Origin of the sequence: Gordonia lacunae (genome assembly GCF_002149015.1) — a bacterium.
Classification (GTDB): Bacteria; Actinomycetota; Actinomycetes; order Mycobacteriales; family Mycobacteriaceae; genus Gordonia; species Gordonia lacunae.
Genome location: NZ_NGFO01000018.1, coordinates 56314 through 110624, shown reverse-complemented (window position 1 = coordinate 110624; position 54311 = coordinate 56314). Strand labels below are relative to the sequence as shown.

Annotated in this window: 46 protein-coding genes, 1 pseudogene and 1 riboswitch (1 of these 48 running past the window's edge); of the genes and pseudogenes, 24 read left to right on the top strand and 23 right to left on the bottom strand. The window is 68.0% G+C overall.

Translation table 11 applies throughout. The features are described from left to right. Positions 1–264 (top strand): annotated as a pseudogene (locus CA982_RS16265) (IS110 family transposase); the annotation flags it as partial. 254 nt (positions 265–518) lie between these two features. After that, entirely contained in the window at positions 519–1355 is an 837-nt protein-coding gene (locus CA982_RS16260) for an MBL fold metallo-hydrolase (RefSeq protein ID WP_086536301.1), read from the top strand. A 16-nt stretch (positions 1356–1371) separates the two neighbouring features. On the opposite strand, the gene galE is transcribed toward CA982_RS16260, so the two are convergent. Then, the gene (gene galE / locus CA982_RS16255) at positions 1372–2391 is read right to left on the bottom strand and encodes a UDP-glucose 4-epimerase GalE (RefSeq protein WP_086536300.1); all 1020 of its coding nucleotides are present in this window, start codon (positions 2389–2391) and stop codon (positions 1372–1374) included. Between the two features lie 47 nt (positions 2392–2438). Beyond that, the gene (gene rfbB, locus CA982_RS16250; RefSeq protein WP_086536299.1) at positions 2439–3443 is read right to left on the bottom strand and encodes a dTDP-glucose 4,6-dehydratase; all 1005 of its coding nucleotides are present in this window, start codon (positions 3441–3443) and stop codon (positions 2439–2441) included. A 132-nt stretch (positions 3444–3575) separates the two neighbouring features. On the opposite strand from rfbB, the gene rfbA reads away from it, so the two are divergent. After that, positions 3576–4451, top strand: a complete 876-nt coding sequence (gene rfbA / locus CA982_RS16245) for a glucose-1-phosphate thymidylyltransferase RfbA (protein WP_086536298.1) — start codon at positions 3576–3578, stop codon at positions 4449–4451. A gap of 15 nt (positions 4452–4466) precedes the next feature. After that, positions 4467–5084 carry a dTDP-4-dehydrorhamnose 3,5-epimerase family protein gene (locus CA982_RS16240; protein ID WP_086536297.1) on the top strand — a complete coding sequence of 206 codons (618 nt, stop codon included), beginning with the start codon at positions 4467–4469 and terminating at the stop codon, positions 5082–5084. A gap of 69 nt (positions 5085–5153) precedes the next feature. Here the strand turns inward: CA982_RS16240 and CA982_RS16235 are convergent, their stop codons facing one another. The 3 genes from CA982_RS16235 to CA982_RS16225 all read right to left on the bottom strand — a co-directional run bounded on the left by CA982_RS16235 (position 5154) and on the right by CA982_RS16225 (position 7793). After that, on the bottom strand, positions 5154–5948 hold the full coding sequence (locus tag CA982_RS16235) for an ABC transporter permease (RefSeq protein ID WP_086536296.1): 795 nt from the start codon (positions 5946–5948) through the stop codon (positions 5154–5156). A 9-nt stretch (positions 5949–5957) separates the two neighbouring features. Further along, a complete protein-coding gene (locus tag CA982_RS16230; protein ID WP_086536295.1) occupies positions 5958–6896 on the bottom strand; it encodes an ABC transporter ATP-binding protein in 939 nt (312 codons plus the stop codon). Positions 6897–7250: 354 nt separating this feature from the next. Beyond that, positions 7251–7793 (bottom strand): EXLDI protein, encoded by a 543-nt coding sequence (locus tag CA982_RS16225; RefSeq protein WP_086536294.1) that lies wholly within the window; start codon positions 7791–7793, stop codon positions 7251–7253. A gap of 125 nt (positions 7794–7918) precedes the next feature. Between CA982_RS16225 and CA982_RS16220 the strand changes: the two genes are divergently transcribed. Further along, positions 7919–8650: a hypothetical protein gene (locus CA982_RS16220; protein ID WP_244176315.1), complete on the top strand. Its 732-nt coding sequence runs from the start codon at positions 7919–7921 to the stop codon at positions 8648–8650. On the opposite strand, the gene CA982_RS16215 is transcribed toward CA982_RS16220, so the two are convergent. Both CA982_RS16215 and CA982_RS16210 read right to left on the bottom strand, forming a co-directional pair. Then, positions 8647–8997, bottom strand: a complete 351-nt coding sequence (locus CA982_RS16215) for a DUF2304 domain-containing protein (protein ID WP_086536292.1) — start codon at positions 8995–8997, stop codon at positions 8647–8649. The two genes, CA982_RS16220 and CA982_RS16215, sit on opposite strands and share 4 nt — an antisense overlap. Positions 8998–9004: 7 nt before the next feature. Then, entirely contained in the window at positions 9005–9706 is a 702-nt protein-coding gene (locus tag CA982_RS16210) for a glycosyltransferase family 2 protein (protein ID WP_086536291.1), read from the bottom strand. 91 nt (positions 9707–9797) lie between these two features. Here CA982_RS16210 and CA982_RS16205 point away from each other — a divergent pair, with 91 nt between their 5' ends. After that, on the top strand, positions 9798–10652 hold the full coding sequence (locus CA982_RS16205) for a glycosyltransferase family 2 protein (RefSeq protein ID WP_086536290.1): 855 nt from the start codon (positions 9798–9800) through the stop codon (positions 10650–10652). Between the two features lie 104 nt (positions 10653–10756). Here the strand turns inward: CA982_RS16205 and CA982_RS16200 are convergent, their stop codons facing one another. Then, a complete protein-coding gene (locus CA982_RS16200; protein ID WP_086536289.1) occupies positions 10757–12034 on the bottom strand; it encodes a polysaccharide biosynthesis protein in 1278 nt (425 codons plus the stop codon). Positions 12035–12042: 8 nt separating this feature from the next. After that, complete coding sequence (locus CA982_RS16195; protein WP_086536288.1) at positions 12043–13410, bottom strand: M1 family metallopeptidase; 1368 nt, start codon at positions 13408–13410, stop codon at positions 12043–12045. A 221-nt stretch (positions 13411–13631) separates the two neighbouring features. Between CA982_RS16195 and CA982_RS16190 the strand changes: the two genes are divergently transcribed. Beyond that, positions 13632–14057, top strand: a complete 426-nt coding sequence (locus tag CA982_RS16190; RefSeq protein WP_004019708.1) for a DoxX family protein — start codon at positions 13632–13634, stop codon at positions 14055–14057. Between the two features lie 4 nt (positions 14058–14061). On the opposite strand, the gene CA982_RS16185 is transcribed toward CA982_RS16190, so the two are convergent. Further along, positions 14062–14643: a hypothetical protein gene (locus CA982_RS16185; RefSeq protein ID WP_208617966.1), complete on the bottom strand. Its 582-nt coding sequence runs from the start codon at positions 14641–14643 to the stop codon at positions 14062–14064. 131 nt (positions 14644–14774) lie between these two features. Here CA982_RS16185 and CA982_RS16180 point away from each other — a divergent pair, with 131 nt between their 5' ends. Further along, complete coding sequence (locus CA982_RS16180; RefSeq protein WP_086536315.1) at positions 14775–15272, top strand: DUF5709 domain-containing protein; 498 nt, start codon at positions 14775–14777, stop codon at positions 15270–15272. A gap of 139 nt (positions 15273–15411) precedes the next feature. Here CA982_RS16180 and CA982_RS16175 read toward each other — a convergent pair whose 3' ends face one another. Then, positions 15412–16164, bottom strand: a complete 753-nt coding sequence (locus CA982_RS16175) for a Clp protease N-terminal domain-containing protein (protein WP_086536287.1) — start codon at positions 16162–16164, stop codon at positions 15412–15414. Positions 16165–16338: 174 nt separating this feature from the next. Between CA982_RS16175 and egtB the strand changes: the two genes are divergently transcribed. Then, positions 16339–17676: an ergothioneine biosynthesis protein EgtB gene (gene egtB / locus CA982_RS16170; protein ID WP_414962124.1), complete on the top strand. Its 1338-nt coding sequence runs from the start codon at positions 16339–16341 to the stop codon at positions 17674–17676. Next, on the top strand, positions 17673–18647 hold the full coding sequence (gene egtD / locus CA982_RS16165) for an L-histidine N(alpha)-methyltransferase (RefSeq protein ID WP_086536286.1): 975 nt from the start codon (positions 17673–17675) through the stop codon (positions 18645–18647). The genes egtB and egtD overlap by 4 nt, the downstream gene beginning before the upstream one ends. On the opposite strand, the gene CA982_RS16160 is transcribed toward egtD, so the two are convergent. Next, on the bottom strand, positions 18628–19689 hold the full coding sequence (locus CA982_RS16160) for an LLM class flavin-dependent oxidoreductase (protein WP_086536313.1): 1062 nt from the start codon (positions 19687–19689) through the stop codon (positions 18628–18630). The two genes, egtD and CA982_RS16160, sit on opposite strands and share 20 nt — an antisense overlap. Before the next feature lie 188 nt (positions 19690–19877). Between CA982_RS16160 and CA982_RS16155 the strand changes: the two genes are divergently transcribed. The 5 genes from CA982_RS16155 to CA982_RS16135 are packed head-to-tail and all read left to right on the top strand — an operon-like array spanning position 19878 to position 26173. Further along, positions 19878–20267 carry an SHOCT domain-containing protein gene (locus CA982_RS16155; protein ID WP_086536285.1) on the top strand — a complete coding sequence of 130 codons (390 nt, stop codon included), beginning with the start codon at positions 19878–19880 and terminating at the stop codon, positions 20265–20267. A 15-nt stretch (positions 20268–20282) separates the two neighbouring features. Beyond that, a complete protein-coding gene (locus CA982_RS16150; protein WP_086536284.1) occupies positions 20283–21266 on the top strand; it encodes an ABC transporter permease in 984 nt (327 codons plus the stop codon). 1 nt (position 21267) lies between these two features. Next, positions 21268–22293: an ABC transporter permease gene (locus CA982_RS16145; protein WP_086536283.1), complete on the top strand. Its 1026-nt coding sequence runs from the start codon at positions 21268–21270 to the stop codon at positions 22291–22293. After that, the gene (locus CA982_RS16140) at positions 22290–24521 is read left to right on the top strand and encodes a dipeptide ABC transporter ATP-binding protein (protein WP_086536282.1); all 2232 of its coding nucleotides are present in this window, start codon (positions 22290–22292) and stop codon (positions 24519–24521) included. The genes CA982_RS16145 and CA982_RS16140 overlap by 4 nt, the downstream gene beginning before the upstream one ends. After that, the gene (locus CA982_RS16135) at positions 24518–26173 is read left to right on the top strand and encodes an ABC transporter family substrate-binding protein (protein WP_086536281.1); all 1656 of its coding nucleotides are present in this window, start codon (positions 24518–24520) and stop codon (positions 26171–26173) included. Before CA982_RS16140 ends, CA982_RS16135 begins: the two co-directional genes overlap by 4 nt. Positions 26174–26194: 21 nt before the next feature. On the opposite strand, the gene thiD is transcribed toward CA982_RS16135, so the two are convergent. Both thiD and thiC read right to left on the bottom strand, forming a co-directional pair. Beyond that, positions 26195–27046, bottom strand: a complete 852-nt coding sequence (gene thiD, locus CA982_RS16130; RefSeq protein WP_086536312.1) for a bifunctional hydroxymethylpyrimidine kinase/phosphomethylpyrimidine kinase — start codon at positions 27044–27046, stop codon at positions 26195–26197. An 89-nt stretch (positions 27047–27135) separates the two neighbouring features. After that, positions 27136–28824 carry a phosphomethylpyrimidine synthase ThiC gene (gene thiC, locus CA982_RS16125; protein ID WP_086536280.1) on the bottom strand — a complete coding sequence of 563 codons (1689 nt, stop codon included), beginning with the start codon at positions 28822–28824 and terminating at the stop codon, positions 27136–27138. Continuing rightward, positions 28816–28930, bottom strand: a riboswitch (TPP riboswitch). (Overlaps the previous gene by 9 nt.) Before the next feature lie 214 nt (positions 28931–29144). On the opposite strand from thiC, the gene CA982_RS16120 reads away from it, so the two are divergent. Continuing rightward, positions 29145–29492 (top strand): GNAT family N-acetyltransferase, encoded by a 348-nt coding sequence (locus tag CA982_RS16120; protein WP_086536279.1) that lies wholly within the window; start codon positions 29145–29147, stop codon positions 29490–29492. Positions 29493–29872: 380 nt separating this feature from the next. Here the strand turns inward: CA982_RS16120 and CA982_RS16115 are convergent, their stop codons facing one another. Next, positions 29873–31534: a (2,3-dihydroxybenzoyl)adenylate synthase gene (locus CA982_RS16115; RefSeq protein WP_086536311.1), complete on the bottom strand. Its 1662-nt coding sequence runs from the start codon at positions 31532–31534 to the stop codon at positions 29873–29875. A gap of 157 nt (positions 31535–31691) precedes the next feature. On the opposite strand from CA982_RS16115, the gene CA982_RS16110 reads away from it, so the two are divergent. The 6 genes from CA982_RS16110 (at position 31692) to CA982_RS16085 (ending at position 37857) form a co-directional block, all read left to right on the top strand. Further along, positions 31692–33032 carry a salicylate synthase gene (locus CA982_RS16110; RefSeq protein ID WP_086536310.1) on the top strand — a complete coding sequence of 447 codons (1341 nt, stop codon included), beginning with the start codon at positions 31692–31694 and terminating at the stop codon, positions 33030–33032. A gap of 46 nt (positions 33033–33078) precedes the next feature. Further along, positions 33079–33327, top strand: coding sequence for an acyl carrier protein (locus CA982_RS16105; RefSeq protein ID WP_010844744.1), 249 nt, complete (start codon positions 33079–33081; stop codon positions 33325–33327). 17 nt (positions 33328–33344) lie between these two features. After that, a complete protein-coding gene (locus CA982_RS16100) occupies positions 33345–34526 on the top strand; it encodes an acyl-CoA dehydrogenase family protein (RefSeq protein ID WP_086536278.1) in 1182 nt (393 codons plus the stop codon). 40 nt (positions 34527–34566) lie between these two features. Next, positions 34567–35874, top strand: coding sequence for a wax ester/triacylglycerol synthase domain-containing protein (locus CA982_RS16095; RefSeq protein ID WP_086536277.1), 1308 nt, complete (start codon positions 34567–34569; stop codon positions 35872–35874). A 107-nt stretch (positions 35875–35981) separates the two neighbouring features. Beyond that, a complete protein-coding gene (locus CA982_RS16090; RefSeq protein WP_086536276.1) occupies positions 35982–36818 on the top strand; it encodes an MTB12 C-terminal domain-containing protein in 837 nt (278 codons plus the stop codon). Positions 36819–36882: 64 nt separating this feature from the next. Next, positions 36883–37857, top strand: a complete 975-nt coding sequence (locus CA982_RS16085; RefSeq protein WP_086536275.1) for an ABC transporter substrate-binding protein — start codon at positions 36883–36885, stop codon at positions 37855–37857. A gap of 169 nt (positions 37858–38026) precedes the next feature. Here CA982_RS16085 and CA982_RS16080 read toward each other — a convergent pair whose 3' ends face one another. From CA982_RS16080 to CA982_RS16050, 7 genes are read right to left on the bottom strand one after another with little or no spacing between them, the layout of a single operon-like run. Continuing rightward, on the bottom strand, positions 38027–39346 hold the full coding sequence (locus tag CA982_RS16080; protein ID WP_086536274.1) for a lysine N(6)-hydroxylase/L-ornithine N(5)-oxygenase family protein: 1320 nt from the start codon (positions 39344–39346) through the stop codon (positions 38027–38029). Then, positions 39343–40887: a pyridoxal phosphate-dependent decarboxylase family protein gene (locus CA982_RS16075; protein WP_086536273.1), complete on the bottom strand. Its 1545-nt coding sequence runs from the start codon at positions 40885–40887 to the stop codon at positions 39343–39345. Before CA982_RS16075 ends, CA982_RS16080 begins: the two co-directional genes overlap by 4 nt. A 50-nt stretch (positions 40888–40937) precedes the next feature. Next, positions 40938–42464, bottom strand: a complete 1527-nt coding sequence (locus CA982_RS16070) for a condensation domain-containing protein (protein ID WP_086536272.1) — start codon at positions 42462–42464, stop codon at positions 40938–40940. After that, entirely contained in the window at positions 42452–44890 is a 2439-nt protein-coding gene (locus tag CA982_RS16065; RefSeq protein WP_086536309.1) for a penicillin acylase family protein, read from the bottom strand. The genes CA982_RS16070 and CA982_RS16065 overlap by 13 nt, the downstream gene beginning before the upstream one ends. A gap of 5 nt (positions 44891–44895) precedes the next feature. Beyond that, a complete protein-coding gene (locus CA982_RS16060; protein WP_086536271.1) occupies positions 44896–46713 on the bottom strand; it encodes an IucA/IucC family protein in 1818 nt (605 codons plus the stop codon). Positions 46714–46717: 4 nt separating this feature from the next. Then, a complete protein-coding gene (locus CA982_RS16055) occupies positions 46718–47326 on the bottom strand; it encodes a GNAT family N-acetyltransferase (protein ID WP_086536270.1) in 609 nt (202 codons plus the stop codon). A 58-nt stretch (positions 47327–47384) separates the two neighbouring features. Continuing rightward, positions 47385–51110 carry a non-ribosomal peptide synthetase gene (locus tag CA982_RS16050; RefSeq protein WP_086536269.1) on the bottom strand — a complete coding sequence of 1242 codons (3726 nt, stop codon included), beginning with the start codon at positions 51108–51110 and terminating at the stop codon, positions 47385–47387. A gap of 376 nt (positions 51111–51486) precedes the next feature. Between CA982_RS16050 and mbtM the strand changes: the two genes are divergently transcribed. Beyond that, the gene (gene mbtM, locus CA982_RS16045; protein WP_086536268.1) at positions 51487–53136 is read left to right on the top strand and encodes a long-chain-fatty acid--ACP ligase MbtM; all 1650 of its coding nucleotides are present in this window, start codon (positions 51487–51489) and stop codon (positions 53134–53136) included. 105 nt (positions 53137–53241) lie between these two features. After that, a complete protein-coding gene (locus CA982_RS16040; protein WP_086536267.1) occupies positions 53242–53988 on the top strand; it encodes a siderophore-interacting protein in 747 nt (248 codons plus the stop codon). Between the two features lie 18 nt (positions 53989–54006). Here CA982_RS16040 and CA982_RS16035 read toward each other — a convergent pair whose 3' ends face one another. Beyond that, positions 54007–54311: the 3' portion of an exodeoxyribonuclease III gene (locus CA982_RS16035; protein ID WP_086536266.1), read on the bottom strand. The gene runs 484 nt beyond the window's last position; the window shows 305 of its 789 coding nt (coding positions 485–789); its start codon lies beyond the right edge, outside the window — the gene reads right to left on this strand; its stop codon occupies positions 54007–54009.

The following is a 54311-nucleotide window of genomic DNA, read 5'->3' as shown; positions in this document are numbered from 1 at the left end:
GGCAAAGGCCACGTCGTGTTGGCCCGCCATATCCGCAACACCCGACTCAACGCCGCCGCCACGTGCATGGCCCAAGGCGCGCTGACCGGTAGCCCCGGCGCCCGCGCCTACTACGACAATCTCCGCGACCAGAAGAAGTCCCACACCCAAGCACTACGCGCGGTCGCCAACCGGCTCGTCGGCATCCTCCACGGCTGCCTCACCCACCGAACCCTCTACAACGAACACACCGCCTGGCACCACCGCACCAACCTCGCCGCTTGACACCTTGCACCCCTGGGATGTCTTCGTGACGCTCGCAAGCTCGCTCCTCAGGGAGCAGGGGTCGGGCTCGCAAGCTCGCTCCTCAGGGAGCAGGGGTCGGGCTCGCAAGCTCGCTCCTCAGGGAGCATGGTCGGGCTCGCAAGCTCGCTCCTCAGGGTGCAGGGGAGCAGGGGAGGCGCCGCTCACCGGTCAGGTGCCGGGAGGGACGCGGCCAAACACCCCTGTGCCTCACGAGCAGGGGCTAGCGTCGGGACATGCGTCCCTGGATGTGTGTCTTCTGTGCCAACGAGTTCCCGCCGGGCGAGGCGCCGCCCGCGACGTGCCCGATCTGCGACGACGACCGACAGTGGCTGCCGGTCAGCGGACCGAGCTGGACCCGGCTCGACGAGACCGCCGACAACGCACTGACCGTGCAGGAACTGGAACCCGGGCTCACCGCGCTGTCGGTGCAGCCGCCCGTCGGGATCGGTCAGCGCGCCCTGCTCGTCGGCACGACCGAGGGGAACATCCTCTGGGAGCCGCCGGGCTTCATCGGGCCGTCCCTGGTGGACTGGCTCGACGCCCACGGGGGCGTCGCCGCCCTCGCCGCGAGCCACCCCCACCTCGTCGGGGCGAGCGTGTCCCTCAGTCACCGCTTCGGTCGGGTCCCGGTGTTCTACAACGACTCCGACCGGCGATGGGTCACCCGCCCCGACCCGGTCGTCCGCTTGTGGTCGGACAGCACCGAGGTCCTCGGCGGGGTCCGACTCGTCCAGTGCGGCGGCCATTTTCCCGGCAGCGCGGTATTGCATCTACCCGACGCCGCGGACGGTCGGGGTGCGCTGCTGACCGGCGACACCATCAAGGGCGTGATGCAGCCGGGCATGGTGACGTTCATGCGCAGCTACCCGAACATGATCCCGCTGTCGCCGCGACTCGTTCGCCAGATCGTCGAGCGGGTCGGCGAGCTCCGCTTCGACCGCCTCTATGACGCGTTCGGCGTCGTCGTGGAGGACGACGCACGTGAGGTCGTCGAGACCTCCGCCGAGCGCTACATCGGCTGGGCCACCGACGCGATCACCGACCCCGACGACCCGCACGTGCCCGCCTGACGAGCGGTGGATCGACTCAGGCGTCGGGATAGCCCTTAGGGTTGCCCGACTGCCACCGCCACGTGTCGGCGCACATGTCGTCGATGGTCTTGGTGGCACGCCAGTTCAGGTCGGCGTTCGCGCGACTCGGATCGGCATAGGAGGCGGCGATGTCGCCGGCGCGGCGCGGGGCCACCTCGTAGGGGATCGGCCGGCCGCTGGCCTCCTCGAACGCGTGCACGACCTGCAGGACCGAAACACCCTGACCGGTACCGAGATTCCACGTCGACATGCCGGTCTCGCCGGTGCTGATCCGGTCGAGCGCCGCCACGTGGCCCGCGGCCAGGTCGTCGACGTGGATGTAATCGCGGACACCGGTGCCGTCCGGGGTGTCGTAGTCGTCGCCGAAGACCACCAGCTTCTCGCGTCGGCCGACCGCGACCTGCGCGACGAACGGCATCAGGTTGTTGGGGATGCCCGATGGATCCTCACCGATCTGCCCGCTCGGGTGTGCACCCACGGGATTGAAATAGCGCAGCGCCGCGATACGCCAGGCATCCGAACTCGCGGCGACATCGCGCAGGATCTGCTCGATCATCACCTTGGTCCAGCCGTACGGATTCGTGGCCGACGTGGGCAGGTCCTCGGTCATCGGCAGCTCGGGCTCGGCTCCGTAGACCGTCGCCGACGACGAGAACACCAGCGTGTGCACGTCGTGGCGCTCCATCGCGCGGAGCAGCGCGAACGTCGTGCCGAGGTTGTTCTGGTAGTAGTCGAGCGGTTTGGCCACCGACTCGCCGACCGCCTTGTACCCCGCGAAGTGGATGACTGCGTCGATGTCCTCGTGCGCGAAGAAGTGCTCCGTCTTGTCGACGTCGGCGAGGTCGAAGGCGTGCACCGGGATGGAACGCTCGGTCAGCGCCTCGAGCCGACCGACGACGGTCGGTTTGGCATTGCTGAAATCGTCGACGATGACCACGTCGTGTCCGGCCGAGACCAATTGGATGACGGTGTGCGAGCCGATGTAGCCCGCGCCTCCGCTCACGAGTACGCGCATGACGACCACCGTAAGCCGCGACCCTGGGAACGGGCCAAGTGCCGCGGTCAGCCGGTGACGCGTTCGGTGGTGGCGTATTTCTGTTCGACTGCTTCTTTGATGGGTTGCCACCAGGCGGGGTGGTCGCGGTACCAGGCGATGGTGGCGGCCAGGCCGGCGCGGAAGTCGAGGTAGGAGGGGGTCCAGCCGAGTTCGGTGCGTAGGCGGGTGGAGTCGATGGCGTAGCGGCGGTCGTGGCCGGGGCGGTCGGTGACGAAGTCGAAGGCGTCGGTGGGTTGGTCGAGGAGTTCGAGGATGGTTTCCACGACGGTGCGGTTGTCGACTTCGCCGTCGGCGCCGATGAGGTAGGTCTCGCCGATCCGGCCGCGGTCGATGATGGTCCACACGGCGTCGTTGTGGTCGTCGACGTGGATCCAGTCGCGGATGTTGCGGCCGTCGCCGTAGAGCTTGGGGCGGACGCCGGAGAGCACGTTGGTGATCTGGCGGGGGATGAACTTCTCGATGTGCTGGTAGGGGCCGTAGTTGTTGGAGCAGTTGGAGATGGTCGCGGCCACGCCGAAGGATCGGACCCAGGCGCGGACGAGCAGGTCGCTGCCGGCCTTGGTCGAGGAGTAGGGACTCGAGGGGTTGTAGGCGGTGGTCTCGGTGAAGCGGGCGGTGTCGTCGAGGTCGAGGTCGCCGTACACCTCGTCGGTGCTGATGTGGTGGTAGCGCACCTGGTGGGTGCGGACGGCTTCGAGCAGGGTGTAGGTGCCCACGAGGTTGGTGGTGACGAAGGCCGAGGGATCGGCCAGGGAGTTGTCGTTGTGGGATTCGGCGGCGAAGTGCACGACGAGGTCGGTCTCGGCGACGAGTCGGTCGACGAGGGCGGTGTCGGTGATGTCGCCCTCGACGAGTTCGACGCGGTCGGCGACCGGGGCGAGGGTGTCGGGGTTGGCGGCGTAGGTGAGTTTGTCCAGGACCCGGATCGAGGTGTTGGGGCGGGTGGCCAGCGTGCGGAGCACGAAGTTGGCGCCGATGAACCCGGCACCCCCGGTCACGAGAACACGCACGTGCGAGGCCTTTCGTCGAGGTCGGTGGACGCCGTCACTCTACCGAGGAGCCGGTGTCGTCGTCCCGGCCGAGCGCATGGCGGCCCGACTCGCATGCCGTCGTCCAGGGTGTCGGGCATTACCCTGATCGCCATGAGAGGGATCATCCTGGCCGGCGGTACGGGCACGCGGCTGCACCCCATCACGCAGGGGGTGAGCAAGCAGCTCGTCCCGGTCTACGACAAGCCGATGATCTACTACCCGCTCTCGACGCTCATGCTGGCCGGCATCCGCGACATCCTGATCATCACCACCCCGCACGACGCCCCGGCGTTCGAGAACCTGCTCGGCAGCGGCGATCAGTTCGGCATCAACCTGACCTACAAGACACAACCCTCCCCGGACGGCCTCGCCCAGGCCTTCGTGCTCGGCGCCGATCACATCGGCACCGAGTCGGTCGCACTCGTGCTCGGCGACAACATCTTCTACGGCCCCGGACTCGGCAGCCGGTTGCAGGGTTTCGAGAACGTCGACGGCGGTGCGGTGTTCGCCTACTGGGTGGCCAACCCGGAGGCCTACGGCGTGGTCGACTTCGACGCCGACGGCACCGCCATCTCGTTGGAAGAGAAGCCCGCCGACCCGAAGTCGAACTTCGCGGTACCCGGCCTGTACTTCTACGACAACGACGTCGTCGACATCGCCCGTGACCTCGAGCCCAGCGCCCGTGGCGAATACGAGATCACCGACGTCAACGCGCATTACCTCGACCGCGGCAAGCTGTCGGTCACCGTGCTGCCCCGCGGCACGGCCTGGCTCGACACCGGCACGTTCGACAGCCTCCTCGACGCCGGCAACTTCGTACGCACCGTCGAACAGCGTCAAGGGTTGAAAATCGCTGTCCCGGAGGAGATCGCGTGGCGACAGGGCTATCTCGACGACGAGGCCCTGCGGGCTCGGGCCGACACACTGCGCAAGTCGGGTTACGGTGACTATCTGCTGGAGCTCCTTCAGCGTGGCAAGGGTTTCTGACGCGAAAGGCTTCTCATGAAGGTCCGCCCACTCGCCATCGAGGGCGCCTGGGAGTTCACCCCGGTCCAGCACGGCGACGCCCGGGGGTTGTTCGCGGAGGCGTTCAAGGCCGACGTGGTGGAAGAGGCCATCGGTCACCGCTTCGACCTCGCGCAGGTGAACCTCTCGGTGTCCGCGGCCGGCGTGCTCCGCGGTGTCCACTTCGCCGATGTCCCGCCCGGGCAGGCGAAGTACGTCACCTGTCCCACCGGTGCGATTCTCGATGTCATCGTCGACATCCGCGTCGGCTCACCCACTTTCGGTACATACGACACCGTCCTCCTCGACGATGTCGACCGTCGTGCGGTCTACCTCTCGGAGGGCCTCGGACACGCGTTCTGCGCGCTCGCCGACAACTCGACGGTGACCTACCTCTGCTCCACCGGCTACAACCCGACCGGTGAACACGGCATCAACCCGCTCGACCCCGAACTCGCCATCGACTGGCCGACACAGGCACGCGACGGTTCACCACTGGAATTCGAACTCTCCCCGAAGGACACCGCGGCGCCGGGGCTCACCGAGGCGCGTGAGTCGGGCCTGCTCCCGAGTCACGACGAGGTGGCCGAGTTCCTGCGATCCCGACGGAACTGAGGCGTCCGAACGCCGGCACGTGTACGGCGTGGCCGTACACGTGCCGGGTCGGGCCGGGTCGGGTGGACGTCACCCGTTGGTCGACCGACGGAACGCGGTGACCGCCCAGAAGTAGCCGACCACCAAGAACACCACGCACCATCCCAGGGCCCACGGCCAGCGATCGCTGATGTCGAGACCCATGAGGAGGCCGCGCAGCGTGTCCGCGATGGGACTGAAAGGTTGGTATTCGGCGAACTGGCGCACGCCGTTCGGCATGCTGTCCGTCGGGACCAGCCCACTGCCCAGGTAGGGCAGGAACAGCAGTGGCAGGGGCATGTTGCTCGCACTCTCCGGGTTCGGCGCGACGACGCCCATGGCAACCGCGATCCACACCAGACCCGCGGTCAGCAGCAGAAGCAGGCCACCGGCGGCGAACCAGTCGAGCAGCGTCGCGTCGGCACGGAAGCCGAGTGCGAAGGCCACCGCGAGCAGGAAGCAGACCGCGACGACACCCTGGATCAGGGCGCCGACGAAGTGCCCCGCCAGGATCGCCGTCGGGGGAGTGGCCAGCGATCGCAACCGGTTGATGATGCCCTCGGTGACGTCCTGGTTGACCGAGACGGCCACCGCCACCGTCAGGAACGACGGCACGAAGAGGAGCAGGCCGGGCAGCAGATAGTTGATGTATCTGCCGTCGATCGGTCCGTCCGCGGACAGCGCGCTCTCGATGGCGCCGCCGAAGAAATAGGTCATCATCAGCAGGATCACGACCGGCATGGCGATGGTCGAGAACATCATGGTGGGGTAGCGCCGTAACCGGATCAGGTTGCGGCGCACCATCACGGCGGAGTCCGACAGGGTGTGGTCGAGCGTGGTGGTCATGGCTTCTCCTCAGTTGGTGGTGGCCGCGGTGCGGCCGGTGATGGTGAGGAAGACATCGTCGAGATCCGGTGTGTGCACCGAGATCCCGGCGGCGTCGATGCCTGCCTCGTCGAGAGTGGCCAGGACGTCCCGGACAGCGCCGATGCCGGCGCCCCCCGGCACGGCGAGGGTGCTCTCGCCCGGGGTGTCGACAGCCGCCGGAAAGCGGACCCGCGCTCGTTCGAGGTCGTGGGCGTCGGTGAAGTCGATCCGGATGTACCCGCCGGGGACAAGTCGTTTCAGTTCGGCCGCTGTGCCCTCGGCCACGATCCGGCCCCGGTCGAGCACGGCGATGCGGTCGGCGAGATGATCCGCCTCCTCGAGGTACTGGGTGGTGAGGAAGATGGTGGTGCCGCCGGCGACGAGACCGCGCACGGTGTCCCAGACCGCCCGGCGGGACCGTGGGTCGAGTCCGGTCGTCGGCTCGTCGAGAAAGATGATCGACGGCTCGCCCACCAGCGTCATGGCCAGGTCGAGGCGTCTGGTCATGCCGCCGGAGTAGTCGGCAACCCGACGGTCCGCGGCGTCGGTGAGGTCGAAGTCGGCGAGTAATCGATCGACCCGTTCACGGGCCGCCGTCTTCGGCAGGTGCCGCAACCGGGCAACCATGGTGAGGTTCTCCCGTCCGGTCAGCAACGTGTCGACCGCGGCGAACTGGCCGGTCAGACCGATCTGCGCGCAGATCGCGGCGCGGTCGGTACGCGGATCCAGGCCGGCGATCTCCACATCGCCGGCGTCCTGATGCGACAGCGTGGACAGGATCTTGACCGTGGTCGTCTTTCCCGAGCCGTTGGGACCGAGCAGCGCGAACACGCTGCCGGCGGAGACCTCGAGATCGATACCGTCGAGGACGGTGTGGTCGCCGAAGGACTTCGTGAGTCCGGTGGCGCGGATGGCGGTCGTTGTCATGATCGTGCTCCCTGTGGTTGACGTTCATAAATAAATACATGCGCATGTGTGCATGTTTGGGTGGACGATCGTCCCTGAGGACGTCGCCGGGAGTGCTCGGTTGTTCAGCGGTGCGGACGGGTGGGTCGCAGCCGTGCCGTGACCCTTCGTGACGCCCCTCCGCAGGCTCCGGGGCTCCTCAGGGGGCGGAGGTGACGCCCCTCCGCAGGCTCCGGGGCTCCTCAGGGGGCGGAGGTGACGCCCCTCCGCAGGCTCCGGGGCTCCTCAGGGGGCGGAGGTGACGCACCCCCTGCTCCCTGAGGAGCGAAGCGTCACGAAGGGTCTTCGACTGTCACACATCCAGGTCTTCGACTGTCACACATCCAGGTCTTCGACCTCGGGTCGGAGGGCCGCCGCGGTGCGTGCGTAGAAACGCTCGGGGACAAGGGGTTTGAGTTGATCGGCGGTGTCGACGATGTCGACGCGGTAGTCGCCCCAGTCGGGCAGGTCGGCGGTGAACAGGCTGCGGACGCTGGGCAGTCCGGTGAGGTCCTTCAACCAGTTGCCGGTCTTCTGTCGATGTGTCACACCGTAATTCGCCCAGTCGACGTGGTGCACCGCGAGGACGATCTTGCCCGTCCGGCCCTCGTAGGCACTCAATTTTGTTGCGTTGCCGGTGGTCTCGTCGTACTCGGTCTCCTCGGCGAGGAGTCTCCCGAAAAACCGTTTGCGTCGGACGCCGTCGGGTCCGTCCCGGAGTACCACTTCCTCGTAGCCGGCGTCGCGGTAGTCGGCCGCTCGCACATAGGCGCGCAGCGCCTCCACGACCGCGCCGGAGAGATTGCCTCCCGACACCTGTTGCGCACGTTCGAGGACCTTGATGTCCTCGTCGGAGACATAGATCGTCTTGTTGGGCATGCGCTAACTATAAGTAGATGTATACGTAGACGCAAGGCCTGAGGGGCAGGGTCTTGGGCGAGCCGTCCACCGACGCTCGGTCTATGAATTGTTCAGTAGGCTGAGTGATGGGAGGTGGCGAGCGGATGCTCACAGAACTGCTGGGGAACTCGGCGATCATGGCCGCGATCGGGCTCGGCATGATCGCGTTGACCGCGTGCGCGGTCTACCTGTGGCGACGGTGCGGGGCGGTGGCCTTGTCGGTGGGTCTCCTCGGGGTGGCGCTGACGTTCGACAATGCGGCGGTCGCCGTCGGGCGCGTGGTCGGATTCGGCGACGTTCTCCTTGCGATCAATCTGCCGCGGTTCTGGATTCACGGGATCATGACGCCGCTGATCGTGGTGGCCACGGCCATCGTGGCGCGGCGGCTGGGAGTTCGCTGGAGCCGCTCGGTCGTCGTGGTCGGGGTCGTGCTGGTCACCACACTGGTGGTCGTCGGGATCGTCGAACTCTTCATGGCGCTGGAACTGACGCCGGCGACCGACGGTGACGCGCTGCGGTACGCGAACGCGGCGGCCGCCGGCCCGCCGATCCCCGCGCTGGGCACGGTGCTGCTGCTCATCGCGATCGGTGTGTCCGCGTGGCGTCAGACAGGATCGTTCTGGCTTCTCGCGGGGTCGGTGACGATGCTCGTCACCGCGGCCGCCGGTATGTCGCTTCTCTGGCTGGGCAACGTCGGTGAACTCGTGCTGTACGCATCCATCGTCGCCACCATGTTCCAGATGGCCGCGATCGAAAGCCGTTCTGCCGTCGGTGATCCGGACGAGTCGCCGGAGTCGGAGAATTCTGCGGCGCAGCGGATGACGGTAGGAGGTTAGTCGCCCGTTCCGCGGTTCTCGCGCTCGGCGTCCTGCAGCGCGATCGCGCGGGCCAGTCGCGCGTATTTGACCTCCAGGTCGCGGAACCGCAGGTACGTCGACACCGTGGTGAACGCGAACGCGATGACCAACAGGAACAGCACCAGGTCGAGCCCGCGCTGGATGCCGATCTTGTTGGCGACCCATGTGACATCGTCTTGACGCAGCATCGCGTAGAGGCCGAATCCGATGAACGCGACGAACAACAGCTTGACTCCCGCCGACGCGCGAGCCGTTCCGCGGTTCACCACGAAGAAGCCGACGAGCGCGACCAGACCGAGGATCGCGAGGATCTGGAACCAGATCATCGTGGCATCACTTCCTCATCCGCGTGTGGAAGAGCCCATCGGCGACGATGTTGACCCCGTTGATCAGCGACTGTCCCTTCGCCCGTGAATAGTCGGTGTAGAGGATCGTCACCGGCTGCTCGGCCACCCGCCACCGGTGGTGATCGATCAGCGCGATGAACTCCGACGCGTGGCTCATCCCGCTCATGAGCAGATCGAGCTGATCGGCCACGGTCTTGTTGAAGGCCCGAAGTCCGTTGTGCGCGTCGGACAATCCGAGGCGGCGGGTGCGCGGACTCAAGAACACGATGGTGCGCAACGCCATCCGGCGCAGCAGCGGAACCGATTCGCTGCGACCGTCGGCGAATCGTGTGCCGACGATGATGTCGACCGGTTCGCGCCGCAACCGCTCGATCATCGCCGAGACGTCGTCGACCTGGTGCTGGCCGTCGGCGTCGAAGGTCACGAAGAACCGGGCCCCCGGCCGGCGACGCGCGTACTCGACCCCGGTCTGGATGGCGGCGCCCTGACCGAGGTTCACGGGGTGGCGCACCAGATGCACGCCCGCGGCCCTGATCTCCTCGGCCGAGTTGTCCGAACTGCCGTCGTCGACACAGACGATGTTGGGGAACGTCTCGCGGGCTCGGGATGCCACCTCGCGGATCACCTGGCCCTCGTTGAAAACGGGTACCACCAGCCACACGTCGGCGTTGGTACTGGGGTCGGCCATGGTCAACAACCCTAACCCGCTCCCACGTGGTGCCTGTCGTCCGGCACGCCTCGTGCGCGGCAGGGGGTTCGGACCTGGTTAGTCTTGTCCGGTGACGATCGACGTGATGATGCCGTATTACGGCGACGTCGCCCGGTTCCAGCAGGCGGTGACCAGTGTTCTCGAGCAGAACGACCCGGAGTTGCGCCTGGTGGTCGTCGACGACTGTTATCCGGATCCGACGCCCCGACGGTGGCTGGAATCGCTCGGTGATGCTCGGGTGCACTACCTGCGCAACGAGACCAATCTGGGCGTGAACGGGAACTTCCGCCGCTGTGTCGACCTGGTGACCGCCGACTGGTTCGTCGTCATGGGATGCGACGACCTCATGCGCCGGGACTACCTGAGCACCGTCCGCACGCTGGCCCGTCACCATCCCGACGCCGCGGTCATCGCGCCCGGAGTCGATGTCATCGACGAGAACGGCCGGGCCGTCACGCCCCTGGGCGACCGGATCAAGTCGGTTCTCGCCCCGCCGCGAGCGACCGTGCTGGCCGGGGAACGGCTCGCGACGACGCTGTATCACGGCAACTGGACCTACTTCCCGTCCCTGCTGTGGCGGACCGCCGCTGTCCGCGAGGTCGGGTTCCGTCCGGGCCTCGAGATCGTCCTCGACCTCGCGCTCCTCGTCGACCTCGCGAGTGCCGACGGGTCGCTGGTCTACGACCCCGAGGTCGTCTTCTCCTACCGCAGGCACAGCGCCTCGGTGAGTTCGGTCCAGGCGGTCGACGGTCGGCGGTTCGCCGAGGAGAACCGCTTCTTCGCCGAGGAAGCCGAACGCTGCGCCGCGCGCGGCTGGCCGACGGCGGCGCGCGCCGCCAGGTGGCACGCGACGTCGAGACTGAATCACCTCTCCGCCCGCGTCGGGGCGGGCCTCGGCCGGTTGCGGAGGTCGTCCGGGAGCTAGGAGCGCCCCGCTCCTCAACGAAAGACCCCCCTGCTCCCTGAGGAGCGAGCTTGCGAGCGGACCCCCTGCTCCCTGAGGAGCGAGCTTGCGAGCGTCACGAAGGGTCAGGCCCGCAACGCCCCGACGAGATGCACGCCGAGCCCGATCAGCGGGCCGACGACGAGGGCGGCGCAGGTCCGGGTCGCGACGTCGAACGGCAGCAGCAGCAGCGCGACGGCCACGAGGGTCGACACCCACCACCCCGCCGCATACCAGCGGTGGGCGCCCGCGGCGATCGCGGCGGCGCCGGTGACCGTGAGCAGCGCCAGGCAGGTCGCGCCGAGTGTCAGCAGCGCCACGACCGACCCGTCGAGATCGAAGTCGGCACCGAACACCGACGTCAGCAGCCACGGACCCAGCAGCCACGCACCGAGAACCCCGACCGCGCCGACGGCGGCGACGATCCCGAGTGGCGCACCGAGCGACGCGAGCCTCCGGTCGCGGCGGTCGACGAACCGTGAGATCAGAACGCCTTGAAAGCTGTTGAGCGGCACCAGCAACGGCGCCCGCGTCAGGGTGACGGCGAGGATCAGTGCGCCGATCGTCCGGGTGTCGTCGGCGTCGGGCCCGCCGCGCAGGTCGGTGGTGAGGTTGATGAGGACCGGAAACCCCATGACCAGGACGGCGCTCGCCGCGGCAGCGGCCATCGCGGTCAGTGTGTTGACCGTCAGACGCCGGGCCGGGATGTCGCCTTCGACGCCGATCGCGCGGCGGGCCGTCGCCGACACCACCAGCACCACGCACCACGACACGGATCCGATGACGGTGACGACGAGGAACGCGGTGGTGCCCCAGCCGGCCGCCACCGCGATCCCGGCCCCCGCCAGCCGGATCAGCGCGTCGACCGACAGCAGCACCGCGAACGACGACCAGTTCAGTCGTCCCGACAACGCACCGCACAGGTGCGCGTACACCGCGAAGCTCGCCACGCCGACGGCGAGCAGCAGCACCGACAGTCCGCGACTCTCGGTGAACACCCGGCCGCTCCACAGCGGTGACGACACGAGGACGAGAACGGCCAGGCCCAGACCGATGCCGGTGTTCACCAGGAGCGGTCTCGACCGGGCGAGACCCTCCGACGCCGCGGTCCGCACCGCCCGGGTCGTCTCCTGCAGCTGTCCGTTCTGCGCGCCGGTCACCAGACCGTAGGCCGCCCAGAACACGGCGAACACGCCATAACCGACGGCGCCGAGATGGCGGGCCGCCAGGAGCAGGACGACATATCCCGACGCGGCCGCGACCACCGTCGCGATCGTGACCCGCCCCAACGAACGGGCGGAGGCGTCGCCGGGCGGGACCGCCACGCCCGGGTCGGGACCCGGCGTCGTCGGATCGGTCGTCATCGAACGGGTCAGGACGGACCGGGGAAGGGCGGCAGTTCGGGCGTGAACAGCCAGTCGTCCCAGAGTTCCCTGAGGGGCTTCGACGAATGGGTCGCCGCGAGCGCCATGAAGTCCTCGGTGGTCACCGAGCCGTAGCGGTACTTGTCGGTCCACCGTCGCAACAGGGCGAAGAAGTCTCCGTCACCGATGGTCAGCCGCAGTGCGTGCAGGGTGAGTGCGCCGCGCTTGTAGATCCAGTCGTCGAACATCTTGCGCGGGCCGGGATCGGCGAGTGGCACTCGTACCGGAGACGATTCGAGTTTCGCGTAGTAGTGACGCGCCCACTCGTCGGCGCTCCGGCCGCCCGAGTGCTGACTCCACAGCCACTCCGCGTAACAGGCGAAACCCTCGTGGAGCCAGATGTCGCGCCACCGGGCCGCGGTCACCGAGTTGCCGAACCACTGATGGGCGAGTTCGTGGGCGATCAGCCGCTCCGCGTGCCGGCTGCCGTCGCAGTGGTTGGCTCCGAAGGTGGAGAAACTCTGCGCCTCGATGGGGATCTCGAGCTCGTCGTCGGTCACCACGACGGTGTACCGGGGGAAGGGATAGGGCCCGAACATCTCGACGAAGGCCGAGACCATCTCGGTCTGCTGGCCGAAGTCGATGCCGAAGTTCTCCTCGAGGCGGGCGGGGACCAGACCCGAGACCGGAATCGGCTTGGACGCCAACGAGATCTGCTTGTACTGGCCGATCTGGATCGACGCCAGGTAGGTGGGCATCGGCTCCACCTGCTCGTACACCCAGGTGGTGTGCGCGGCGCGGACCCGTTTGGACTCCAGGACGCCGTTCGCCAGGGCGTGATACGGGCTGTCGGTGGTGATCGAGATCCGATACGGCGCCTTGGCGCTCGGGTGGTCGTCACAGGGGAACCACGACGCCGCCCCGTTGGGCTGGTTCGCGCAGAGCGCGCCGTCGGTCAGTTCCTCCCAGCCGACCTCACCCCACGGACCGCGGATCGGGTGGGGGCTGCCGTGATACCGGACCGTGATGGTCATGGCACCACCCGGGGGCAGCGGAGTGTCCGGCGTGATGGTCAGCTTGTGGTGGCGATGCGAGTATCGGGCGCGTTTGTCGTTGACCGACACGCGGTGCACCGAGAGCGAACTCGCCAGGTCGAGAGTGAACTTCTTGAGTTCGGCGTACGACGTCGCGGTCAGGACCGCGGTCCCCTCGAGCCGATTGCTCGCCACCTTGTACTCGAGCTCCAGGTCATACCGGGAGATCCGATAGCCCAGATTGCCGTTGTCGGGCAGGTATGGATCGAGGACGTCGGCGGGTGCACCCAACACTGGTTGCCCGGAGTTGCCCCGTGAACCCAGCCCAAACTTTCCCGGCACTCTCGACTCCTACTCCGTTCTGCCCGGTGGGCTGACGTGCGGTGACGCGCTTCGAGGAGTCGCGTCGGCGACGCAGTGCGACCGGTCACGAAGCGGTTGCGGTTGGGTGGTGATGTCTCGATTCGGCAGTTCACCCCCGACGGGGCGATGCTGTCCCGGACACTGAGAGAGTACCTGGCGGCGGCGCAGCCGGCCCGCCCGATCGATTCGAGGAGTGCGGAATGAGCGGATTCGGTAGTGTGGCGCAGTTTCTCGCGCGCCTGATACTCGGCATCATCTTCATCGCCCACGGTTGGCAGAAGTTGTTCACCCAGGGCATGGACGCCACCAAGGTGGCCTTCGGGCCCGGCGGGATGGACGTGCCGTACCCGGAGCTGGCGGCGTACTACGCCACCTGGGTCGAGCTGATCGGTGGCATCCTGCTGATCCTGGGACTGCTGCTGCCCATCGTCGCGACCCTGCTGATCGCGGACATGATCGGCGCGATCGTGTTCGTGCACTGGGACGCCGGGTTCTGGAACATGGACGGCGGTTACGAGTGGCCGCTCGCCCTGATCGCAGGCCTGCTGGCAGTCGGCTACACCTCGGCCGGCCGGATGGGCGCCGACAGCTACATCATGCGACGACGCCGCCGCGACGTCGTCTGACGGATCAGGCGAAAGCCAGACCATCGATCGTGGCCGTGCTCGTCGACACCGCGCCGGTGTCGGCGAGGGCGGCCACGAGTCGTGCGATCGTCTCTCGCTCCTCCTCGGCGTGGCGGAGACCGACGCCGTCGATGAGGCCGGGCGAGAGCAGGGCGAGGGGATCGGTGTCGTGCCGGTGGATGACCGCCGCGCCGAGAAGGCGTTGCGCCTGGCCGGGATCGGACTCCCAGAGTGCGTCGGCGGTGAGCAGGTACAACCGGATGGCCGGTGGGTAATCGTGCAGGTGCACGAGCGCCCACGCCCAGTGTTTCGCCACATCGACCGTGTCGGCTTCGGCCCGCCCATGCGTCCGGACGTACTTGCCGTGCAATTCGCGACACAGATGACTTGCGTCGGACCACAGCATGAGATGCGACATACACCGGACGCAGTCGTGCAGATTGGACAGGTACATCACCGAATACGGTCCCTCACGGCGCGACCTGATCTCGCGGAGCACGGAGAACTCGGCCAGCGCGTGGTCGTATTCACCGGCCGAGAGCAGCGCCTGGGCCTCGGCCTGCATTTCCTCGATCACCCTCGACATTGTCGCCGATCCGGGACCCCGACATCGGCGATTCGATCGAATCGAGCCAGTCGCTCCGACGACCGCCGGTCGCGTCCCGACGTCCGGGGCTGTCCTGGCGAGAGTCCCGGCGGACTGGCATCGTGGCAGAGATGAAGGACGACATCGGTAGTACCCCGGAGGGCTCGGACGGCGAGTACAGCCTCGACGAGGACGATCAGCTGCAGCCCGAGGACACGCTGGTCGACCGTGGCGTCGACGACGTCCTCGACGAGGGGTACTCACCGCCCGACTATGTCCCCAAGGGCGCCGTCCACGGGCTGACCTCCCGCGAACAGGCCGAGGGCGAGACGCTCGACGAGCGGCTGGCCGAGGAGGAGCCCGACGTCGGTGCGGTCGATCCGCTCGACGAGATCACCGCCGAGGAACGTTCTCGGACCGATTGGCGCGCACACGATTCCGATCGGGATGAGGAGTTCGAGGAGGATGACGAGGTCGGGGACCGGCGGGCCGGTCGCCTGATCGCGCCGGACGCCGGGTCGGGCATCGACACCGAGGCCGAGGCGGTAGCCGAGGACGCCGGCATCGACGGTGCCGGCGCCTCCGCGGAAGAGGCTGCCGTGCACTACATCTCCGACACCCCCGAGTAATCGCTTCGCTCCCGGCGCCGGTGGTTTGATCGGCCCGCTCGCTTCGCTCCCGGCGCCGGTGGTTTGATCGGCCCGCTCGCTTCGCTCCCGGCGCCGGTGGTTTGATCGGCCCGCTCGCTTCGCTCCCGGCGCCGGTGGACTATCCGGTCGGCGACGACTGTTCCACCACCTGCGCCAGCGCGGACACGATCGTCGCGCGGATGGCATCGGCGGTGAGGCCCAACTCTGTCATCGTGTCGGCCAGCGCCGGGTCGGCGAAGAACCCGAGCAGGAGATGCTCGGTGCCGATGTAGTTGTGCCCGAGTTCGAGGGCGACACCGACGGTGGCCTCCAGCACCGACTTCGCCGCGTCGTCGTAAGGCACCACGCTGGTGGCCTCATCGTCGGCGAGGTCCCGCGTCGCGGGGATCAGCGGTGCGACGGCTGCGCGCCACGCATCGGCGTCCACGCCGAGCTCCCGCAGCACGACGAAGACGAGAGACGTCGGTTCGACGGTCAGGGACTGCGCGATATGAGCGGGCGTCACGTGCTCGGCCCGATCGGCGGCCGCGGCGGCGTTCGCGCTCATCAGGACATTCGCCGCACGCGGCGTGAACCGCGAGAACGGGTTGTCCGCGGCGGGTGCGTCGGTGTCGTTCGCCGACGACACGCGATCGACGAACCGCTTCTGAGCGGCCTGTTTGCTCACGCCCATGCTGGTGCCGATCGCGGTCCACGACGCGCCCGACCGGCGGGCCTGATCGACGAAATGCCCGATCAGGCTGTCGGCGACGTCGCCCAGGTGCTGCGCCGCGACGACGGCATCAGACAGCTGATCGAGGGGATCGTCATGGACCTTGCGGATGGCGTGGATGAGGTCGTCGAGGCGGATGGGGATCGAGTTCTGCGTCATGCGTCAACCGTAGGTTGACGGCAGGGATCCGTCAACCCTGAGTTGACGAACGAGCTCGACCGGACCGGTTAGGGCCGCGTTCGTTGACAGGGACGGCACGCGTCATGACGATGGATGCGGAGATCGGCGAAGTCGTCGCCGATCGCTCCAATTCTTGCCACGGGAGGTTTTCCAGTGAGCATCACCGAACCGTCGGTTCGTCCCCAGTCCCCATCCACCGGGTCCGCGGGTTCCGCGTCCGACACGGGTGCCGAGATCCCCGCGGCCGACCGCGTCGTCACCGACGTCGCACGCCGCTTTCTCGACGTCCGCGCTCTGACCGACACGCTGGCCGAACGGCTCTCGCCCGAGGACCAGACGCCGCAGTCGATGACCGAGGCCAGTCCGGCGAAATGGCATCGCGCACATGTCACCTGGTTCTTCGAAGAGTTCATCCTGCGGCAGGACCCCGGTTACACGGTCTACGACGACACCTTCCGGTACCTGTTCAACAGCTACTACGAGGCTGTGGGAGAACGACATCCGCGTCCGGATCGCGGTCTCGTGACCCGGCCGGGTGTGCGCGACGTGACCCGCTACCGCGAGCACGTCGACGCGGCGATGGTGGACCGCCTCGAACGCGGAGACCTCGACGAGGCCGCTCTCGAGCTGGTCGAGCTGGGGTGCAATCACGAGCAGCAACACCAGGAACTGCTGCTCATCGACATCAAGCACCTCTTCTCCACGCATGCGTTCGGGCCGGTGTACGTGGATCGCGAACCCGACGAACCGGGCGTCGTGACGCCGGTGGGCTGGCGGCAGTTCGAGGGCGGCGTCGTCGAGGCCGGCGCGGTGGGCAGTGGATTCTCCTACGACAACGAGGGGCCTCGGCACCGGGTGTACCTCGAGGACTTCGAGATCGCCGACCGCGCGGTGACCAACGCGGACTGGCTGGAGTTCATGGCCGACGACGGTTACCGGCGCGCCGAGTTCTGGCTGTCCGACGGATGGGCGACGATCCGCGAGACCGGTTGGGAGGCGCCCGGATACTGGCGCGACGAGACCGGCACGCGCTCGCCCGATCCCGCCGACTGGACCACGTACACCCTGTCCGGCCGGCGGCGAATCGTGCCGGACGAGCCCGTCGCGCATGTGTCCTTCTACGAGGCCGACGCCTATGCGCGCTGGGCCGGTGCGCGTCTGCCCACCGAATTCGAGTGGGAGATCGCCGCGGGCTCACTGGGTGCGCAGCGTGGCGCCCTGCTCGATCCCGGGCGATGTCATCCCGGCCGCGCCGGCTCGGCGATGATCGGCGATGTGTGGGAATGGACGGCGAGCGCATACCTGCCCTATCCCGGCTTCGTTCCCGCCAACGGGGCGGTAGGTGAATACAACGGGAAATTCATGTCCGATCAGCACGTGCTGCGCGGGGCGAGTGCGGTGACCCCCGCGGGCCACGAGCGCCTGACCTATCGCAATTTCTTCCCGGCGCCGTCGCGTTGGGTCTTCTCGGGACTGCGGCTGGCCCGATGAGCCTCGACAGCGACACCCCGGTGCAGACGGCCACCGAAGGCCTTGCCGCAGATGCACTCTCGGGCTTGTGGCAGCAGCCGCCGGTCCTGCCGACCAAGTGGCTCTACGACGAACGCGGCAGCAAGCTGTTCGACGAGATCACGCGGTTGCCCGAGTATTACCCGACCCGCCGCGAGACCGCGATCCTGCGAGCCCGGTCGGCCGAGATCGCGTCGGCCACGCGTGCGGAGGTCATCGTCGAACTCGGTTCGGGCACGTCGACCAAGACGCGTCTGCTGCTCGACGCGTTCGTGGACGCCGCTGCCGGCGGGGAGCGTCCGACATACGTACCCGTCGACGTCAGCAGCGAGATGCTCACCGCGACAGCTGAAGTGCTCGCCGTCGACTATCCCGGGATCGACGTGGTGCCCGTGGTCGCGGACTTCACCGAGCCGGACCTGGATCTGCCGCCCGCCGACGGGCCGCGTCTCGCGGTGTTCCTCGGCGGTACCATCGGCAACTTTGATCCCGATGCGCGCACGGAGTTCTACCGCGCGATGGTCGGCTCGCTCTCGCCGGGCGACTACTTCCTGCTGGGCACCGACCTGATCAAGGACACGGGGCGACTCGTCGCCGCCTACGACGACAGTGCCGGTGTCACGGCGGATTTCAACCGGAACATGATCGAGGTGTTGCGGGCCGGCCTCGATGCGCGTGGGCTCTACACCGACGACTTCGACCACATCGCCCGGTGGAACCCGGACGAGCACCGCGTCGAGATGTGGTTACGCGCACGCCGCGACGTCGACGCGTACTTCGGCGCGCTGGGCCGGTCGTGGCGAGTCCCGGCCGGAACCGAGATCCACACCGAGATCAGCACCAAGTTCGAGCCCGGCGCGCTCGCGTCCGAACTCGAGGCGGCCGGCCTGTCGGTCGTGTCGGCGTGGACCGATCCCGCGGGGGACTTCCAGCTCACCCTGACTCGACGCTGAGCAGTTCACGCACTCGTGGGATGACCCGGGTCCCGTAGAGCTCGATGCTGCGCATGAGCTCGGCGTGACCCAGCGTGCCGTGCGAGTACTTCAGATCGAATCGGTTCAAGCCCAGAGCCCGCACCGTCGACGCGATCTTGCGGGCAACGGTGTCGGGCGACCCGACGTAGAGCGACCCGCCGGGCCCCGTCGATCGCTCGAACTCGATGCGGGTCGGCGGCGGCCATCCGCGTTCGCGGCCGATCCGCCCGACGTACTCGCGGTAGTGCGGCCACAGTTCCTCGCGTGCCTGGGCGTCGGTGTCGGCGACATGGCCGGGTGAGTGGACACCGACGGGCAGCGGGGACTTGTCCATCTCGCGCAGGGCGCGGTGGTAGAGGTCGACGTAGGGCTGAAACCGCAGCGGGTCGCCACCGATGATCGCGAGCATCAGCGGCAGCCCGTACGACGCGGCGCGCACCACCGACTCCGGGCTTCCGCCGACGGCGATCCAGGTCGGCAGGGGAGGGTTCTCGAGTTCGGGGTAGACCGCCTGGGTATGCAGCGGGCTGCGCGTCGAACCCGACCACGACACCGGTCGGCCGGTGCGCAGTTCGGCGAACAGGGCGAGCTTGTCGCTGAACAGTTCCTCGTAGTCGGAGAGGTCGAATCCGAACAGCGGGAACGACTCGGTGAACGATCCGCGACCGAGGATCACCTCGGCTCGTCCCGACGACAGCGCATCGACCGTCGAGAATCGCTGGAACACGCGGATCGGATCGTCGGAACTGAGCACGGTCACCGCCGAACCCAGTCGCATCCGGCTGGTGCGCGCCGCGATGGCACCGAGTACGACCTCGGGTGCCGAGACGGCGTAGTCGTCGCGATGATGCTCACCGACACCGAGGAAGTCGACGCCCACCTCGTCGGCGAGAACGGCCTGCTCGAGCAGATCGCGCAGTGTCCGGGCGCCGGAGCGCAGGGTGCCGTCGGCGTCGGCGGTGATGTCCCCGAACGTGTCGAGCCCGAGCTCGACGTCGGAGACCGCGGTGTGAGAGTCCATGTCGCCCTTCGCGGGTTGTGATCGCACGGGGCGAAATCGCGGATTCGCGCCCGTCATGTCTTGTCACACGATTTCACGGACATCTTTCCGGTTCGTCAAGGTGTCCAGCTCACGGCTGTGTAATGCTCATATCGGTTCATGTGCTCGGCGGGAACACGCCGATTCTTCTAGACAAGGGAGACACTCCGATGTGGGATTCATTCTGGGACTTCATCTGGTACACGATCGTCATCTTCGCGTTCGTCGCCTACCTGATCGTCCTGTGGCACATCATCAGCGACCTGTTCCGGGACAAGGCCGCATCAGGTTGGCAGAAGGCGGCGTGGGTGGTCTTCCTGATCATCTTCCCGTACATCACCGCCATCGTGTACCTGCTGGCCAAGGGCAAGGGGATGGCCGAGCGTCAGCGGGAGGCCTACAGCGAGGCCAAGCAGGCATCCGACGAATACATCCGGTCCGTGGCCGGTACCACGCCGACCCAGCAGATCGCCGACGCGAAGAACCTGCTCGACTCGGGCGCGATCACGCCGCAGGAATTCGAACACCTGAAGAGCAAGGCCCTCAGCGGCGCTGCCTGACGTCCGGGAGCGGGAGTGATCGGATACCTGTGCAGGCGCCTCGCTGCCTGGGCCGCACTGGTGTTCGTCGCGACCAACCTGACCTACTTTCTCGCGACCTGGTTTCTCGATCCGCGGTCGAATTACGCTCTCCGGCGACCACCGTTGCCGGAGAGCGTCGTCGACGCCTCGCTCGAGACCTACAACCTGAACGACAAGACACCGCTCCTGGAGAGATGGTGGAACTGGCTGACCGGGATAGTCCTCCACTGGGATTGGGGCTCGACCCCCGTCGGTGAGAGCGTCAACAGCGAGATCGGTTTCCGGCTGGTGTCGTCTGTTCACTTGCTCGCGGCGGCCACCGTGCTGTCGACGATCGTCGGCATCGCCCTGGGTGTGTACACCGCCCTCCGGCAGTACAAGGTGTCCGACCGGGTGTGGCAGTTCATCTCGATCGCGACCATCAATCTGCCGGTCCCCGTGGTGGGGCTGGGGATCGTGCTGGCCGCGATCTCACTCAATCAGACTGTCGGACACACGGTCGTCTACGTCTCGGGCGCGTCGAGCATCGGCATCGAGGGCTTCGTCCCGACGCTGTTCGACCGTGTCCAGCACCTGATCCTGCCCACCATCACACTCGTGATCGTGCAGTACGCCGGTCTGCACCTGCTGCAGCGTTCTCTCGTGCTCGACACCGTCAACGCCGATTACGTCCGGACCGCGCGGGCCAAGGGGCTCACCCGTGGTGTCGCCGTCCGCCGACATGCCCTGCGCACGGCCATCATCCCGGTCGCGGTCGGTGTCGCCTTCGCGATCCCGGCGGTGTTCACCGGCGCCGTGCTCACCGAGACCATCTTCGGCTGGGAGGGCATGGGGCGCTACTTCGTGACCTCCATCAACACCAACGACGTCCACGGCGTCGTGGCGGTGGCCGCCTTCGGCGCCCTCGCGACGGCCGTCGGGGCGATTCTGGCGGATCTGGCGGTCGTCTATCTCGATCCGAGGGTGCGGGTGAACTGACATGACGATGCTGCCGCCTGAACCACGCGGTCGGAGTTCCGGACACCAGGACGCCACCGTGCCGATCATGGGGGAGGCCGGGGGCCTGCTTGCCGAGTCCGACACCACATCCGTGCCGATCGCGCGGCGTCGAGCGGGTCGGACGACGATCTTGGCAACGCGCTACCGGCGGAACCGCTCCGCGATGCTCGGACTGCTCATCTTCGGATTGCTGGTGCTGTTCGCGCTGTTCGGCGGGCTGTTCACGGCGTACTCCTACACCGACACCGACTTCCTCGCGATCGGCTTCCCGCCGACGACGTCGGGATCGGACGGTGCGCACTGGTTCGGCACGAACGACGCGGGCAACGACCTGTACGCCCAGGTCGTCCACGGACTCCGGCGGTCGCTGACGATCGCGTTGTCGGTGTCGATCGGCACCACCGCGATCGCGGCGGTGCTGGGCGGACTGGCCGCGTACTTCGGCGGGTGGGTACAGCGGATCATCCTCGGCGCGGTCTACCTGCTGCTGGTCGTGCCGACGTTCCTGATCCTCGCGCTGGTCTCCAACAGCACCGCCGGCGACTGGCGCTGGTTGATCGTCGTGCTCATCGCGTTCGGGTGGATGATGCTGGCGCGGGTCATCCACTCGCTCGCGGTGACCGTACGCGAACGCGACTATGTCACCGCCGCACACTATCTCGGGGTATCACCGCTGACGATCATCCGACGACACATCCTGCCCAACATCGCCTCGCTCCTCGTCGTCAACTTCGCGCTCGGCGTGGTGGCCACCGTCTTGGCCGAGACCGGTCTGTCCTTCCTCGGTTTCGGCGTCAAGATCCCGGACGTGACCCTGGGGTCGTTGCTGCAGGCCGGCGCGGGAACGCTGGCCGCCTCCCCGTGGCTGTTCTGGTTTCCGGCCGGGGTGTTGTCGTTGCTGACCGTGTCGATGGCACTGATCGCCGACGGGTTGCGCGATGCCTTCGACCCGACCTCGCGGGCGTCGACCCGTCGATCCCGCCCGACCGGGGAGGCCGGGCGATGATCGCCGCCGTCGACTCCGTCGTGCAACCGGCGGTCGTCGCGGTCCGCGATCTGCGGGTGGACTTCGACACCGAGGCCGGCACGGTGAACGCCGTCCGCGGCCTCGACTTCGAGCTCCGGTCCGGTCGGACGACGGCGCTCGTCGGCGAATCGGGTTCGGGCAAGTCGGTGTCCGCCTTGGCCGTTCTCGGGTTGCTGCCCGACGCCGCGCGGGTCTCGGGTTCGGTGACCCTGCGGGGCCGTGAACTGGTGGGGTTGCCGGATCGGGACTTCTCGGCGATCCGGGGTTCGGAGATCGCCATGGTGTTCCAGGACCCGCTGTCGGCGCTCACGCCGGTGTTCACCGTCGGCGCCCAGATCGTCGAGGCGTTGCGTGCCCACCGCCAGATCTCCGGCAAGCAGGCGTGGGCACGGGCGGTCGAGTTGCTCGATCTCGTGGGTATCGCGGATCCGGTGCGGCGGGCCAGGGCCTTCCCGCACGAACTCTCCGGTGGCATGCGGCAACGGGTGATGATCGCGATGGCCATCGCCAACGATCCCGCCGTGATCATCGCCGACGAGCCGACCACGGCGCTCGACGTGACGATCCAGGCGCAGATCCTCGAGGTGCTGCGCACCGCGCGGCGGGAGACCGGCGCCGCCATGCTCCTCATCACCCACGATCTCGGGGTGGTCGCAGGCAACGCCGACGACGTCGTGGTGATGTACGCCGGTCGGGCCGTCGAAACCGCGGATGTGGAACCGGTTTTCGTCCGCCCGCGGATGCCGTACACGATCGGGCTGCTGGGTGCGGTCCCGCGCGTCGACCGTCGGACAGACGCGCTCACGCCGATCCCGGGCACGCCACCGGTCCTCATCGACCCCGACGACGCCTGTCTGTTCGCGCCGAGATGCCCCCTCGCGATCGACGAATGCCTCCACACCGAACCGGAACTGCTGCCGCTCGCCGGGGATGACGACCGTCGTGATGACAGTGCGGGTGATGACAGTGCGGGCGGTGACAGTGCCGGTGACGACACGCCGGCCGTGCACCGCGCCGCGTGCATCCGTGCCGACGAGATCGGAGCCGACGGACGGATCGGCGGCCACCCCGTCTACGGCCCGCTCGCTCCGCTCCCGGCGCCGGTGTCATTCGGCCCGCTCGCTCCGCTCCCGGCGCCGGTGCCATCCGGCCCGAACCCCCGGGACGACGAGGATCACGCGGCGGCAACAGTTCTCGAGGTCGAGCAGATGGTCAAGGCCTTCCCCCTCACCCGCGGCCTGCTCCGACGTCGTGCCGGGTCGGTCCGCGCGGTCAACGGGATCTCCTTCGACCTCCGACGCGGCGAATCGCTGGCGATCGTCGGCGAATCGGGAAGCGGGAAGTCCACAACCCTGCTCGAGATCATGAACTTCGATCAGCCGGCCGGTGTCGTCCGCATCGGCGGGGTCGACCCGGCGTCGGTGCGCTCGCGTGCCGCACGTGCGCTGCGCCGGAAGGTGTCGATCGTCTTCCAAGACCCCTCGGACGCTCTCGATCCGCGTTTCACCGCCTTCGACATCGTCGCCGAACCACTCCGCGCGCTCGGCCGCGCAAAGTCCGAGACCGACAGCACCGTCGCCGATCTCATGCTCCGGGTGGGACTCGACCCCGTCCACGCCGACCGTTTCCCGGCCGCGTTCTCGGGCGGGCAGAAACAGCGACTGGCCATCGCGCGGGCCCTGGCCACCGATCCGGAGCTGATCATCCTCGACGAACCGCTGTCCGCGCTGGACGTCTCGGTGCAGGCCGACATCGTCAACCTCATCCGCCGGTTGCAGTCCGACGGTGACGTCGCCTATCTCGTCGTCGCGCACGATCTGTCGGTGGTGCGCCAGCTCGCGGACCGGATCGCGGTGATGTACCTCGGGGCCATCGTCGAAGAGGGGCCCACCGAGCGCGTCTTCACCCAACCGCTGCACCCTTACACGCGGGCTCTGCTGTCGGCGGTCCCGATCCCCGATCCGCGTATCGAACGCGAGCGCCGACCGATCGTGCTCCGGGGCGAACAACCGAGCCCCACCGAGGACATCCCCGGATGCAGCTTCGCCGCGCGGTGTCCGTTGCATCGTGAACTCGACGACCCGCAACGCGAACGCTGCCGCACGGTCGTCCCCGGGTTGCGCACCACCGGGCAGGACCCGGACAAAGATCACCGCGCGGCCTGCCATTTCGCCGGACAGGACTTCGGCCCAGGGAGACCGGCGTGAGACAACATTTCTGCATCCTCCTGTCGGCCTTGGTGCTGGTGGTGGGTTCCGTCGCGGGATGCGGCGCCGCGCTCGACACCTCAGCGGTGACGACCGGCGGTGCGTCGCTGAATCCGCAGCCACGCGAGAACCTGCGCGACGGCGGCAGTCTCACGACCGCCATCACCGAGGTCTCTCCGCAATGGAACACCTTCCACGCCGATGGCTCGGCGTACACGCTGGCGCTGTGGCGGTGGTACAACCCGAATCTGGCCTACTTCTCGCCGGACGGCGAGTATTCACCGAACCCCGACTACCTCACCGACGTCCGCACCGAGATCGTCGACGGCGACACGGTGGTCACGTACTCGATCAATCCGCAGGCGTTCTTCAACGACGGGACGCCCATCGATTATCGGGCCTTCGTCGAGACATGGCGGACCAGCAGGGGAATCGACGATCGCTACATCGTGAGCTCGACCGATGGGTACAGCCAGATCGCCTCGGTCACCAGGGGACTCGACGATCGGCAGGCGGTCGTGCGATTCGACGGCGTGTATGCGTGGCCGGACGGTCTGTTCAATCTGGTGCTGCATCCGAAGGCGGCCTCTCCGGACACCTACAACAAGGGATACGTCACGAACCCGCACGCCGAATGGGGAGCCGGGCCGTACACGATCGCGTCCTACGACCCGAACGCGGGAACGGTCGTCTTCGAGCGCAATCCGAAATGGTGGGGCAAGCCGGGCAAACTCGACCGGCGCGTGTTCCGTCAGCTCGAGTCGCAGGCCGCACTCAACGCCTTCCAGAACGGCGAGATCGACGTGGCCGGAGTGGCCACGAAAGATGCCCGTGCCCGCGTGCTGACCATGAACGGGATCGACATCCGAACGGCCGCATCACCCCAACAGGCCCTGCTCGCCCTCAACCTGGACGCCCCGATCCTCGCCGACCGGATCGTGCGCGAGGCGGTGATGACGGCGATCGACCGGGAAACTCTGGCGCGCATCCGGTTCACCGGTCTCGATTACACCGAGGAACTTCCCGGATCACTGTCGCTGTATCCGTTCCAGCCCGGCTATCGGGACAATCTCGCCGGTGTGGTGTCCTACGATCCCGATCGTGCCTCGCGGCTGCTCGATCAGACGGGCTGGCGCAGCGGGGACGACGGCATCCGGACGAAGGACGGCGCGCGACTCTCACTGACCCTGCCGAACATCGGCGACGACACCACGACCGCCAACCTGTCCCGTGCCCTGCAGGCGATCCTGGGCAAGGTCGGCATCGATCTCGTCGTGACGCAACGCCCGTCGTCGGACTTCTCGACGGTCGTGGTGAACAAGGAATTCGATCTGTTCATGATGGGCTTCGCCTCGAGCGATCCGTTCGGGATGGCCTACTTCTGTCAGATCTGGTGCAGCGACTCGCAATTCAACCCCGCGGGAGCGGGGACACCTGAACTCGACGGGCAGATCGAGGCCATGGCGCAGATCGGCGACCCGACGGCACAGATCGCCGCCGGGAACCGGGTGGAACAGGAGGCCTTCCGGCAATACTCGAACCTGCCCCTGTTCAACGGTCCCGCCATGGTGGCGGTGAAGGAGGGGCTGGCGAACTACGGTGCGGGCCAGTTCTACATCGGCCCGATCGAGGACATCGGATGGGAGAAGTGACGCGGAGTGGCCGAACGGTGGCTAATCCGCAGGGCCGGCGCGCAGTCGCCACAACGGATTGACCGGACCGTGACCGGCGCCCAGCGGATAGGCGGCGGCCAGGCAGCGCGTCACCCAGTCCTTTGCGAAACCGACTGCCTCGGGGACCGGACTTTCGTGTGCCAGTGCACTCGCGATCGCCGCGGCGAGGGTGTCACCGGCACCGTGATCGTGCGGAGTGTCGATGCGCTCATGACTGAGTTCGATGAAGTGTTCACCGTCGTAGAGCAGGTCCGGGGACCGGTCCGACGCGCGCAGGTGCCCGCCCTTCACCAGGGCCCAGCGCGGTCCGAGATCGAGCAGTGCCCTGGCCGCGTCGCGCTGCGAATCGGCGTCGGTGACCTCGATGCCGGTGATCAACCGGACCTCGTCCAGATTCGGGGTCACCACCGTGGCGAGGGGGAACAGCTTGTGGCGCAGCGTGTCGAGCGCGGAGTCGGCGAGCAGCTGGTTTCCGTGCATCGACGCGCACACCGGGTCGACCACCAGCGGGACGGACGCGTCTCGGCCGATGCCGCTCCGGCCGCACTGCTCGACGATGGCCTCGATGATCGGCGCCGACGCCAGCATCCCGGTCTTCGCCGCGGCGACCCCGATGTCACCGGCGACCGTGTCGATCTGCGCCGCCACGGTCTGCGGTGAGATCTCCTCGAATCCGCTGACGCCCAACGAGTTCTGCACGGTCACCGCAGTCACCGCGACGCACCCGTGCACCCCGAGCAGGGCGAAGGTACGCATGTCGGCCTGGATTCCCGCGCCACCACCCGAATCCGAACCGGCGATGGTCAGGACCCGCTTCGGCACGGAGCCGGGCTGCGCGACAGGGAGTCCCACGAAGCCCTGCTCGTCGACCGTGCGGTGAACTCCGTCGACTGGGCGTCCTTCTGCGTTGACTGGGCGTTGATTCTCGTCGACTGTGCGCATCAGGCGCCGCCGACGGTCTCGAGGGGGAGGTACACGCGGTTCCCGGCCTCGGCGAACTCCGCCGACTTCGCCGCCATGCCCTCCGCGATCGTTCGGTCGATGTCCTCGATGGTGACCAGACCGTGCTCCTCGGCATACGCGCGGACGTCCGCCGAGATCCGCATCGAGCAGAACTTGGGCCCGCACATCGAGCAGAAGTGGGCCGTCTTGGCGGGCTCCGCCGGCAGCGTCTCGTCGTGGTACGCGCGGGCGGTGTCGGGATCGAGGGCGAGATTGAACTGGTCGGTCCAGCGGAATTCGAAGCGCGCCTTGCTGAGTGCGTCGTCGCGCTCCTGAGCCCGCGGGTGCCCCTTGGCGAGGTCGGCGGAGTGGGCGGCGATCTTGTAGGTGATCACGCCGATCTTGACGTCGTCGCGGTCCGGTAGTCCCAGGTGCTCTTTCGGTGTCACATAGCAGAGCATCGCGGTGCCGGCCTGGGCGATCATCGCGGCGCCGATCGCCGAGGTGATGTGGTCGTACGCGGGTGCGATGTCGGTGGCGAGGGGGCCGAGGGTGTAGAACGGCGCCTCCTCGCACAGCTCCTCCTCCACGCGCACGTTCTCGGCGATCTTGTGCATGGGGACGTGCCCCGGGCCCTCGATCATGACTTGCACACCATGTGATTTGGCGATCGTGGTCAGTTCGCCCAGAGTGCGGAGCTCGGCGAACTGCGCCTCGTCGTTGGCGTCGGCGATCGACCCGGGACGCAGGCCGTCACCGAGGGAGAACGTGATGTCGTAGCGCCGGAAGATCTCGCACAGCTCGTCGAAATGCTTGTACAGGAACGACTCTCGGTGATGCGCCAGACACCAGGCGGCCATGATCGAACCGCCGCGCGACACGATGCCGGTGATGCGCTTGGCGGTCAGCGGGACGTAGCGCAGCAGGACACCGGCGTGGACGGTCATGTAGTCGACACCCTGTTCGGCCTGCTCGATGACGGTGTCGCGGTACAGTTCCCACGTCAGTGAGGCGGGATCGCCGTCGACCTTCTCGAGTGCCTGGTAGATGGGTACGGTCCCGACCGGCACCGGCGAGTTGCGCATGATCCACTCGCGGGTGGTGTGGATGTCTGCGCCGGTGGAGAGGTCCATGATGGTGTCGGCGCCCCATCGGGTGGCCCACACCATTTTCTCGACCTCGTCGGAGATGGAGCTGCGGACCGCCGAATTACCGATGTTCGCATTGACTTTCACCGCGAACCGCTTCCCGATGATCATCGGCTCGGATTCGGGGTGGCGGTGGTTCGCCGGGATCACCGCGCGCCCGATCGCGACCTCGGACCGGACCAGTTCGGCATCGACGCCCTCCCGGGCGGCGATGAACCGCATCTCGTCGGTGACGATCCCGGCGCGCGCCCAGGCGAGCTGGGTGCTCGCGCCGTCGATCGGGTCGGGCCGGTGCCAGCTGTCGCGAGTGGGTGCGAGGCCCTTCTCGACATCGATGTGCGCCGACGGGTCGGTGTACGGCCCCGAGGTGTCGTAGACGTCGAGATGCTCACCGTTGGTGAGGTGGATGCGACGCTGCGGCACGCGCAGATCGTCGACCGAGAGGTAGTGCTTGGTGCTGCCCTCGATCGGACCGAGGGTCAGGAAACCGGAATCGGCCGGTGCGCTGCTGTCGCGTGTGGCGGATACACGTGTGCCCATGGCTTGTCTCCCTACGCCGGCATTACCCGGACAGGTTCGAGCGGTCGGCGACCGCCCGTCGCCATCTCAGCCCTCGGTCATCGTGAGAGCCCCCGCGGTGTGTAGTTGTCGTGCGGCAGCCACCCTACCTCGGATCGGCGGGGCGCATGGCCGGGGTGGCCGTGAACCGTATCGATTTGCGACGACGGCGACATCGGGGTCGGCAGTTACGGTTCCGTAAGGTACCGTGTGACCCGGATCACAGGAAGGTGCGGGTGTCGAGCCGCGGCCGGCGCCCGCCGGTGGTCGGATGTCCGCGATCAAGAGGTGAGGAGGGTCGGGTGCTACGTAAGCATCGTCAGCGACCACCACAGTCGGCGAAGTCGATTCTGCAACAGATCTCGCAGGTGGTGCACAACCCCGACCGTGACCGGTTCGAGCTCTGGGTCGCCGGCGACCTGGTCGGCGTACTCGGCTACTCGACCGAGACGGTCGACGGTCAGACCACCATCACCGTGCTGCACACCGTGCTCTACGACGAATACAGCGGACACGGACTCGCCACCCGCCTCACCCGCACCGTGGTGCACTACACCCGCGAGCAGGGTGCCCGTCTCCGACCGGTGTGCACGTTCACCAAGCGCTACCTCGACAGCCATCCCGGGATCGTGACCCTCGCGCCGGTGTGAGCCGCGTGTCGACTTGCCCCTGAGGGAGAAAGCGAGCCCGCCTCCGCTCCCTGAGGTGCGAGCGAAGCGAGCCACGAAGGGCATGGTGACGTGCCTCGCCTACCCTTCGTGGCTCGTCGCTTGCGCTCCTCGCACCTCAGTTTCTGCGGCCCGGCGGCCGTCGTGGACTACGAAACAACCGTCGTGCTCGGTGCGCGACCACATTCACTGCTCCCTGAGGAGCGAGCTTGCGAGCGTCACGAAGGGTCTCGCAAGCTCGTCTCGCCAAGACCCTTCGTGACGCGCCCTCCGCAAGCTCCGGGCGCTCCTCAGGGAGCAGGGGTCATACGGTTCTTTCGGATTAGGGAGCAATGGGGGTCGCTTGCGCTCCCCGCACCTCATCACGACGTGGGCGGGCCCGCCAGCAGCGTCTCGCGGAGCACCTTTTTGTCGATCTTGCCGACCGCGGTGACCGGGAGCGTGGTCACTACGCGGACCACATCGGGCAGCTTGAACGAAGCCAGTCCGCGCTCGGCCAGAAAAGTCCGGATCATCGCGAGTTCGAGCGGCTGGGCCGGGGGGTGCTCGTGCGAGAGCACCACGGCCGCGCAGATCTTCTCGCCGAGCGCGTCGTCGGGGAGGCCGACCACGGCGACCTGCCGCACCGAGTCGTGCGCGAGGAGGTTCTCCTCGACGTCGTCCGCGGCGACGTTCTCGCCGGCGCGCACGATGGTGTCCTTGATGCGTCCGGTCACGGCGAGGTGGCCCGACGCCAGCCTCGTGACCTTGTCGCCGGAACGATAGAACCCGTCCGGTGTGAACGACTTCTCGTTGTGCGCCGCGGCGCGGTAGTACCCGCGGATCGTGTACGGCCCGCGCACCAGCAGTTCGCCTTCGACGCCGTCGGGGACGTCGGCCCCGTCTTCGTCGACCACCCGAACCTCGTCGAGTTCGGACATCGGTGAACCCTGGACCTGGTGGACCAGGTCGCGCGGTTCGCCGGGACGGGTGTAACAGATCAGGCCTTCGGCCATGCCGAACACCTGCTGGACGACATCACCGAGTGCCGCGTCGAGGGCGACGGCGTCGGGCTGGGCCAGCTTGGCGCCGCCCACCTGCAGCAGGCGCAGCGAACTGATGTCCGCGGGCTCCCACTCGGTTGCCGCACACCAGAGTTGCGCGAGGGCGGGCACGAGTGCGGTCACGGTGACCCGGTGCCGTTCGATGAGGTCGAAGGTGTTGTCCGGACTGGGGTTGTCGGCGAACACGACGTGTCCGCCGACGCCGAGCACGCCGAGGATTCCCGGGCAGCTCAACGGGAAGTTGTGGGCGGCGGGCAGTGCGACGAGGTAGGTGTCGTCGGCGGTGAGACCGGCGATGTCGGCCGACAGACGGGCGTTGAGGTCGTAGTCGTCGTGGGTGCGCGCGATGAGTTTGGGCAGGCCGGTGGTTCCCCCCGAGACCAGGAACAGCGCGGGCAGTGCTGGGTCGGGGTCGTCGGGGAGCGCGGTCTCGGCGTCGGGCAGTGCCGCGAACCGGCCCGGATCGCCGGAGATGAAGACCTGGGTGACGTCGGGCACCCGCGACTGCAGATCGGCCGCGAGGTCTCGGAAGTCAAACCCGCGGCGGCCGTCCTCGCCGATGTAGGCGACCGCGCCCGCGCCGGCCGCGAGATGGGCGATCTCGGTGATCCGGTGCGCGGGCAGCGTCATCACCGGCACGATCCCCGCGCGCAGGAGGCCGAACAGGGTCACGGCGAAGTCGAGGGAGTTGTTGAGCTGCAGCACGACTCGTTGGGCGGGCCGCAGGCCGGCATCGACGAATCCGGCGGCCCGGCGAAGGGTGGCGGCGCGGAACTCGGCGTAGGTGAGCGTGCGTGGACCGTCGGTGGAGGCGTCGGTCACCGCGGGGGCATCGGGGGAGCGCTCGGCGGCGAGGTCGAGGGCCGCGACGAGCGGGCGGCCGAGGAAGACCCCCGCTGCCCGGTAGTTCTGGGCCTGCGCGTCGGCGTGAGGGGTGAAACCGTCGAGCAGATCGGTCACGTGGTCGAGGTGCGTCGGCATGAGTTCATTCAAACACAGCCAGGATAGGGTAACCTTACCGGTCGATACGGGACGGCGCATCCGCTCTCGACCCGTGGGGGGTTGTTTGATTAGGCTGCCCTAAGATTCCCTATGATCATCGGTGCTCGAGTGCATCAGGACCGGAGGAACGAAGGACATGTCGCTGACAACCGAATCGCACGCCGCGCAGTTCGTCGATCTGCTCGCGCCTGCCTCGCCGCTGGGTGAGTCCGACGCCGCACGGATCACGGCGGCGTGGGCGGGTTCCGGCGAGTTCGGCGATCATGTCGTCTACGAGCGTGACCGGCGATGGACCTTCGCGGCCGGCGTCCGTGCTCGGGTCGTCGTCACACGAAGCGAGGTCATCGTCGACGATGCGGGTGACCGGACGACGACGCCGTGGCACGGCGACCCCGCCGACGCCCTCGCCGCCGCGACCGCTTCGCTGTCGATCCCGGACTGGCGGGTCTACGGCTGGGTCGGTTTCGACTTCTGCGCGCCGTATCACGGCATCCTCGACCGTGTTCCGGACGACACCGTCCTGGCGCACCTCATCGTCCCCGAGTTCGAGGTGACCGTCGATGCCGACGGGGTCGACACCGGGTCCGTCGACGCCGATCGCGCCCGTCGTCTCCTCGAGATCGCCGCGCAAGCAACAGTTTCGGCCCAGTCCCGACCGGTCGATGTCCAGTCCGACCCGGATGACTACCGCGGCCGGGTGGCGACCGCTGTCGCCGAGATCGAAGCCGGCCGGTATCAGAAGGTGATCCTTTCGCGCGCCGTCGACATCCCGTTCGACGTGGACATCCCCGCGACCTATGCGCGTGGTCGCGCCGACAACAATCCCGCCCGTAGCTACCTGCTCTCGCTCGGCGACCTGCAGGCCGCCGGCTTCAGCCCCGAGCTCGTCGTCGCCGTGCACGACGATCGGACCGTGGTGACCGAACCGCTGGCCGGCACAAGGGCTTTCGGCGTCTCGGCGGATCAGGACGCGGCGGCCCGCGCCGACCTGCTGTCGGATGCCAAGGAGATCGCCGAACACGCCATGTCGGTGCGTGCCTGCTTCGACGAGATCTCGTCGATCGCGGCCGACGACACCACCGCCGTGAGCGAGTTCATGGAGGTCCGCGAACGAGGCAGCGTGCAACATCTCGCCTCGACCGTGCGCGGAACTCTCGCGGATCACGAATCACCTTGGCGTGCACTCGAAGTCGTCTTCCCGTCGATCACCGCGTCGGGGATTCCCAAGACTCCGGCAGTCGAGGCCATCGACCGCCTGGAACCGCGGCGTCGTGGCCTGTACTCCGGTGCGATCCTCACCGCGGCATCGACCGGGGAGCTCGAGGCCACCCTCGCGCTGCGCACCATCTTCTCCTCCGGGGACGGTGCGTGGCTGCGCGCAGGTGCCGGGATCGTCGCGCAGTCCACCCCGGAGCGCGAGTTCACCGAGACCTGCGAGAAGCTCGGCAGCGTCGCCCCGTACGTGGTTCCGCGCTGATCACCCGATACTTTCGACCGAACACCCCCATCTCAGGAGTCACCACATGTCCGACCACATCACCGAAGCCCTGCGCGGCATCCTCGAAGAAGACCTCGACCTCGCGCTGGGGGACGTCAGCCGCGACTCGAAGCTGATCGACGACCTGGGGCTGGATTCGGTGGCTTTTGCCATCGGCGTGGTGGCGATCGAGGAGCGTCTCGGCGTGAAGCTGTCGGAGCGGGAGCTCTTCGAGTCCAAGACCGTCGGTGACCTCGAGGACCTCATCCGGTCGAAGGCCGGCACCCCCGCCTGAGACGACGGAGAGCCGACATGAGTGTGGACACACCGGTGCAGACGTACGCCGAACTGCTCGACGCCGCGTTCGACGAGCGGGTGACATCGTGGACGGCGCAGGCTGAACGGGATCACCGGTTCCCACGGCCCCTTCTCGAGCATCTCGGGTCCGAAGGCGTCTTCGTCCGGAAGTGGGAGGACCGCAAGTTCACCGACCTTCACGATCATTTCGCGCTGGGCGCCCACCTCGGTGCGCTCGGCTCCGCGGCGATCGGGGTGGGGGTGAGCCTGCACGACTCGGCCATCGCGATTCTCCGCCGCTTCGGCCGCAACGATTACCTCAAGGATCTGGCCCAGCGTGCGCTGACCGCTGAGACCGTGCTGTGCATCGGGGCCTCCGAGGAGCAGGGCGGGTCGGATCTGCAGAACTCCGAGACCCGGATCTTCCCGGAGGACGGCGGCTTTCGAGTCGTCGGGCACAAGAAGTTCGTGTCGCTCTCGCCGATCGCGGATCACGTGTTCGTGGTCTGCCGCGGGTCCGAGGACGGTCCTGATGTGGGCGGCAACGTCGCCCTGGCCGCGGTGCCGATCGAGTCGGTCACGGTGGGTGAGCCGTACCAGAAGCTGGGCGCCGGACCACTCGACACCGCGCCGGTCACGATCGACGCCTGGATTCCGGACGAGGCGCTCATCGCCCGGCCGGGGACCGGCCTGGCGATCATCAGCTGGGGACTGGCGCACGAGCGGTACTCGGTGGCCGCGCAGATCGCCGCCGCCTGCGAGGTGATGATCGGGGTGACGCTCGCCCGAATGATGGAGCGCACCCAGTTCGGCAAGAAGCTCTACGATCACCAGGCTCTACGCCTGCGCGTCGCCGATCTGCAGGCCAGGGTCGACGTCCTGCGGTACTCGCTCGCCGGCGTCGCCGCCGAAGGCAAGATCAACCTCCGCACCGCCGCGGCGCTGAAGGCGACGGCCGCCAATCTCGGTGAGGAGGTCGCGTCGGAGTGCCTGCACATCTTCGGCGGGATCGGCTACCTCGAGACCGAGACCCCGATCGGCCGGTGGTGGCGGGACATGAAACTGGCCCGTGTCGGCGGCGGCACCGACGAGGTGCTGTGGGAGCTCGTCGCCGCGGCGATGAAGCCCGACACCGCGCGATACCAGGCCATGTTCGTCGATCCCGAACTCCACGGCCCCGGTTCGCCGGCGTCCTGAAGCACCCGAGACACCCTCCCACCCACCAGGCGGTCCACACATGAACAGCCCAGCCAGCCAGGCACCGGTCGATGCGCGCGTCACCGAACTCGCGCCTCCCGACCACACCTACCTGCACATGGACTCCGACAGCGCACCGATGCACTGGTCGATGATCCTGCAGCTCGAGGGTGACGGCGACCTGCTCGGCGTCGACGAGGTGCGGGCGCGGGTCCGCGAGCGGTCCGGACTGTTCGAGATCTTTCGGCTGGGAATCCGTAACGGGCGCTGGCGCAAGCCCGAGGTGGTGCTCGCCGACGACAGCTGGGACGCCGGCGAGCACGTGACCGAGCTGGGGTTCACCGACCGCGCGCACCTGCAGCGTCGGGTGACCAAGCTCCTCGAGTCGCCGCTGCCTCGCCCGCGTCCGTTCTGGGACATCACGCTGTTCACCCCGTCGGCCGGTGCCGAGGGTGTCGGACAGTGGGTCCTGTTGCGAGTGCACCACAGCGTCTCCGACGGGATCGCCGGCGCCGCGTTCGCCGCGCTCCTCGCCGACGGCGAGCCCGCGGATCTGGCCGAGTTCGAGCGGTTCGCCACCAGCCCGCGCTTCCGGATCAGCGGCATCGATCCCGAGGAGCTGAAAGAGGCGAAGGCCGCCTACGGTGATCAGCACGCGGCCGGCGGTGGCAAGAAGCGGGCCTGGCCGGCGCTGACCAAGTCGGGCGAGCGTGGGTACGCCCTCTTCTCCGCCTCCACCCGAACCCTGCGCAAGGCGGCCAAACGCAATGACGCGACGGTCCACGAGTTCCTGCTCGCCGCCATCGGGCGGGCGATCAGCCTCAACCCGCCGGCTTCCCCCCAAGCCGACGTCGTCCGCGTGACGCTGCCCGTGACCCTCGACGACGAGTTCCGGCACACCGGTAACGCCGTGTCCGTGGCGCTCCTCAACCTGCTCGGCAACGAGCCCGACCTCGCTCGCCAGATCGGCCGCGCGCGAAGCGAACTCGAGACGATCGCGACCCGGAAGCCGGAGTTGTACCTGGCCGCGGCCGACGATCTGCCGCGCGCCCCGCTGTGGGGTCTGCAGCGCGCGATCGTGAACGCGTCGATGTCACACATGCATCCCGACATCCACATCGGCATCAACCCCGGCTTCTCCCGGGTGCGGTCGGTGCTGGGCAAGTCGATCGTCACACTGACGCCGTTGTCACCGCTTGCGGGCTACTCGCTGTCGGTGACGACCTTGATCCTCGGACACACCACCACGTTCGGCGTCGTCACCGACGCACAGGCGCTACCCGGTTACGCCGACCGGTTCGTGGCGACGCTCGACGAAGTGCTGCGGGAGGCCCTCCCGTCGACCTGACGGGAGAGCGAGCTTAGGCTTGCCTTGTCATCCGATGTCCGAGGGCTGCAAGATACAGGTGGCCGTCGGCTCGGCGGGGGCGAAGACATACACGGAGAAAGATCAACATGAGCAACGACGTCAACTACCAGGACCCGTCGGCGGTCGACTACCAGTCCGGGGTCGACTACCGCGAACCGGATGCGGGTTCGTCGCGTCGGTCGGGCGGGGTCAGCATCCCGACCGTGCTGGCGTCGGCAGGCGTCGCCGCCATCATCTCCGCGATCGTCGTGACCATCGGTGTGGTGGGTATCGTGGTGAGCGAGCGCAACGACTCTGCCAGCGCCGCGCAGCCGACCGTCGTCAATCTCGGTGCCGCGCAGACCGCGTTGCCCCAGCAGGGCATCGCGGGCCAGCAGCCGGGCGCGGTCCCGGGCCAGCCCGCACCCGCCGGAGCGCCGGCAGCGGCACCGACGGAGAACGTGCCCGAGGGCGGCGGGGCCATCGGCGGCCCGGTCGGCCCTGCCGGTGAGGGCGCCGCACCGGCTCCCGGCCAAGCCGCGCCGGCACCGGGAACCACTGCCGCGCCGCAGCAGACCGTCGCCGCCGGACCCACCGCGCTGACCCCGGGCCAGCTCAACACCAAGGTCCGGATCGTCATGAACTCCAACGGCAGCCGCGCCGCGCGGGCTGCCGAGCTCGAAGGCGGTGAGCGTGCGCTGCGCCAGATCGACCTCGTCGCCCGCGCGATCACGACCTACGGCAACGTCGGGCTCAGCTACCAGATGGTCGGACCCGTCCAGGTCAGCGGCACGACGTTGACCGCGCCGCTGCAGATCAGCGTGGTCGGCCGCGGCAGCCAGAATCGGTCGATGACGTTCGTGTGGAGCGGCAACAAGTGGAAGCTGTCCAACCGAAGCGTCTGCACCATCGCGGGATTCGTCCTGCTGCCCTGTTCGCTCTGACAGCCGGGCACACACACTGTCCGGTCCGCCGGACGACATCGACAACCCATTGGGGGATCTTCACGTGACGTCACGACATCGCCTGGGCGCACTCGTCGCGAGTGCACTCCTGTTCGCGGGCCTGCTGGCCGGTTGCTCGAGTTCGGATGACGACTCCGCGGGCGGCACCGTTCAACTCAACCTTCCCGACGGCCGGCAGGTCACGATCCCGAACACCCCTGAGCGGATCGTCACGCTGGGCGACCAGTGGACCGACGTCGTGCTGTCGTTCGGTGAGACCCCGGTCGGTTACTACGACTACTCGAAGTCGGCGACCGGCGAGATGCAGCCGTGGTACGGCGAGAAACTGGCCGATGCCACGTTCATCGACCCCACCAAGGGTGACGACGCGACGACCATCGCCAAGTTGAATCCCGATCTGATCTTCGCCCCGGGCTTCGCGTCGGACAGCCCGGAATTCCAGCAGATCTCGAAGCTGGCGCCGACGGTGAACGCGATCAGCGACCAGGAGATCGATCCCTGGCAGGACATGGTCACCGTGATGGGTACGGTGCTGCACGATCCGGAGAAGGCGAAGTCGATCATCGACGACACCAACGCCAAGATCGCGGCGGTGTCCGAGGAGTACCCGGGCCTGAAGGGCAAGACCTATGCTTTCGCCTTCATGTACGGCAACGATCAGCTGTCGGTTCTCGGTGATGAAAATGACGGAGCCGGAAAGCTGTTCACCTCGCTCGGTATGAAAATGGCTCCCAAGCTCGTCGCCGAGTACCAGCGGACCGGCCAGCCGCGTTTCGGGCTGAGCACCGAGAACATCCCGATGCTCGACGCGGATGTGCTCGTCGTGGCCACCGCCACCCCCGAGCAGGCAGAGACCCTACGGTCGTTGCCCGGGTACAAGAACCTGAAGGCGGTCAAGGACGACGCCGTCACGTTCATGACCCAGTCACAGATCACCGGCCTGAACGCACCGACGCCGAACTCGATCCCGTACGTCCTCGATCTGCTCAAGCCGTCGCTCGCAGCGGCATCCAACTGATCTCGGTCTGACGAACTCGCCCTCCGCGGAATGCGGAGGGCGAGTTCGTTTTCTGGGTCATCGGGCCCTTCGGGGCGCGTGGACCTCGACGCGCTCCTTCGTCGCTTGCACTCCTCGCACCTCAGGGGAACAGGGGCGCAGCAGGTCTCTCGACCGTGGGGGGAGTCGATCAGGACGTGACGATGTCGTCGTCGTCCGAGGCGCCGAAGCTGGTGAACGCCGTGTGCTTGGGCAGCCGGTAGGCCTCGCGGCCCAGCACGGTGTTGAGGATGCGTGCGTTGCGGACCGCACCGATGTCGAGGTTGGGGGCCGAGACGCCGTGCGCGTGCTCCTCGGCGTTGGCGACGAAGATCCGGTTGGTCAGGGCGTCGTCGGTCTCGATCTCGTGGTTGGCGCCGATGACGAGCCGTCCTCGCGAATCGCGGTGCAGCGCAGACTCGATCGGGGCGAGGAAGTCTGCCTTGCGCGCCTGGTAACCGGTGCCGGCGATGACCATGTCGGTGGTGTGGGCCAGTTCGGAACCGGTGTCGAGGTGGCGGCCGCGCACCCGGAGCTTGCCGTCGGCGAGGGTGTCGACGCCGTCGACCTCGACCGAGATCCGCAGCTGCACCGGGTTGAGCTTGTCCTGCAGCTGACGCCGGTACAGCAGGTCGTGGAGCCGTTCGAGCGAATCGGTGGAGATTCCCTTGTGGAACTGCCAGTGCTGCGGGCGAACCCGGTCACGCGCCGCCTCGGGAAGGCTGTGGAAGTAGTCCATGTAGGCCGGCGTGGTCATCTCCAGCGACAGCTTCGTGAAGTCCAGCGGTGCAAACCACGGTGTACGCGTCCACCATCGCACGGCGGGGCCGCCGCGCAGGTTGGCCTCGAGGAGATCGATGACGATCTCGGCACCCGACTGGCCGGAACCGATGACCGTCACGGTGTCGGCGGCAAGCGCCTTCTCCTGGTTGAACAGGTACTCGGAGCTGTGGACGACGGCCGGCGAATCCGATGAGAGTGCCTGCGGGATGAAGGGTTCGGTGCCGATTCCGACCACCACGTGGCGCGCGATCACCGTCGAGGAGCTCGTCGGAGTGTGCATGGTCACTCGGAATGCATCGGCCTCGGCGTCCCAGGTCACCTCGTCGACCGTGGTGCTCCATCGGAGTGAGTCGAGCCGGGAGACGCACCAGAGAAGGTATGCCTCGTACTCGATGCGCGTCGGGAAGAAGTCCTCGCGCACCAGGAATCGGTACATGCGATCGATGTCGGCCATGTAGTTCAGGAACGACAGCGGGTGGGTCGGGTCGACGAGCGTCACCAGATCGGACAGGAAGCTCACCTGCAGGGTGGCATCGTCGAACATCAGGCCCGGGTGCCAGCGGAACTCGTCCCGCGAGTCGACGACGAGGAGGTTCACGTCGTCGAGCGTCGAGGCGAGTGCGGCGAGGCCCAGATTGAAGGGGCCGCAACCGATCGCCAGTACGTCTACGTTCTCAACAGGGGTCATTCGGACACTCTCACCATTTCTTCACTGTGTGTTTCCGCGCCGGGTGCGGCGGTGCCTTCGGACTCCACCTCGAGGGCGACCCGCAGGAGTTCGTCGAACAGCTCGTCGATGTCACTCTCCGAGGTCTCCGGGTTGAGGAGGGTCAGCTTCAGGCAGGTCTGCGGCTCGTCCTCGCCCGGGATCCGGACCTGGGTCCGACCGATGAGGGCCTTGCCGTCGGCGATCAGGCGGCGCCGCAGTTCGCCGTTGACCGCGTCGAGATCGGTGCACCGGTAGCGGAACACGACGGTCGTCAGCGTCACCGGCGCGACGAGCTCGAGCTGCAGCTCGGTGGCGACACGTTGCTCGGCGTACAGCGCGAGGTCGTTGCACTTGTCGAGCATCTCGCCGAGGGTGCGGCGCCCGTAGGCGAGCAGGGTCGTCGCGACCTTGAGGACGTCCGGACGCCGGGTCGTCTGGAGGGTCTGACCGAGGAGCCCGCTGTATCCGGCCTCCACGTCGTCGTCCGGATTGAGGTAGGCCACCGAGCGATTCAGGGACACGAAGCGATCCGCGTCGGACAGGAGCATGAGGCTCGCGGCGGCCGGCTGCCAACCCACCTTGTGGAGGTCCAGGGTGATCGAGTCGGCGCGTTCGACGCCGGCGAGCAACCCGGCGAGGCGGTCGGAGAACAGCGAACCGAATCCGTATGCGGCATCGACGTGCATCCAGATCTCGTGACGCTCGGCGATGTCGGCGATCTCCCCGAGTGGGTCGACGGTGCCGAAGTCGGTGGTGCCCGCGGTGGCGACGATCGCCAGTGGGGTCGCGGGTCCGGATTCCCGGATCGCTGCCTCGAGGGCCTCCGGGATCATCCGGTGGTGTGAGTCGACGTCGACCGGGATGACCGCGGACTCGCCCAGTCCCAGTGCCGCGCAGGCACGATGGACCGAGAAGTGGGCGACCCGCGAGCAGAAGACGACCGGGCGATGCAGCGCGCCGACGCCGTCGTGACGGACGTCGACACCGCGACGTGCGGCCGTGTGATCGCGGGCGATCATCAGCGCCAGCAGGTTCGAGATCGATCCGCCGGGACTGAAGACGCCGCCGGCGTGTTCGCCGAATCCGGCCATGCGTGCCAGTGACTGGACAGTCCAGGTCTCGAGCGCGAGCGTGGCCGGGCCCGAATCATAGGTGTCGAGTGAGGCATTGGTCGCCGAGGCCAGGGCGTCCGCGGCAACCGCCACCGACAGGGGAGCGGGTTGCAGATGTGCCGCGGCCATGGGGTGGGTGAGGTCGAGACCGAACTCGGCCACCAGACGAGCGAGCCGGGTCAGTGCCTCGGTTTCGCCGATGCCGGTCTCGGGGATTCCGTGCGGACCGAGCAGAGCCGTCACCCCGCCGAGTACCGCCACGGGGTCGCCGCTCGGCAGCGGGGCGCCGTGGTGATGATCGCTGACCGCGGCGGCAACCTCGGCCAAGCCGCGGCCGACGTCGGCCCAACCGTCGCCGGGACGGGCGAATCGCGAGGCACCCCAGACGGACTGGTGGTCTTCGGACACTGAGTTCCCCCTTGTAGACTCTGGCGCGCGATGGCGCGGCGGCAGGCCGGTCATCCGGCGATGCCCTTCTGCGGAACGCGCTCGAGGAGCGCGGAGACGGTGTGGTGCAACGACGCCGGGATCAGGTCGACGAGCGTGGTGAGCACGGCGGTGGCCCGGTCGGCCACCGCGTCGGGCACGATCCCCGGCTGGTGATCGACCTCGACGTGGGTGCCGTCGTCGTCGGTCTCGAAGGCGATCGAGAGCGGGTAGTTCGCGATCCCGTTGAAGACCGACCGGCAGGTGACCGGGGCGTCGGCGGGTTGCGGGATGCCCCGCAGCGGTGCGGGCCGGACCGACGCCATGATCTCGATGACGGGGAATCGGCCACCCTGCTGCCGCAACGCGGTGAGGATCGGCCCGAAGTCGGTGCCGGAGTGCTCCATTGCGCGGTAGATGACCGAGCCCGCGTCGCGAAGGGTCTGTTCGACAGTGGCGTCGGGGTCGACGCGGAATCGCATCGGGATGATGTTGCCGCAGTAGCCGACGTCCTGGGGTGCCTGCGCGCGCCGACGGTTGTCGGCCGGGACCACCAGAACATGGTCCGCGGCGCCGGTCAGTGCGTACGAGGCCAGCGCGCAGACCCCGATCAGCAGCGCATTCGGTGTTGCCCCGACGGTTTGGGCGACCCGCCCGAAAGCGGTCAGCGAGTCGGCTGCCACCGGGGCGGCGGCCTTGACGCCCTCGCGGTCGTCCATCGGCGACAGCCAGCTGTCGGCGGCGCTCTCCGTGGGTAGTTCGCCGGTGAGCGGGTAGCGGACATCGTCGGCCGCCCAGGTCGCGATCGCATGCCGTACCGCGCTGCTCGCCGCATCCGCGGCGACCGCGGAGTCGGGCATGTCCGGTCGGGTGTCCGCGAGGACGTCTCCCGGCCACGACCCCGACACGAGGGTGCCGAGGAGCACGGGCCACGACGTGTCGTCGACCGCGAGGTGGTGGACCACCAGGATCATCGTGACGTGTCCGTCCGTACCCGAGACATGCAGCCGTAGGGGAACGTCCGAGTGGAGATCGAAAGGTGTCCGCGTCCAGGTGGTGGCCGTCGCGTCGACGTCGTCACCGCTGTCGCTCGCAGCTGTGTCCGTCGCTCCCCAGGTCCACACCGATCGCGAGGCGTTCCACGCACCCGCGCGCGTCACCTCGCGGCGACTCGGCGTGCCCGCGTCGTCCACCTCGACCACCGAACGCAGCACCCGGAACCGCTCGACGAGCAGTTCGGCGGAGGCGACGACCGAACCCAGCGTGCGGCGGCCGCCGAACTCCAGCACGAGTCCGATGTTGTGCGACAACGATTCCGGGTCCAGTTCATAGATCCGCCACATCCGGCGTTCGGCGATGCCGAACTCGCCGAACGGCACTGTTGGCTCGGGAGCGGAGCGAGCGGGCCGAATGTCACCGGCGCCGGGAGCGGAGCGAGCGGGCCGAATGTCACCGGCGCCGGGAGCGGAGCGAGCGGGCCGAATGTCACCGGCGCCGGGAGCGGAGCGGGCGAGCCGACGACGCAGGAGCGTCAGGCGCGCTTCGGTCAACGCGGGCATGGTTCCCTCTCGGTCGATGTGGCGGCGTGCGGCGTGGACGCAGCCGCGGCCATGGCGTGCAGGGTGTCCCAGTCGCGGACGACCTCGACCAGCTCGCCGGCCGCCCACTGCGCTGCCTGGTCCTGGAAGTGATCGGACCGGGGATCGCCGCTCACGCCCAGCGGGACGATCCAGCGACTCGCGCCGCGATCGGCGAGATCCCAGACGTAGCGAGCCGCGGCGCCGGTGATGCACAGGTGCGTGCCGACCGCCGCGGCGTTGGCGAAGACGCTCTCGGCGTCGCCGGCGAGGGGCAGCGGCGTCGGACGCAGCGCGGCGAACAGATCCGGATACTGCGGCGACGCGCCGACCAGGTCGAATCCGTGAATGGGGGCGAGGCGGTGGACGCTGCCCCAGGTGGGCGTCGAACCGAAGGTGGCGACGCGGGCCACCACCGCGTCGAGTGCCGCCACCGCGACCGCCTCGATGTCGATGCCGATCCCCGCGGTGTTGGCGACGACGGACGTCAGTGCGGTGGCCAGCCGGGGTTCGGGCACGAACCAGGGCTGGAACACCGCCGGGAATCCGTGCGGCCCGCGGAGCGGGGCGAGGATGTCGGTGTTCGCCACACCCAGGACGAGTTGGGTACGGAACTCGGCGTACAGATACGCATCGGTGCTGTCGGCGTCCATCGCCCGGTCCCACGCGATCAACCGCTGCCGGACATCTTCGGCCTCGGCGTTGTCGGCGCGTAGGCGGGACAGCAACTCCTGGACCACCGTCGCCTGCTCCAGGCGGACGTCGGAGTGGATGTCGGCACAGTCCGCCGGACTCACCGAATCGAGATCGTCGAGCCGTGCGGCGATACGGTCGGCGCGGAACGGTTCGACACACTCACTCGTGAGCGGTTGCAGCGCAGGCACGTCCGACATCCGCTGGTTCGCGGTGACGGTGATGCCGCCCTTCGAGACGCCCTTCGAGACGCCCTCCGCAAGCTCTGGGCTCCTCAGGGGGCGGGGGACGCCCTCCGCAAGCTCCGGGCTCCTCGGGGGGCGGGGAGTGCCCGGCAGCGTCGCGTCGAAGTCGGGATCGCCGAGCGAGCCGCGCTCATATCCGCGCCACTGATAGCGCTCGTCCCAACCGGGCACCGGCAACCAGTAGTTCTCGGGTGCCCGGACCGGCACCCGACCGGCCACATGGGTGGCGACGGTGCCGTCGGCGTGGGCGATGACCGCGCGGTTGACCGGCTCGACCCAGTTGACGAGCGCGGCCTCGACGTCGGCGACCGTGCGCGCGAAGAGCAGATCCAGCGGCGCGTCGAAGGTCACTTCCTCCGAGAGCAGCGGAGACCGCATGCTCATCGCGAACGAGTCCTCGGCGCCGCCGAAGACGACAGCACCGTTCGGTGTGGTGATGATCTGCACCGCAACAGGTTCGGCATCCCGGACCCGGACCGTCTCGGTGCGGACCCCGGCCGGCACCCGGCTCCCACCCGGCACCTCGACCAGCAGTGTGCCGGCCTCGTCGCGCGTCAGCCGCTCGAGGAACAGATCCTGATAGTCGCCCATTGCGTTGGTGATGCCCCAGGCGATGTCGTCGCCCTGGCAGAAGTGGGGGACCCCGGGTACGCCCGCGAAGGCGAACCCGGCCATGTCGAATGCGTCGCGGGGACCGGTCGAGGCGAGATGGAACTGCTGATAGATGCCCGGCAGCTCGAGGAAGCGATGGGGGTCGCCGGCGACGATCGGCGAGCCGGTCGAGCTCCTCTCCGCGGAGACTCCCCACGCGTTGCTGCCCGACTTCGGATCACCGAGGTCGACTGCGGAGGAGGGCGGTTCGGGAGAGGCCGGCCGGGTGATCGCCAGGATCTCGTCCAGGAACGCCTCGTCGGGCATCGCAGGCACCGTGGGGTCGGTCTCTCGTGTCTCGAAGTCCCAGAATCGCAATGCGTCCAGACCGAGCGTGCGACAGGCGTGCAATCGGAACAGTTTTGTCGTGAACCGTCCGAACAGCACGTGGTGCATGATGAACACCGAGATCGGCGTCCAGGGACGCCACGGTTGCGGACGGTGCGCGAGTGCCTCGAGTTCCGGTGCCGCAGCGGAGGTGTCGTGGTCGTCGAGCGTGCTGTTCACCCCGGCCGCGTAGGCGGCCACGAGATGTCGGGTGCGGGTGGAGGATGCGTCGAAGATCCGTTCGGCCGCGGCGTCGAGCTGTGCTCGCCGGGCGAAGGTGTCCCACTCCACGCACGAGGCCCCGAAGACCTCGGCGGTTCGTCCCTCGGCGCGCAACCGCATGAACTCGATCTGCCAGCGCCGATCCTCGCCGCATGCCCGGCCCTGCCCGTACAGGACGGCCTCCGGGGTGGAGGCGCGGACGTGCGGGATTCCGTGCCCGTCGCGCAGGATCTCCACGTCCGGTCCCGAGTCACTGTTGGTGACGGTCATGTCGATCACCCGTCCCTCTGCGACGCAATCGGATTGGCCAGCCGGTGACCGGCATCGATCAACGATGCGTAGGAGTCCTCGATGTCGACCATGCGCTTGTTGTTGCGCAGCTGCAGACCGTTCATGTGCACCGCGCCGAACTCCGGCGCGAACAGATCCCAGCGGGTGAACCGGTCCTCCAGTTCGGGATGAGCGGCCACGAACTCGCGCAAGCTCTGTCCGACCAGCGACCAGAACTCGCCGTCGTCGACGATCCGGTGTGTGTGCAGGACCTCGGCGAGCGGGCGCAGGAAGTCGTCGAGGACATCCGACAGCACACCGAGATTCCGGATCTCGTCCGGCTCGGTGGTCCGGACCCGTGCGCAGCTCTCGGGCAGGCCCGCTGCCTCCCCGAACACCGACACCTCCTCGCCGATGTCCTTGAGGATGGCGCGCACCGGGATGCCGTCTGCGAGAACCAGGATGAGGTTCTCGCCGTGCGGGGAGAACTTCAGCTCGTATCGGTAGAGCAGGTAGGCGATGGGGTGTAGATAGGTCCGCAGGTAGCGGCGGATCCATTCGGTGGCGGGGACACCTGAGCGTTCGATGAACGCGCCGACCAGCGGTTCGCCCAGGTGATCGACGTGGAGCAGTGCGGCCATGGTCGACAGTTGCTCGTCGGCGGCCGTCAGCGGCACCGGACTCTGTCGCCACAGCGCCGACAAGATCTTGCGGTACTCCGACCCCGGCTGGGTGATCGGTGTGAAAGTCGGGCTGCGGTAGCCGATCGCCGCGACCTCGAAGATCATCTCGAACCCGATCGCCGCGAGGTACTGGTCGTCGGCGACGAGACCGCGCACCCAGTTGTTGATCAGCGGTGTCGTGCGCATGTAGTCGGCGGACATGCCGCGCGTGAAACCCATGTTCACGATCGACAGCGCGACCTTGACGTAGTTGCGGGTCGGCGTCGTGGCGTTGAACACCGTACGGATCGACTGCTGGGCCTGGTAGAGGTCGGGACTCGTGCCCACCTCGACGATGCGCCGGCCGGCGATGTCGGCGGAGTACAGCTTCTGCACCTTCTCGACCCACTGCCAGGGGTGTACCGGCAGGTATCGGTAATCCGCGGGGTCGCAACCGGCGTCGCGCAGCGCGGAGTCGAACCCCGCCAGGGTCTCGGCACCGAGCTCGTCGAGGAGCAACGAGTCGTAATCGACATCGTTGACGGTGGCCACATCACAGTCCTCACGACGTGCGGCCAGCCAGACGAGACGGAAGTGGTTGCCGACCTCGGGGGCGTAGCGATCGATGTCGTCGGCGCTGAACCCGAGACGGCCGGCGTTGGCGACGATGCACGGATGCCCCTCGGTCATCGTCGCCTCGATGGTCTGGAAGTCGGCGTGCGCGAGATCGGTTGCCGGGATGCGGCGTACGTCCGGACGTTCGGTACTGATGGCCAGCGTGTTGATGAACTCCTCGAGATATTCCGGCAGCGCCTGCGGCCCGATGCCCAGGAACGGGGCGAGGTCGACGATCATGGCGACGGCGTCGACCGGGACCTCGGCGCCGTCTCGGACGCGGCGCAGCGACGACTCGTCGATCGCCCAGCTGTCCAACGCGAGACGATCGGCGCGGAAGTGGTACTCGGTGCGGCCGTCGGCGGAGGAGACGACGTACCCGTCGTCGCCGGTCGCCACCGGATCGAGCGCCCGCTCGTGGGCGAACTCCGCGAGGATCTTCTTCGCGATCCTGGTGTGATAGGTCTGGCGGTGGCTGCGCGCATCCGACCCCCCGGCCGTGCGCGCCGCGAACCCGCTCGTGGTCCCGATGTCCTGAAGAGTCAACGATCTACGCTCCCAGATCCGTGACCTCGACGGGCCCGACAGACCTGCCGTTGTCGGTCACCTCGAGGAAATCGGCTCGGGTGCAGTAACTCAGGTGCGCGGTCTTGTTCCCGACGGGGTAGTCACCGTCGACCCGGAATCCCACGCTCGCGTTCAGGCGGTGCACGGCCTTGTTCCGGACGTCCGGCTCGACGACGACGCGGGCGGCACCGACCTCGAGGATCGCGGTACGCATGATGTGCAGCATCACCGCACCGGTGAATCCGGGCAGGGACTGTTCGGCGTGCGCGACCAGCAGATGCATGCCGATGTCGCCGTCGGCGGGCACGTAACCGCTGGCCGGGTCGGCGAGTTCACTGGTGGCCGGGTCGTAGAGTTCGAACAGGAACTGCGGGTGCCCGTCGTGATAGCCCAGGCGCATTCCGTACGGGGTGCCGGCCGTGGCCTCGGCCGAATCGCGAATCATCTTCTCCACGTCGGCGACCGAGCTGTCGAGCATGTCCCAGTACTTGGCCTTGGGATGGGTGAGCCATCCGTGCACGGTCGCGGCGTGCGACACGTCGTCGAGGTCGACCGAGTTCAGGTCGTAGGTCGGTGCGGAGGAAATGGTCATGATGCCTTTGCTCTGGGAGGTGGTCTGCCTATGTCGCCGGAGGATGTGCCGGATGCGGTCAGCTGCGCGCGATCTCGGCCTCCACCTGTTCGTCGGTGAGGTGCATGACCTCGAGGAAGGTCTGCGCCACGAAGGACGCGCGTTCCCCGCCCAGTTCGGTCAGTCGCCGGGCGAGACCCGCGATGGTCCGCTGGGTGAAGATGTCGGCGACCGAGAGTCCGGGTGCGTCGAGCCACTGTCGCGACAGCGCGACCACCCGGGTGGCCTGGACGGAATCGCCGCCGAGCGAGATGAAGTCCTCGGTGACGCTCGCCGGTGGCGCCGGCAGGACCTCGCCGAAGATCATCGCGAGGGCCTCTTCGACCGGACCGCGCGGCGCGACGGCCTCGACCGGGTCGTCGCCGGTGTCCGTGCCGGCGGCGATGGCCTTACGGTCGTGTTTGCCGTTGGGCGTCAACGGGAACCGGTCCAGGACCGCGACGGAACGCGGGACCATGTGCGGTGGCAGGGTGTCGGACAACCGGGCGCGCAGGCCGGCGTCGTCATCGGTCGCCCCGGCGGTGAGCACGACCGCCGCGCGTAGGTCCCGGCCGTCGGACCACGCGACCGCCGAGCCGACCCCGTCCAGGCCCAGGAGGCCGGCCTCGACCTCGCCGAGTTCGACGCGATATCCGCGGATCTTGACCATGTGGTCGGCGCGACCGAGGAAGTCAAGGAAACCGCCGGGCAGGTAGCGCGCGAGATCGCCGGTTCGATACCAGCGTTGACCCTCGTGCTCGACGAAGCGGTCGGCCGTGCGGTCCGGATCGCCCCGGTACCCGTCGGCGACCCCGGCCCCGCCGATCCACAGTTCTCCCGGTACGAGATCGGGACGGTCGCGTCCGGCGTCGTCGACGACTCGGCAGCGGACGCCGCGCAACGGGATTCCATACGGCACGAATGCCATTCCGGCCGGGACGGCGTCGGCGTCGCAGATGGTGGAGTGGATGGCCGTCTCGGTTGTCCCGCCGAGACCGGCGACGCGACACTCCGGGAGTTGCGCTGCGACACGTTCGAGCAGTGACACATCGACCTTGTCGCCGCCCATGATGATCATCCGCAGCGACGGTGGCAGGGGCGCGAGGTCGAGGAGCATGCCGAGGATCGATGGGACGCAGTTGAGCACACTCACCGAGTGTTGGGTGAGCAGGCGTGCCCAGTCGTCGACCTTGGTCTGCTCGTCGTCGCCCGGCACGACGACCGCGCCGCCTACGGCCAGCAGGCCGAAGATGTCAAAGACGGAGAGATCGAATTCCAGCGACGACACCTGCAGGCTGCGGTCGCCCGCTCCGATCGCGTACCGGTCGACGAGGTCGGTGATGGTCGCGACCGCGGCGCGATGCGGAACCTGCACGCCTTTGGGCAGTCCGGTCGAGCCGGAGGTGAACAGCACGTATGCGAGGTCGTCGGTGGTCGCCGCGATCGGCTCGATCGGCTCGGCGCGTCGGGCGTCGTCCAGCGCGAGCACGGTGCTGCCGGTGGAGTCCCAGGCCGCGGGGTCGGAGGTGAGAATCGCGGCGGGAGTGGCGACCTCGAGGATCCGTTCGCGGCGGGCCCGGGGCTGCGTGGGGGCGATCGGGACGTAGGCGGCGCCGGCGGCGAGAACTCCGAGCGCCGCGACGACCTGGTCCCCGCCCTTGGGCAGATGGATGACCACCGTGTCGCCGGGCGCGACACCAGCCGCGACAAGCGCTCCCGCGACACGTCGGGCTTCCCCGGCGAGCTCGGTGTGGGTCCAGGTGCGTGCGTCGGACACGACGGCCGGCGCGTCACCGTTCTCGCCGGCCCGGGTGAAGAAGGTGCCGTGCAGGGTTCCGTCGAAGGTGTCGGTGACCGGCAGTGGGCTCTCCACCGAGAGTCGCTGCGCGCGGACCTCCACGCTGATCGCAGACGGTGCGGGCACATCCCAGTCGCCGTCGACGAGGAGTCCGAGTAGGCGGACGTAGTGGTCGAACATCGAACGCGCAGTGGTGAGTCGGAGATCGGAGGCGCGGACGTCCCAGTTGAGGAGGAGGCCGCCGGCCACCTCGGTCACCTGGGCGTCGAGAAGAACCTGCGGCCCCTGCGACACGATCCAGGACGGATCGCCCAGCACGTCGGTCGCCTGCTGGGAGAACAGGTCTCCCAGTCCCAGTGCGCTGGTGAACACGATCGGGGAGACAACGGGCTCGCCACGGTGGCGACCCAGCTCGCGCAGTACATCCAGGCCGCTCATCGAACCGTGCGCGGCGGCCTCGTGCATCGACGACCGCATCGACCGTGCTCGCTCGGCGAGAGTGGCCGGCTCGCTCAGGTCGACGCCGACGAGGATCGACGAGGTGAAGTCGCCCACCACACGCTCGACGTCCGGGTGTACCTGGGGTCGGTCGAACAGAGGCACGGTGAGCAGGAAACGCGGTGTGGCCGAATGTGTCCCGACGGCCTCGGCGAACACCGCGGCGACTGCTGCCGCCGGGGTGACCCCGCGTCGGTGTGCGTGCTCCTCGAGCCGCTTCCAGTCCGAGGCGGACACCGAATGGTGCAGGCGGACGCTGTGCGGCTCGACCTCACCGCGCGCCGCGCGCTCGTCGAGCGGGAGTTCGGGTGGTCCGGGGAGCGTGGGAATGCGCTCGCGCCACCAGATCACGTCGTCGTCGAGGATCTCGCGGGACGTGCGATCCGCGGTGATCGTCGCGAAGGTGACGCCGAGCCCGGGCAGGGTCTCACCGCGGTACAGGCGTGCGAAATCGTCGACCAGGACGCGGTAGCTCATCGCGTCCGCGGCGATCATGTCGACGTCGAGGTGGACACGGGTCGAATTCCCCGGCAGCAGACTCAGTTCGGCGCGGATGACCGCTCCCTCGTCGACCGGCAGCGCGCGGTGCGTGCCGTCGGTGCGCTTCGCGGCCAGGATCTGCTCGACCATCTCCGCCGAGTGGCTCCGGAGGTCGTGCACGGCAATGGCGTCCGGGTGCGCCGGGCCGATCTCCTGGGTGCCGTCGGGAAGCACGCGGACGCGCAGCATCGGGTGACGCTCCATCAGTGCGGCCATGGCCGAGGCGAAGCGTTCGGGATCGACGTCGGAACCGTCGAATTCGATGTAGAGGTGTGCCGCGACGTTGCCGAAGGCGTGACTGTCCGATCGCCCGATCCAGTAGGCGTGCTGCATCGGAGCGAGGGGGAACGGTCCGGCGGTCGTGGGGGACGCCGGCGCCGCGGTCTCGTCGTCGGCGACCGGTGCCGATGCGCCACCCAGCAGTGCTGCCCAGGCGGTGATGGTCGGTTGTGCCGCGAGTCGGGCGAAGTCGATGTCGATGCCGCGTTTGCGCCAGGTGCCGGCCAGTCGCATCATCCGCAGTGAGTCGAGTCCCTGGGCGATGAGATCCTGGTCGGGGTCGAGCGACTCCGGGGAGACACCGAGCGCCGCACCCACCTCGCCGCGGATGTCGGTTGTCCTGGCCGCGCCGGACGCCGACTCGTGGCTGCCGGGCGTGGTCGGGTCGTTTCCGGCGCGATCGGCAGGCGTGCGAAGAAGTGCTGCCCAGGCGGTGATGGTCGGTTGTGCCGCGAGTCGGGCGAAGTCGATGTCGATGCCGCGTTTGCGCCAGGTGCCGGCCAGTCGCATCATCCGCAGTGAATCGAGTCCCTGGGCGATGAGATCCTGCTCCGGGTCGATCGACTCGGGCGTCAGGCCTAGGGCCGCGGCCACCTCGGCGACGATGTCGGCCGGGGTGGCAAGGTCCGTGGTCTGGGAATTCGTGGCCATCAGCCGGCGTGCCTCTCGCAGTTCGGTGACATGGTTACTCAGGCTGGGGAACCCGCATTTAGGGTAGGTTATACTAACTAACCGCTCTGCCCAATCCCTGGGCATGCCGGCGAGAGCCCCACGAGCCGACGCGAATTAGGTTAGCCTAAGTTCGGCTCGAACGTCTCATCGGATGATGTGAATCACGCTGCGCGCCGACAGGATCTGGGTCTTGTGTCCCAGAAAGATTAGGCTACCCTACCCAAAGGAAGCGGACGGTCAGTTCGCCAATGGCCGATGGTCGGCGACGACACGCGGTAGGACCACTCGGTCGCTGACACGACCGGAAGACGATCACACGACCGACGCCACGAGCTGGCGAGAACGGGAAACGAGAATGTCGCAGAACAGCGTGATCCTGGAAGAATCGGGCTCGACCAATGCGTTGGCGGCCACCGTTCGCGAGGCGATGCTTGCGGGGGACACGAGTCTGTCCGTCCTGGACTCCGACACCGGCGAGTGGGTGACGACCCCCTGGCGTGAGGTCCACGCCCGTGCGGAGCAGATCGCCGTCCAACTGCTCGCCGACAGCGAGCTGCACGAGCCGCAGGCCCTCGGTCTGATCGGGGACCCCACGGTGGATCTGATCGCCGCCATCCAGGGCGCCTGGCTCGCCGGCGTTCCGGTCAGCATCCTGCCGGGGCCGATCCGGGGAGCGGACGAGGAGCGGTGGGCGCAGAACACCTACCAGCGGTTCGTGTCGATCGGCGTCGGTACCGTGCTGGGCAGCGGTGCTCAGCTGGACCTCCTCTCGAAGGTCGAGGGTCGGCTGCTCATCGCGCGAGTAGGTGAGTACGGCCTCGGCGCCGACACCACCGGCTTCGTCGCACGCAATGTCAACGGCAACACGATCGCCGTCCTCCAGGGAACCGCCGGCTCGACCGGAGACCCCAAGACCGCGGTCCTGCCCGCCTCGGCCGTCTACTCCAACGCGATCGAACTCGTGAGCCGGCTCGGTCTCCACCGCACCCGCGACACCGGTTTCAGCTGGCTGCCGCTCTACCACGACATGGGCCTGATGTTCCTGCTCGCCGGGATGACCACCGGGATCTCGGCCTACATCGTGCCGAACACGGCCTTCGCCGCGGCGCCCTTCAAGTGGATGCAGTGGCTGACGGAGACCAAGACCACGGTCACCGCGGCACCGAACTTCGCCTACGACATCCTCGGCCGCTACGGCAAACTGCTGCGCGACGTCGACCTGTCGCACCTGCGCGTCGCGATCAGCGGTGGCGAGCCCATCGACGCCGACGCCTTCGACAAGTTCCTCGAGGCGACCGCACCGTTCGGCTTCGACCCGTCCGCCGCGGCACCCGCCTACGGCATGGCCGAATCCGCCTGTGCGGTCACGATGCCCGCGGTCGGCGAAGGTGCCCACTACGACGAGGTCAGCGTGACCCCGCCCGGTGGTGGCGAACCCATTCGCCGTCGGTACGCGATCCTCGGTAAACCGCTGGGCGGCATGCAGGTTCGCATCGTCGAACCGAATGTCGACGTCCCGGTGATCGACGGTCGCAACGTCGGGCACGTGGAGATCCGCGGTGCGTCGATGATGCGCGGGTACCTCGGCGACGCCGATCTCGGCGCGGGTGAATGGTTCTCGACCGGCGACCTCGGCTACCTGGTCGATGACCGGCTGGTGATCTGCGGCCGGGCCAAGGAGGTCATCATCGTCGCCGGCCGCAACCTGTTCCCGATCGAGATCGAGCGTGCCGCCGCCGAGGTGGCCGGGGTTCGTCGCGGCGGTGTCGTGGCGATGGCACGAGGTGAGGGGTCAGCCCGCCCGGGACTGGTGATCCTCGCCGAATACAAGGGCTCCGACCCCGACAAGGCGCGTGCCGAGGTCAACTCCGAAGTCGCATCGGCATGCGGGATCATGCCCGCCGAGGTGATCTTCGTTGCGCCGGATTCGGTGCCCCGCACCACATCCGGCAAGATCCGCCGCCTCGAGACCCGCCAGATGGTCGAGGACGGCACCTTCCAGTAGGTCCGGTTTTTCCGTGGTGCGTCGTGTCATGCCGGCGGTCACGAGAATGACAGTGTCTCTCCGGCCCGTCATCGGGCCGGGGAGGCGCTGTAGAGAGGTTCAGACATGAGCGAGGTATCGACCAAGGGCCGTGGCTGGCAGGGCGCGGTCATGAAGATCCTGGGCGCCGACGACTTCACCTTCACGGTCGTGGCGACGGAGTCGGTGACCGATCACTATCTGCGGCTTCGCTTCCGCGGCGGCGGGCTCCTCGCCGGCACCACACCGCATCCGACCATGTGGGTGCGGCTCTGGTTCGCCGACGGCGGCAAGATGCACCAGCGCGGATACACGTTGGTCGATCCCGACCCGACGACGGACACCTTCGACATCGAGTTCGCCATCCACGACGGCACCGCGGCCCGCTGGGCCCAGGACGCACAGGTGGGGGACACCATCGGTGCCACTCTCATGGGCTCCAAGTTCGCGATTCCCGAGCCCGCGCCCGCGGGCTGGCTGATCGCCGGCGACACCGCCTCGCTCCCCGCGATCAACTCGCTGCTCGACTCGCTCGGCGAGTCCGGGGCGGGCGCGACGATCTGGTTCGAGTACCAGCACGAGAGCGACAAGTCGTTGCCGCTGCGGGTCCGCGATCAGGACACGGTCCACTGGATCGCCCGCGGGTCGGACGGAGCTGGGCTGGTCGAGGCCGTGAGATCCGCCGCTTTCGACGCCGCAGACCATTTCGGCTGGGTCGCACTCGATTCGACGAACACCCGCGCGGTGGCGGGGTTGTTCAAGAGCGAGTTCGGACTGCCCAAGAAGTCGGTGAAATCCCAGGCGTACTGGATCGTCGGGAAGTCGTTCGCCTGACACCGGGTCGCGCCGGGGTCAGTCCGCGACGTCGAAGATCACCGGGGCGTGGTCGCTGGCGCCCTTCGCCTTTCGCGCATCGCGCCCGATGTGGGCTCCCATGATGCGGGTGTCGAGGGCGGGTGAGCAGAAGGCGTAGTCGATGCGCATGCCCTCGTTGCGGGGGAAGCGCAGCTGGGTGTAGTCCCAGAAGGTGTACCCGGGCGCGTAGGGAAGGGCCGAGTCGACGAGACCGGCATCCAGGAATCCCTGCACGGCTGCCCGTTCGGGCGGCGTGACATGTGTGCGACCGTCGAAGTACTCGCGATCCCACACGTCGTCGT

Excerpts from the sequence above, each read along its gene's own strand:
- CA982_RS16100 (WP_086536278.1), top strand. The coding sequence starts at position 33,345 with ATGAGTGTGGACACACCGGTGCAGACGTACGCCGAACTGCTCGACGCC.
- CA982_RS16055 (WP_086536270.1), bottom strand. The coding sequence starts at position 47,326 with ATGACCATTTCCTCCGCACCGACCTACGACCTGAACTCGGTCGACCTC.
- CA982_RS16155 (WP_086536285.1), top strand. The coding sequence starts at position 19,878 with ATGTGGGATTCATTCTGGGACTTCATCTGGTACACGATCGTCATCTTC.
- mbtM (WP_086536268.1), top strand. The coding sequence starts at position 51,487 with ATGTCGCAGAACAGCGTGATCCTGGAAGAATCGGGCTCGACCAATGCG.
- CA982_RS16095 (WP_086536277.1), top strand. The coding sequence starts at position 34,567 with ATGAACAGCCCAGCCAGCCAGGCACCGGTCGATGCGCGCGTCACCGAA.
- CA982_RS16070 (WP_086536272.1), bottom strand. The coding sequence starts at position 42,464 with ATGCCCGCGTTGACCGAAGCGCGCCTGACGCTCCTGCGTCGTCGGCTC.
- rfbA (WP_086536298.1), top strand. The coding sequence starts at position 3,576 with ATGAGAGGGATCATCCTGGCCGGCGGTACGGGCACGCGGCTGCACCCC.
- galE (WP_086536300.1), bottom strand. The coding sequence starts at position 2,391 with ATGCGCGTACTCGTGAGCGGAGGCGCGGGCTACATCGGCTCGCACACC.
- CA982_RS16190 (WP_004019708.1), top strand. The coding sequence starts at position 13,632 with ATGAGCGGATTCGGTAGTGTGGCGCAGTTTCTCGCGCGCCTGATACTC.
- CA982_RS16235 (WP_086536296.1), bottom strand. The coding sequence starts at position 5,948 with ATGACCACCACGCTCGACCACACCCTGTCGGACTCCGCCGTGATGGTG.
- thiC (WP_086536280.1), bottom strand. The coding sequence starts at position 28,824 with ATGGGCACACGTGTATCCGCCACACGCGACAGCAGCGCACCGGCCGAT.
- CA982_RS16040 (WP_086536267.1), top strand. The coding sequence starts at position 53,242 with ATGAGCGAGGTATCGACCAAGGGCCGTGGCTGGCAGGGCGCGGTCATG.
- CA982_RS16160 (WP_086536313.1), bottom strand. The coding sequence starts at position 19,689 with ATGGACTCTCACACCGCGGTCTCCGACGTCGAGCTCGGGCTCGACACG.
- CA982_RS16175 (WP_086536287.1), bottom strand. The coding sequence starts at position 16,164 with ATGACGCAGAACTCGATCCCCATCCGCCTCGACGACCTCATCCACGCC.
- CA982_RS16230 (WP_086536295.1), bottom strand. The coding sequence starts at position 6,896 with ATGACAACGACCGCCATCCGCGCCACCGGACTCACGAAGTCCTTCGGC.
- CA982_RS16105 (WP_010844744.1), top strand. The coding sequence starts at position 33,079 with ATGTCCGACCACATCACCGAAGCCCTGCGCGGCATCCTCGAAGAAGAC.
- CA982_RS16145 (WP_086536283.1), top strand. The coding sequence starts at position 21,268 with ATGACGATGCTGCCGCCTGAACCACGCGGTCGGAGTTCCGGACACCAG.
- CA982_RS16065 (WP_086536309.1), bottom strand. The coding sequence starts at position 44,890 with ATGACCGTCACCAACAGTGACTCGGGACCGGACGTGGAGATCCTGCGC.
- CA982_RS16240 (WP_086536297.1), top strand. The coding sequence starts at position 4,467 with ATGAAGGTCCGCCCACTCGCCATCGAGGGCGCCTGGGAGTTCACCCCG.
- egtD (WP_086536286.1), top strand. The coding sequence starts at position 17,673 with ATGAGCCTCGACAGCGACACCCCGGTGCAGACGGCCACCGAAGGCCTT.
- CA982_RS16200 (WP_086536289.1), bottom strand. The coding sequence starts at position 12,034 with ATGACGACCGATCCGACGACGCCGGGTCCCGACCCGGGCGTGGCGGTC.
- CA982_RS16080 (WP_086536274.1), bottom strand. The coding sequence starts at position 39,346 with ATGACCCCTGTTGAGAACGTAGACGTACTGGCGATCGGTTGCGGCCCC.
- CA982_RS16215 (WP_086536292.1), bottom strand. The coding sequence starts at position 8,997 with ATGATCTGGTTCCAGATCCTCGCGATCCTCGGTCTGGTCGCGCTCGTC.
- CA982_RS16110 (WP_086536310.1), top strand. The coding sequence starts at position 31,692 with ATGTCGCTGACAACCGAATCGCACGCCGCGCAGTTCGTCGATCTGCTC.
- CA982_RS16260 (WP_086536301.1), top strand. The coding sequence starts at position 519 with ATGCGTCCCTGGATGTGTGTCTTCTGTGCCAACGAGTTCCCGCCGGGC.
- CA982_RS16185 (WP_208617966.1), bottom strand. The coding sequence starts at position 14,643 with ATGTCGAGGGTGATCGAGGAAATGCAGGCCGAGGCCCAGGCGCTGCTC.
- CA982_RS16220 (WP_244176315.1), top strand. The coding sequence starts at position 7,919 with ATGCTCACAGAACTGCTGGGGAACTCGGCGATCATGGCCGCGATCGGG.
- CA982_RS16180 (WP_086536315.1), top strand. The coding sequence starts at position 14,775 with ATGAAGGACGACATCGGTAGTACCCCGGAGGGCTCGGACGGCGAGTAC.
- CA982_RS16225 (WP_086536294.1), bottom strand. The coding sequence starts at position 7,793 with ATGCCCAACAAGACGATCTATGTCTCCGACGAGGACATCAAGGTCCTC.
- CA982_RS16140 (WP_086536282.1), top strand. The coding sequence starts at position 22,290 with ATGATCGCCGCCGTCGACTCCGTCGTGCAACCGGCGGTCGTCGCGGTC.
- CA982_RS16115 (WP_086536311.1), bottom strand. The coding sequence starts at position 31,534 with ATGCCGACGCACCTCGACCACGTGACCGATCTGCTCGACGGTTTCACC.
- CA982_RS16090 (WP_086536276.1), top strand. The coding sequence starts at position 35,982 with ATGAGCAACGACGTCAACTACCAGGACCCGTCGGCGGTCGACTACCAG.
- CA982_RS16210 (WP_086536291.1), bottom strand. The coding sequence starts at position 9,706 with ATGGCCGACCCCAGTACCAACGCCGACGTGTGGCTGGTGGTACCCGTT.
- CA982_RS16050 (WP_086536269.1), bottom strand. The coding sequence starts at position 51,110 with ATGGCCACGAATTCCCAGACCACGGACCTTGCCACCCCGGCCGACATC.